Raw genomic sequence first — 57,671 nt, forward strand, 5'->3', positions numbered from 1 at the left:
AGGTATTGTATCGGTCAAGGCTGGGTATCTTCATACTGTTGGTCTTAAACGAGACGGTACGGTGACAGCAGTGGGGAATGATAAACATAACCAGTGTGATGTGAGTGGCTGGATAGATATTGTAGCAATAGCGGCTGGTACGAATCATACAATCGGACTAAAATTAGACGGTACCGTGGTGGCCGTGGGCTGGAATGAGTATGGTCAATGTAACGTAAGCGATTGGCGCGATATTGTAGCGATAGCGGCTGGTTGTGCACATACAGTCGGACTAAAATCAGACGGCACGGTGGTCGCGGTAGGTAATAATGAATTTGGCCAATGTGATGTAGGTAGCTGGCGCGACATTCGGTCGCCTGGCAAATAGTCAATTTACAATAAATGATTAGTAATATTATTCTATTTTAGGAGTAATTATGGAATAGGATATGTAGAAAATAATTAAACTTAAATCTGCTGAATAAGAATCTCTTTTAAAAAGGGATTCTTATTATTTTTCGTAAAATGAGGGTCTAAATGGAATTTTTGAACAAACTTTCTTTCAAAATTACAGTAGAAGATATAAATAAAGTATAGAGGAGAATAAAGGAATGCTTAAAAGGTTTTTACTTTCTTTACCGGATGTTTTACTTATATGTATCGTTCTCTACATAACGTACACAAATTCTTTTAGTTTTGGACAGATGTTAGTAATTTCAATTGCAATCGGAATTATTGGTGGTCTTGCTATTAGAATTTGTAAGGATGTATTCATGTATATAAGGTGGACAATTAAACAAAGAAAAACTTGAATATGTTTAATTGTTATTAGGAGGGAATGAAATGACTAAGAAAAAGAATAGAGTGAAAAACGAGATAGTACTTTGGTCACTAACAGCAATTGTTCTGTTAATTGTATGGTACTTTTATCAAAAATAAAAACGCATCGTACTAAAAAAGCACGATGCGTTTTTATTATTTTTTTTGCCAATTTTCTTTAATAAAGTCTTCACGGCCAGATTCTTTTTGCTCAGTAGCATATTTCTCTGGATTCTTTTTATAGAAATGTTGGTGGTAGTCATCTGCTTCGTAAAAAGGTGCAGCAGGACGAATTTCAGTCACGATTGGATCTTTAAACATACTGCTTTCTGCAAGAGCTTGTTTTGATTTTTCAGCAAGCCCTTTTTGTGTTTCGTTATGATAAAAAATAGCGGTACGATAAGATGGACCACGGTCAAAGAATTGTCCGCCATCATCAGTTGGATCGATTTGTGGCCAATATAAGTCTAGTAATTTCTGATAAGGAAAAATAGAAGGATCGAATGTAATTTGAACAACTTCTAAATGTCCAGATGTTCCGGTTTTTACTTGTTCATATGTTGGGTTTTCTACATGACCTCCTGCATAGCCAGAAAGTACTTTATGAATACCAGGAAGTTCATCAAATGGTTTTACCATGCACCAAAAGCAACCGCCTGCGAAGGTTGCGAGTTCGTATGTTTTTTCGGACATTGCTGTAATCCTCCTAAATGTATATGTTTTATATAGTATTATATAAATTGTTTTATTGCGCAATAAAAAAGATTTGAAAATATATGTTTTTTATAAACAAGATCCTCCGCTCACATCAATTAATTGTCCAGTAACCCAGCGGCTGTCTGGAGAAGCAAGAAATGCAGCAGTATCGGCAATGTCTTCTACTTCACCTAAGCGATTGAAAGCGGAAATAGTAGTAGCGTACTGCTTCATCATCGGGTCGCTCAAGAGTTCTGCATTCATATCTGTTTTAATAAATCCTGGAAGTATTGCATTCACCGTTATTCCTCGTGCTCCAAGCTGTTTTGCTAGTGTAAAAGTCATTGTATTAATAGCGCCTTTCGTCATACTATATGCAACAAAATCAGGTAAAGAAATGCGGGTCGCAGCGGATGAAATATTAATAATTCGGCTATTGTCACGTAAACGTGGCAGTGCTTGTTGAATGATAAAGAATGGTGCTTTTGCATTTACTGAAAACATTCTATCAAAAAATTGTTCAGTCGTTTCTTCAATAAAAGCACCAGGACCAATGCCAGCATTGTTTATTAAAATATCAAATTGTGTTTCACCAGTGCGCTTTTGTAATTCAGTATCTAAAGCTTTATAAAGGTTTTCTACACCATGTAAGGATTCTAAATTTGCGCCGATAGAAAAAGCTTGGCCACCATTTGATTGAATTTCATGAACAGTTTCTTCAGCGTCATCTTTTCGATTACCGTAATGAACAGCAACCAATGCACCGTCATTTGCTAAACGTTTAGCGATCGCTCGTCCAATTCCTCGGCTTGCTCCTGTAACTAACGCTACTTTCCCTTTTAACATAGTTTTCTCATCTCCTCATAAATTTTTCTTTATGTAGTAGTGCAAACATACTTAAGCAATATATGAGTGTATGTAAGTAATTCATTCCAATTTTGATTTGAGAAAAAATAAATAGAATGAATTTAGATTTTTTTTGAAAAAACATGTTGACAAAGAAAAGAACAACGTCCTATAATACGTGTAACAAATAAAAGTTAATTAAAAATTTTCTAACTTTATATGTTGTATATGCAAAGAAGAGGAAAGTAGATGATTATGATCGTTTCAGAGAGCTACTCCAAGGCTGCGAGAGTAGTAACAATCAAATCATTGAAGATCACCTCGGAGCATCGCTTGCGAAAGGGAAACTGAGTAGAGGGCGGCGGCATCGTCTCCGGTAAAAGGACGGGGGTCTAATTGGACCTACGAAGCTTATATTTCGCGAGAAGTATAAGGAAGCTGAGTGGTAACGCGAAACTCTCGCCTCAGCAATCAAAGCTACTAAATTGTAGTAGTTGATTGCTGAGGCGAGAGTTTTTATTTTAGAAAATAGAATAAGAGAATGCGTGGAAGAGGAGAGTAAATGATAAAGATTGTTTCAGAGAGCTGCCCCGAGGCTGTGAGGGTGGTAACAATGCACTCATTGAAAATCACCTCGGAGCACTACTTTTGAAAATTAGTAAAAAGTAGCGGGTTTGTTCCCGATAGAAAAACAAAAGTCTAATTGGACTTGCAGAGCTTATATTTCGTGAGAAGTGTAAGGAAGCTGAGTGGTACCACGATTCCCTCGTCTCAGCAATGGATTGCTACAAGTATGTAAGTAATCGATTGTTGAGACGAGTATATTTTTAATATTTATATACTGAATATTCTGTAAAAAATACTCATCTCAGCAATCGATGTAGAAATAGATTGCAAAAAATAGAGAAAAAAAGAGGAGCGATGTGAGATGGGAAACCAGTACATTTACATGAATGGGGAATTTGTAGAAAAAGAAAAGGCAGTTGTTTCAGTATATGATCACGGCTTTTTATACGGAGACGGTGTATTTGAAGGGATTCGTAGTTACGGAGGAAATGTATTTTGTTTAAAAGAACATGTAAAACGATTATATGAATCGGCAAAATCTATTTTACTTACAGTCCCACTGACAGTTGACGAAATGGAAGAAGCAGTTTTACAAACGTTGCAAAAAAATGAGTATGCGGATGCTTACATTCGTTTAATTGTTTCACGAGGAAAAGGTGACTTAGGGCTCGACCCTAGAAGTTGTGTGAAACCGAGCGTTATTATCATTGCAGAACAATTAAAGTTATTCCCTCAGGAATTTTACGATAATGGATTAAGCGTTGTATCTGTTGCATCAAGACGTAATACGCCAGATGCATTAGATCCACGCATTAAGTCAATGAACTACTTAAATAACGTACTTGTAAAAATTGAAGCGGCACAAGCAGGAGTGTTAGAGGCTCTTATGTTAAATCAACAAGGATATGTTTGTGAAGGTTCTGGCGATAATGTTTTCGTTGTGAAAGATGGAAAAGTATTAACCCCACCATCCTATTTAGGAGCATTAGAAGGTATTACGAGAAATAGTGTTATCGAGCTATGTGAACGACTGAGTATTCCATGTGAGGAAAGACCATTCACTCGCCATGATGTATATGTAGCGGATGAAGTATTTTTAACAGGAACAGCAGCGGAGTTAATTCCAGTTGTAAAAGTTGATTCGAGAGAAATTGGAGATGGGAAACCAGGAAGTGTAACGAAACAATTGACCGAAGAATTTAAAAAATTAACGAGAGAAAGAGGAGTACGTGTTCCCGGGCTGACGGAAAGCTTAGCATAAATAAGGAGAGGAGTTAATTGAAATGAAGCAGCAGTATACAGCGTATGAGAAGTTACAGTGTGAAGAAATGACAGGCGCTGGGCACGTGATTCAATGTTTGAAGAAATTGGGTGTAACGACCGTTTTCGGCTATCCAGGCGGAGCGATCTTACCAGTATACAATGCGTTATACGAAAGTGGTTTGAAACATGTTTTAACTCGTCATGAACAAGCTGCCATTCATGCGGCTGAAGGATATGCGAGAGCTTCTGGAAAGGTCGGGGTAGTCTTTGCTACCTCTGGCCCAGGGGCGACAAATTTAGTTACCGGCTTAGCAGACGCTTATATGGATTCGATTCCTTTAGTTGTCATTACCGGCCAAGTTGCAACGCCTTTAATTGGTAAAGATGGATTTCAAGAAGCGGATGTTGTCGGAATTACAGTACCTGTTACGAAGCATAATTACCAAGTTCGTGATGTAAATCATGTATCACGAATTGTGCAAGAAGCTTTTTACATCGCCGAAAGCGGACGCCCGGGACCAGTATTAATCGATATTCCAAAAGATGTTCAAAATGCAAAAGTCACCAGTTTCTTTAATGAAGAAGTTGATATTCCGGGGTACAAACCAGAACTTGTACCAGACAGCATGAAACTTAGAGAGGTAGCTAAAGCAATTTCAAAATCAAAGCGTCCGCTTCTTTATATTGGGGGAGGTGTCATTCATTCAGGTGGATCCGATGAACTTTTTGAATTCGCAAGGGAGAACCGTATTCCAGTCGTTTCAACTTTAATGGGACTTGGTGCATATCCACCGGGAGATCCATTGTTTTTAGGGATGCTTGGTATGCATGGGACATACGCTGCTAATATGGCGGTAACAGAATGTGATTTACTACTTGCATTAGGTGTTCGCTTCGATGATCGTGTAACAGGAAAATTAGAACTTTTTTCTCCGCACTCGAAAAAAGTACATATTGATATTGATCCTTCTGAGTTTCATAAAAATGTAACTGTAGAGCATCCCATTGTTGGTGATGTGAAAAAAGCGTTACACATGTTGTTACATATGTCTATTTATACACAAACAGACGAATGGCTTCAGAAAGTAAAGGCATGGAAAGAAGAATATCCACTTTCTTATAAGCAAAAAGAATCTGAGTTAAAACCACAGCATGTGATCAACTTAGTAAGTGAATTAACGAATGGTGAAGCGATTGTCACAACAGAAGTAGGACAGCATCAAATGTGGGCTGCTCACTTCTATAAAGCAAGAAAACCTCGGACGTTCCTTACCTCTGGAGGATTAGGAACGATGGGGTTTGGTTTTCCAGCAGCAATTGGTGCTCAGCTAGCTAAAAAAGAAGAACTTGTCATTTGTATTGCAGGTGATGCTTCTTTTCAAATGAACATTCAAGAACTACAAACAATTGCTGAAAATAACATCCCTGTAAAAGTATTTATCATAAATAACAAATTTTTAGGGATGGTAAGGCAATGGCAAGAAATGTTTTATGAAAATCGTTTATCAGAATCAAAAATTGGATCGCCAGATTTTGTGAAAGTGGCAGAAGCTTATGGAGTGAAGGGATTAAGAGCGACAAATTCAACAGAGGCGAAACAAGTGATGTTAGAAGCATTTGCTCATGAAGGTCCTGCCGTAGTTGATTTTTGTGTAGAAGAAGGTGAAAACGTATTTCCGATGGTTCCGCCAAACAAAGGGAATAACGAAATGATTATGAAGAGGTGGGAAGAATGAGTCATACTTTTTCACTCGTTATTCATAACGAGCCAAGCGTCTTATTACGTATAAGTGGGATTTTTGCTCGGCGTGGTTATTATATTTCTTCTTTACATTTAAATGAAAGAGATACAAGTGGTGTTTCTGAAATGAAACTCACAGCAGTTTGTACTGAAAATGAAGCGACATTACTTGTTAGTCAGTTGAAAAAATTAATTGATGTACTGCAAGTAAATAAATTATAAGGAGTGTATGGAATATGAAAACATATTATGAGAAAGATGCAAATGTAGAGTTATTACAAGGAAAAACTGTTGCAGTAGTTGGTTATGGATCACAAGGTCATGCGCAAGCACAAAATTTACGTGATTCTGGTGTAGAAGTTGTAGTTGGTGTTCGTCCTGGTAAGTCGTATGAAGTAGCGAAAGCAGATGGATTTGAAGTAATGTCTGTTTCAGAAGCGGTTCGAACCGCACAAGTTGTACAAATGTTATTGCCAGATGAACAGCAAGCTTATGTGTATAAAGCAGAGGTAGAAGAGAATCTTCGTGAAGGACACATGTTACTTTTCTCACATGGATTTAATATTCACTTCGGACAAATTAACCCGCCAAGTTACGTAGATGTAGCGATGGTCGCGCCAAAAAGTCCAGGTCACCTCGTTCGTCGTGTATTTCAAGAAGGAAATGGTGTTCTGGCATTAGTGGCAGTACATCAAGATGCAACAGGAACAGCATTAAGTTTAGCTCTTGCGTATGCAAAAGGTGTAGGCTGTACACGTGCAGGCGTAATTGAAACGACATTCCAAGAAGAAACAGAGACGGATTTATTCGGAGAGCAAGCAGTGCTTTGCGGCGGGGTAACTGCGCTTGTGAAAGCTGGTTTTGAAACATTAACAGAAGGTGGATATCGACCTGAAATTGCATACTTTGAATGTTTGCATGAATTAAAGTTAATTGTTGATTTAATGTACGAAGGCGGTTTAACGAATATGCGCCATTCTATTTCAGATACGGCAGAGTTCGGAGATTATGTAACAGGATCGAGAATTGTTACAGATGAAACGAAGAAGGAAATGAAGCGTGTTTTGACAGAAATTCAGCAAGGTGAATTTGCGAAGAAATGGATTTTAGAAAATCAAGCAGGGCGTCCAACGTATAATGCGATGAAAAAAGCAGAGCGAAATCATCAGTTAGAAAAAGTAGGGGCAGAGCTTCGTGAAATGATGAGCTGGATTCATGCACCGAAAGAATTAGTGAAAAAATAGAGTAAGTGATTGTAAGTGAAAAATACGTAAGAGGGGATTTGACAAGATGAGAAGTGACATGATTAAAAAAGGTTTTGATAAAGCGCCGCACCGTAGTTTATTAAAAGCAACTGGTTTGAAAGATGAAGATTTTGATAAACCTTTCATAGCGATTTGTAATTCTTTTATTGAAATTATTCCAGGGCATAAGCACTTGAACGAGTTTGGGAAACTTGTAAAAGAGGCAGTTCGCGCGGCAGGTATGGTACCATTCGAATTCAATACGATTGGAGTTGACGATGGTATTGCGATGGGACATATCGGTATGCGTTATTCTCTTCCGAGTCGTGAAATTATTGCAGATTCAGTAGAAACGGTTGTAAATGCACACTGGTTTGACGGCATGATTTGTATCCCAAATTGTGACAAAATTACACCTGGTATGATGATGGCTGCACTACGTATTAACATTCCGACTGTGTTTGTTTCAGGCGGCCCGATGGCAGCAGGAAAAACATCTAAAGGAGAAGTTGTCGATTTAAGTTCTGTTTTTGAAGGAGTAGGAGCTTATCAATCTGGGAAAATTTCAGAAGAAGAATTAAAGGATATTGAAGATCATGGCTGTCCATCTTGTGGTTCTTGTTCCGGAATGTTTACGGCGAACTCTATGAACTGTTTATGTGAAGTGTTAGGTTTAGCTCTTCCTGGTAACGGGAGTATTTTAGCAATTGATCCAAGACGTGAAGAGTTAATTAAACAAGCAGCAGAGAAATTAAAAATTTTAATTGAAAGAGATATTAAACCAAGAGACATCGTAACGGAAGAAGCGATTGATGATGCGTTCGCGCTTGATATGGCAATGGGTGGATCAACGAATACAGTATTGCACACATTAGCTCTCGCACAAGAAGCGGGTTTAGATTACGATATGAATCGCATTGATGCCGTTTCAAGACGTGTACCACATTTATGTAAAGTAAGCCCTGCTTCCAATTGGCACATGGAAGATATTGATCGAGCGGGCGGGATTAGTGCAATTTTGAAAGAGATAAGCCGAAAAGAAGGGGTGCTTCATCTAGACCGAATAACGGCTACCGGGCAGACGTTAAGAGAAAACATTGCTCATGCAGAGATTAAAGATAAGGAAGTTATTCATTCTCTCGAAAACCCTCATAGTGAAGAAGGGGGATTACGTATATTAAAAGGAAACCTTGCGAAAGATGGAGCGGTTATTAAAAGCGGTGCAACAGAGGTAAAGCGTTTTGAAGGACCTTGCGTTATTTTTAATTCACAAGATGAGGCGCTTGCGGGCATTATGCTTGGAAAAGTGAAGAAAGGCGATGTAGTTGTTATTCGCTATGAAGGACCAAGAGGTGGCCCTGGTATGCCAGAGATGTTAGCGCCAACTTCAGCGATTGCTGGAATGGGATTAGGTGCAGATGTTGCGCTATTAACGGATGGTCGTTTCTCGGGTGCTTCACGTGGTATTTCAGTAGGACATATTTCACCAGAAGCAGCTGCGGGTGGAACGATTGCACTTCTTGAACAAGGGGATATTGTATGTATTGATGTTGAAGAACGCTTGCTAGAAGTAAGAGTTAGTGATGAAGAATTAGATAAGCGTAAAAAAGAATGGAAACGACCAGAAGCGAAAGTGAAAACTGGCTGGCTTGGACGTTATGCACAGATGGTAACATCGGCGAATACAGGTGCAGTTCTAAAAATCCCGGATTTTGATTGAGCCAATTTAAAAGAGATAAGGATGATATATAATGGTGCAGAAGGTAAAGGAGAGAGTGAAAATTGAAGATATCTTAATGGCTCATAATTGCATGAAAGATATCGTTATTAAAACACCGTTACAACGTGATACAGTTTTATCTGAGAAATATGATTGTGACGTTTATGTAAAACGAGAAGACTTACAATTGATTCGCTCTTTCAAAATTCGTGGTGCGTACAATTTAATTCAAAGTTTATCAAAAGAACAATTACAAAACGGTGTTGTATGCGCGAGCGCTGGTAATCATGCGCAAGGAGTTGCTTATACGTGTAATTTATTGAAGATTGCGTCAAAAATCTTCATGCCGACGACAACACCTAAACAAAAAGTATCACAAGTACAATTTTTCGGTGGTGATTTTGCGGAAATCGTATTAGTTGGTGATACATTTGATAGCTCTTTCCAAGAAGCGCAGCGCTATTGTGAAGAAAATAGAATGACGTTCGTTCATCCGTTTGATGATCCGTATGTAGTTGCTGGTCAAGGGACAGTTGCAGTTGAAATTATGCATGATATGGAGAAATCGGTTGACTATATCTTTACGGCAATCGGCGGTGGTGGGTTAGCATCAGGTGTTGGTACATATGTGAAAGGTGTTAGTCCTGCTACAAAGGTTATTGGTGTAGAGCCGATGGGAGCTGCATCTATGAAAGAGGCTTTTCTTCAAAATGAAAATGTCGCATTAGAGAAAATAGATAGTTTTGTTGATGGGGCAGCTGTTAAAAAAGTAGGAAAGTTAACATTTGAAACTTGTAAAGATGTAATTGATGACATTGTTTTAGTACCAGAGGGAAAAGTTTGTACGACGATTTTAGAACTGTATAAGAAAAATGCAATTGTAGCTGAACCGGCTGGTGCACTATCTATTGCAGCGCTTGATTTATATAGAGATGAAATAAAGGGTAAAACAGTTGTATGCACGCTAAGTGGTGGAAATAACGATATTGATAGAATGCAAGAAATGAAAGAACGTTCGCTCATTTACGAAGGATTAAAACATTACTTCATTATTGAATTCCCGCAACGTTCAGGTGCGCTAAGAGAATTTCTTGATAAAGGATTAGGACCAGAAGATGATATTACGCGCTTTGAATACATTAAGAAACATAATAAAGAAAATGGTCCAGCGTTAGTCGGCGTAGAGTTGAAACATAAAGAAGATTATGAGCAATTAATTACTCGCTTTAAAGAAAATAATATTCAATTTATGGAGCTTAATAAAAATCCCATCTTGTTTGATTTACTTATTTAATAGAAGGAAAGGGATAACATACGGTTTTACTAGAAATAAAAAAGATAGATATAAGCAGTAGAAACGCTACTTGTATCTATCTTTTTATAGTTAAACTAAATATTTTCCATATTCAAGAAGGATAAAGCTAGTTAACCAAAAGAGTATCGCAATACGAATGATTACATACATAGTAAATTCAAAGGTAGTAAGTTTTCGTTCGCGTTTTATTTTTTTTAGAAGTCTAACAGAGAAAATTGAACATAAAAGTAGAACGGCTATAGATATTTTATAAATATTCTCTAACAAACTTACATTTTCTAATAAGTCTTTCAGCATGTTCATTACCTATTCTGTAATGTATGTTACAGAGAAATAGATCTTGAGCTGTCTAGTTTCGTTTGTTTTTTATTTTCCCTGTAGCATCAATTTCTACATCAGTTGAAATTGTTTGTAAATATTGAAGAGCTTTTTTCTTTTCTTCCTCATTTACAGGGGAAACTTGGTTGTTACGAATGATGTAAGGATTGAATGACATTTGTACATCCTTTCCTTTAAAAGTTAAAGTTAATACGCCAGTTTCGGCGCTTTTCCCACTCACATAACTTGGGAATAAAAAGTTACCTAATGAATAAGCGATAGGAACTTTATTATAATACTCAAATCCTTGTAACCAATGCGGGTGACTCCCGACAATCGCGTCAGCTCCTGCTTCAACCATTTTAGGTACATATTGTTTTTGGTATTCTACTGGACGATTTGATTTTTCAACGCCCCAATGCATATAGACGATTAAATAGTCTGCATCTTGTTTTTGCTCTTTAATTGTTTTTGTTACGAGATTTAAATCATATCCGTTTGCAACACCAGGTTTATTGTTACCAGCTACCCAGTTCGTATCAGGCATAAATCGAACGAAGGAAAGAAATTTGAACTTTTTCCCTTTTACAGTCATTTCTCGTGCTGTATATGCATCTTTTGCATTTTTTCCGGCTCCGATATAAGGGAATTTTAATTTTTCTACGTGAGAAATCGTGTCTAATAATCCATCTTGCCCATAATCAAGTGTATGGTTATTTCCGATATTTACGATGTCATATCCAGTGTTTTTTATAGCTTGTAGCGTGGATGGATCACTTTTAATCCAAAACAGTTGTCCAGGAGCTTTCTTTTCTCTCGTTGTAAATGCTGACTCTAAATTAACGAAAGAAATATCAGCTTTTGTTATTTCTTCTTTTACATGTTGGAATGGATAATCAGCCCCATTTTTTTCGATTACAGGACGTAATTGCCAATCGAACATTGTATCACCAGAGAAAGTGAGTGTAATTTCCGGGTCTTCTATTTTCTTTTCACTTGTTGAAGCGGTTTTACTAGATTTGTTTTGCAAATCGGGTTTGTCTTTCGCTTTTGAAGTAAAAGAGTAGTTAATTAATAAAACAATTGGTGTAATGCAAAAGGCTATTAACAGAAATCGTTTTAGTAAAGTTTTCATAAATACCGTCCCTTTTGAATTTATACCGCAATTTGTGGGCAATAAAACTCACGTTAATTAAAGTTTCACATTATGTATTACTACAAAAAAAATTGCGGTTTATGTTGTGGAAAACATTTGTTAATATTCTTAATATTAAGTTAACATATAGATAACCTGTAAATCAATGTATAAACCAAAATATAGAAATAAAGAATTCGAAGGGTGAAGAATAAGAAATGGTTATATTAGGAGCAGTTGTAAATGGGATTTGTATTATATTTGGTACTTTACTAGGTAAATTATTTAGTAGGATTCCAGAAAGTATGAAGGGAACAATTATGCATGCAATCGGTTTAGCGGTTACTGTACTTGGGCTTCAAATGGCATTGAAAAGTGAAAATTTTCTTGTTGTCATACTAAGTTTAGTGATTGGTACCGTCATCGGGGAATGGCTACAATTAGAGAGAAAGTTAAAACATTTAGGGGATTGGCTAGAAAATAAAGTTGGATCAAAAGGGAAAGGGAGCATATCAGAAGGCTTTGTAACTGCTACTTTAATTTTTGCAATAGGTGCGATGGGCATACTTGGTGCACTCGACAGCGGGATTCGTGGCAATCATGATATTTTATTTACAAAGGCGATTATCGATGGATTTATTTCTATTATATTAACGACAACTTTAGGAATTGGTGTAGTATTTTCGGCGATTCCAGTTATTTTATACGAAGGAGGGATTGCGGTTTTTGCAACACAAATTAATAGTTTGGTCCCGAAAGAATTAATGAATCAATTTATAGTGGAAATGACAGCTACAGGTGGTATTATGATAGCCGCTATTGGATTGAACTTACTTGGTGTTATTAAAATTAAGGTGGCAAATTTATTGCCAGGTATATTGGTAGTTGGAATAATCGTTTCACTTATTTATGGTTACGGTTTACTAGTAAAGTAATAGGGGATGGAGATACATATGGAGGAGTATAAATTTACAAAACGTGTTCATAACATATTGAAGATTGCAGCAGAAGAGGCAGAAAGTAATATCATTCAACCAGCTCATCTGTTTATCGGTATGTGTAAAGAAGGTACTGGAGTTTGTAGCGAGTTGTATATGTATTTGTTCCGTAAAGTGGGGATAGAGTTTTCAGAAAAACTTTCAATACGAAAACAATACGACTCACCGTATCAAGAGTATGAAAAAATAGGACAATATAAGGTATCTTATAAGGTGCTAGAAATTTTACAAATAGCGAAGAAACGTATGGAACGTTTCCAGCAAGTAATAATGAATGAAGGACATGTTATATATGCACTATTTCATGTAGATACGTTTATTGGAAATGTACAAATAAAAAAAGATATATTACGTATTATAGCTGAGCCAAGAGATTTAGCGGTCGATCTAAAATGTTTTGTTCCTACTTATAATCACTTAATTTGTACTGTTAGAAAGGCTAGCCCTTCTGATTTTGAAAAATTAGCAAGTTTTGTTAAAGAGGAATTTGGTGAACGTTGGTTACATTCAATAGAGTATGGATTTCGTACATATAAAGATAATTTACCTATTTATATAGCAGAACAAGAAGAAGTGATAGTAGGTTTCGCTTGTTATGATGTAGTGAGAGGAAAGAAGGGATTGTTTGGTCCAATGGGCACAGCGAAAAAAAATCGTGTGAATGGTGTAGGGAAGCAATTGTTATATCGTTGTTTACATAGTATGAAGAAAGAAGGATATGAATACGCAATTATTGGACAAGCAGGTCCGGTTGAGTTTTATGAGCGATGTTGTAATGCACGTTTAATACCGGTAGAGAGTAATTAACCAACTCCATATATGGGAGTTGGTTTTTTTATGAAAATAATGTAGAGATGTAGTGATTTTCACTAGAAAATAGCGGGTTTTGTAGTGGATTTTACAAATAAAGCAAATTACTAAACTTTTTACAAGAAAGGGTGTAGAATGGGTATCTAAAGAAAGAAGGTGTGAAAATGGCCAGCTGGAAACGAAATTTGATGATTTGTTGGCTAGGTTGTTTTACCACTGCAGCCGGTATGAGTTTAGTAATTCCTTTTTTATCTTTTTATATTGAGGAATTAGGAGTAACTGGCACTTCAAGTATTGCACAGTGGTCGGGACTTACATTTGGTGTAACATTTTTAATGGGTGCGATCGTATCACCAATATGGGGAAAGCTTGGTGATATACATGGACGGAAATTGATGCTTATTCGTGCGAGCCTTGGTATGGCGATTATTATGACGCTTATGGGGTTTGTAACGGACGTGTATCAACTAGTCGCACTAAGATTTTTGATGGGAGCGGTATCTGGTTTCCTTTCAACGGCGATGACATTTATTGCAGCAGAAACTCCGAAAGAGCATTCAGGTTGGGCAATTTCCACAATTTCAACTGGGGGCGTGAGCGGTTCTTTACTTGGCCCTTTACTTGGAGGATATTTGTCTGAGTTAATTGGAATGCGCCATGTTTTTCTTGTTACAGGAGCTTTTTTATTCCTTTCTTTTCTCATCGTTTTTTTCTTCCTACATGAAGAGAATCACTCCGCTCAAGCAAAAAAAGTACAACCGAAAAAAGTATGGACGATGGTTCCATCAAAGCATTTAATTATTAGTTTATTTGTAACAACATTTATTATTCAACTTGCGAACATGTCAATTCAACCTATTATTACATTGTATGTAAAGAATTTAGAAGGCCCAGGAACAGCTCATATTGAAATGATTGCAGGTGCAGTCATGTCTGCGACAGGTTTAGCTATTATTATGGCAGCTCCTAAGCTAGGTAGATTATCAGATCAAATTGGTCCTCAAAAAACGTTAGTTGTAGCGTTGTTTGCTGCAGGAATTATTTTTATCCCGCAAGCATTTGTAACCTCAGCTTGGCAACTATTAATTCTTCGATTTTTATTAGGTATCGCACAAGCAGGATTATTACCTTCCGTACAAACTCTACTAAAACAACATACACCAACCCATGTAACGGGACGAATATTTGGATATAATCAATCGTTTCAGTTTTTAGGAAATATGATTGGACCAGTACTTGGTGGACAAATTGCAGCACATGCGGGCTTCCAATATGTTTTCTTCTCTACATCATCACTATTATTTATTGCGTGCATTTGGGTTTATTTTCATAATAAGAACGAAGAGGTATCAGAGAAACGACATTTGGAAGTTAGTTAACTAAGTGAATGAAAAAGAAGAGGATGAAGCAACGATTGCTTCATCCTTTTCTTTAAAATTGAAGACAAAGATAACTTAATGTACCCATCTCATAACTGCGGTGAATGACTTCACCGTTATTTTCACCGCTTCCCATAGCGATAAATAAAGGAACAAAATGCTCTGCTCTTGGTACTGCTAATTGTGCATGAGGGGCATTGTTCTCCCAATTAAATAATGCATCTTTATCAGTAGTCTGCATATGTTTAATAATCCAATCATCAAATTCAATTGCCCATTGTTCGGGTGTCGTTTGATTCCATTTCAAAGCTCGTAAGTTATGAACAGTAACACCGCTACCGATTATTAAAATATCTTCTTGTCCAAGCCCTTTAAGTGCTTCTCCAATCTTAAATTGCTCTTTTGCAGGAAGGAATGGATTGACTGAAATTTGGACGACAGGAATATTTGCTTCTGGATACATGCGGTGCAGAAGAGTCCATGAGCCATGATCTAAACCTCTCGTCATATTATGATGGACTGGAATACCTTTGTTTTTAAATTTTGTTTCTAACATAGATGCAATGTTAGAAGAACCTTTCGCACGATATTTGATTTCGTATAACTCAGGAGGAAAACCTCCAAAATCATAAATTGTTTCATATTCGTTATCTGATGAAGAAATCGTTAATGCTTCACTTTCCCAATGAGCAGTGAAAATAATAATCGCTTTCGGTTTATATGTTGCTCCAAGTGTTTTTAAAAACCTTGTATAGTCTGTATCTTGAATAGCAAGCATCGGTGATCCGTGTGCTAAAAATAATGATGGCATCATAATAGAAACCTCCCAAAAAATATAATAATTACTTTATGTAAGTAACTATATAATCTTATTTCAAATTCGTCAACATAATAGTTATTGAGCTAATTGGAAAAGTGCGGCATTTGTCATAATGAAAGCAATTGCATATAATACATAATAAGAATAATGAATGGATATTCATTTTTTGATATACATAATAGAGTTGGGGGCTGACGAAATGAACGTACAGGAAAGTTTCGTTACGGCATTGGATGGATCGGAAATTTATTTACGTAAGTGGCTACCAGAAAGAGATCCGCGAGGAATTATTCAAATTGCACATGGTATGACAGAACATGCAGGTGTTTATACAGACTTTATTGCTGCGTTATTAAAAGCAGGGTATGGTGTTTATGCACATGATCATAAAGGTCATGGGAAAACAGTGAAAAGAGAAGAAGATTATGGTCATTTTAAACCAAATGTAGGTTGGAATGAGGCTGTTTCTGATGTTATTTTTGTATCAGAAACGATAAGAAAAGAGCAGACATGCCCGTTATTTTTACTTGGACATAGTATGGGTTCTTTTTTATCAAGACGTGCTGTACAACTGAAAGGTGAATTATATGATGGATTCCTTATTTCAGGAACTGGTGGAAATCCAGGGATTTTAGGAAGTATCGGTCATAAAGTAGCGACAATTGAGATGAAATTACGCGGGGAAAAAACGAAAAGTCCAATGTTAAATTTTTTATCTTTCGGAAACTTCAATTCGAACTTTAAGCCAAATCGTACAAAATTTGATTGGTTATCTTCAGATAATAATCAAGTTGATAAATATATTGCGGATCCGTTATGTGGTTTCATTTGTACGACGAGTTTTTACCGAGAATTATTTTCTGGAGTATTAGAAGTAAATAAACTAGAAGAATACAAGAAGACGCCAAAAAATCTTCCAATACATATATTCTCTGGTGATCGTGATCCTGTTGGCGATATGGGGAAAGGTGTAATAGAAGTATATGAAAACTATAAAAAATGTGGTATGAAAGACGTGACACTACGTTTATATGAAAATGGTAGACATGAAATGTTTCATGAAGTAAATAAGGATGAAGTATTTAAAGATTTAATTTCGTGGTTAGATGCGCATAATGGATAAGAAAAAACCTCACTTCATGCTGAAGTGAGGTTTTTTGAAAAACTGGAGGTATGGTTATGAGTGAATTTGTAAATAAAGAATATGTAGAAATAAATTTTCAAGATGTTAAGAATAATTTCTACTCAACCTTTTTATAAAGCAACAGATGCCTGTTCATAATAGTAGTATAATAGTGAATGAGGTGTTAATAGAATGGAAGATAGAACGTTAGGTTTATTACTAGATGTTGTTGGGGAATTATTTTCAGATGAAATTTCAATTGCTGTTTCAAATACGAAAGAATATATTTACTATCGGCCAAGTAAACGAATTGATTTAAAGATTAGTGTCGGGGATCCTATAAAGGAAGGAACGATTGCTCATAAAGCGATGGTGATGAACCAAAAAACCTCTGAGTTTATTAATCGGGATGTTTTTGGTATTCCTTATCATGGAATGGCTGTACCATTTTCAAACAATGGAAAGCTTGAAGGGTGCGTAACGGCAATTTATCCAGCTTTAACGGATGGAAAGTCAGTTGTTACTTTAAAAACAACAGACGGCTGGATTCCGGTTCCTTTTTCAAAGGTTATGTATTTAGAGGCTAAAGATAAAAAGACGTATGTGAATTCAGAAGAGTTATCAGGAACACATAAATACTCTCTGCAAGAATTCGAATACTTGCTTCCGAAAGATTCATTTATTAGATGTCATCGTTCGTTTATTGTAAATGTTAATCATATTAAAGCGATTTATCCTGATACCCATTCTACTTTTGTACTTTCAATGGATAATGGTGAGAGAGTACCAGTTAGTCAATCGTACGCTAGTTATTTCCGTAAGCTTCTAGGATTCTAAGTTTTTCTGCTTTAGAACCTAGATTTGCTGTTCTGTCTGAATTTTCGGCATTGTATACTAAAATCCCTATTTTGATAGTGTTAATGTGTAAAATAATTATGAATATTCAATGAGAGAGGGATTACATATGGAGAATAACTTAGATAGAATCAGAGATCAACGTCTAAAAGATCGGGTAGTTACACCTGAGGAAGCAGCTTCCTGGATTCAAAGTGGAATGACTTTAGGCTTAAGTGGGTTTACACGTGCAGGTGATGTAAAAGCAGTCCCATTTGCGCTTGTAAACCGAGTTAAGAATGATGAATCTTTTAAAGTAAATGTTTATACTGGGGCTTCTTTAGGCTCGGATGTAGACAAATTATTTGCTGAGGCAGGAATTTTAGGGAAAAGATTACCTTTCCAAGCTGACGCGACTATGCGAAAAGGAATTAATAACGGAGACTTTTTATTTGTGGATCAACATTTGTCTCATACAGCAGAGTTACTCCGCGCTGACGTTCTGGATATAGATTTCGCTATTTTGGAAGCGGTTGCGATTACAGAGGACGGAATGATTATTCCAACCACTTCAATTGGAAATTCCTTAGCGTTTTCCTTAAATGCTAAGTCTATTATTATTGAAATGAATATGGCTCAATCCGCGCAATTAGAGGGGCTACATGATCTATATGAACCAGGTAAACAAGGAGAGAGGCTGCCAATTCCGCTTGTGAAAACAGATGACCGAATTGGAACAATTGGTATTCAAATTGATCCTGAAAAAGTAAAGGGAATTGTGTTTACGAATCAATTGGATTCGCCATCGACAATTGTTCCTCCGGATGAAGAAACTGTTATTATGGCACAGCATTTAATAGAATTCCTTCGAGAAGAAGTCAAAGTAGGCCGATTAACAAATCGTTTAGCGCCGTTACAATCAGGAATTGGTTCAGTGGCTAATGCAGTATTGCACGGAATGTTAGATTCAGAATTTGAAGATTTAGAAGTATATTCCGAGGTTTTACAAGATGCAGTTTTTGATCTTATGGATGCTGGAAAAGTCAATTTTGCTTCTTGTTGTTCTATCACGCTTTCTGAAGAGAAAATGCAACAAGTATTTTCTAACTTTGAAAAATATCGTGACAAATTAATGATGCGTCCACAAGAGATTTCCAATCATCCTGAAATTATTCGTCGCCTTGGATTAATCTCAATTAATACTGCATTAGAATTAGATATATACGGAAATGTTAACTCTACTCACGTTTTAGGTACAAAAATGATGAATGGTATTGGTGGGTCTGGTGATTTTGCAAGAAATGCTCGCTTAGCTATCTTTGTTACTAAATCGATTGCGAAAGGTGGTAACATTTCAAGCATCGTTCCTTTTATTTCTCATGTAGACCATACTGAACATGATGTAGATGTTATCGTCACTGAACAGGGGTATGCTGACTTAAGGGGACTTGCGCCAAGAGAAAGAGTGGAACTTATTATTGAGAATTGCGTACATCCAATGTATCGTGCCCAGCTACGAGCTTATTACGAAGAAGCAAAAACAAGAGGTGGACAAACTCCTCATATTTTAGAAAAAGCTTTTTCTTGGCATACGAACTATGCTAAAAATGGAACAATGCTTGAAGCGGTAGTAGAAACTGTATAGGTGTGTATCGTACGAAATAGTAAAACGAATGAGTGAGCTTGAAGATTAAATTTTAGAAAAAGAGAACGCCGACTTTTAGGGATGGCGTTCTTTTTCTTTAAATAAATTGTTAAAAATCGTACTGATTATAATAAAGATTTATAAAAGTAATTTCTAATTTATGAAAATAAAAGGTTTTTTGAAGTGCTTTCCGAATCAATTTAGTAGTTTACATATTGAAAGTGAGGAAAAAGAATCATGAAGATAAGAGAAGCGTTATTAAGTGAAGCAAATGAATTAAGTGAATTCGCACTACATTCAAAAGCAACGTGGAATTATAGTGAAGAATTCATACTTGCCTGTAAGGAAGATTTAACAATTACGGAAGAGTACATAAAAAATAATTTTGTATATGTTTTAGAAAACGATAATACGAAGATTGGGTTTTTCTCATTTTTACATAACGATAAAGCTCTCGATTTCTTATACATTCATCCTCGTTACAAAGGAAAGGGGTATGGAAAAATAATGTGGAAGTTTGTAATAGAGTAAGCAAAGGAACTAGGAATAAAAAGCTTTACAATTGATAGTGATCCGAATGCAAAAGGGTTTTACTTGAAGATGGGAGCAAAGTTAATAGGAGAGACACCATCAACGGTTTTTGAGGATCGTTTACTGCCTCTTTTGCAACATGATGTGTAAAACAATTAATAGTAGGAGAAGATTAGAATGGATGATGTAAAGATAAAAAGGATATATGAAGCACTAGTAAAATCATGGTCGATTGAAACAAGTTTAAAGTGGACTATTGAGAATCCGGCAAAGGGATAGTGTGGTGTAACGGCTTTAGTCGTTCAAGATATATACGGAGGAAAAATCAAAAAGACAAAAGTAGGGGAGGTGTGGCATTTTTATATCTGTATAGTTGGACAGAGGTTTGATTTTACAGGGACTCAGTTCAATGGAAGATTGAATTATTTGGATGTGGAATCAAATCGAGAAGAAGCATTTGCAGATACAAATGAAAAACAATATAGCATTTTGAAGGAAAAGATAATGAAAGAATTCAAATTATCTTTTGACTCTTAATCTTTAATAAGTTACTATAATGGTGGTAACTTCATTAAAGGGAACTTCATAGAGTTGAAAGGGGAAATACTTTTGAAAACAACTTATGTAAACGCTACAATTGTAACGATGAATGAACAAAACGAAGTGATAGAAAATGGATATATCATTGTAGAAAATGATCAAATTATAGATGTAAAGAGCGGAGAATTTGCAAATGATTTTGAAGTAGATGAAGTAATTGACATGAAAGGAAAGTGGGTTTTACCAGGGCTTGTAAATACACATACACACGTTGTAATGAGTCTCCTAAGAGGTATTGGAGATGATATGTTATTACAGCCATGGCTTGAGACGAGAATTTGGCCACTGGAAAGTCAGTTTACTCCAGAGCTTGCGGTTGCTAGTACGGAATTAGGATTACTTGAAATGGTGAAAAGTGGTACAACATCATTCTCTGACATGTTTAATCCAATTGGAGTAGATCAAGATGCAATTATGGAAACGGTATCAAGGAGCGGGATGCGAGCTGCTGTTTCAAGGACTTTATTTAGCTTCGGAACGAAAGACGATGAAAAGAAAGCGATTGAAGAAGCTGAGAAATATGTGAAGCGTTATTATAAAGAAAGTGGCATGTTAACTACGATGGTTGCACCACATAGTCCATATACATGTAGTACAGAACTGTTAGAAGAGTGCGCTCGTATTGCAGTAGAAAATCAAACAATGGTTCATATCCACCTTTCTGAAACAGAGCGTGAAGTACGTGATATTGAAGCACAGTACGGAAAACGTCCAGTAGAATATGCAGCGAGCTGCGGGTTGTTTAAACGCCCAACAGTTATTGCACACGGTGTAGTATTAAATGAAAATGAACGTGCATTTTTAGCAGAACATGACGTTCGAGTAGCACATAATCCGAATAGTAATTTAAAACTAGGATCTGGTATAGCGAATGTAAAAGCGATGCTAGAAGCAGGAATGAAAGTAGGAATTGCAACAGATAGTGTGGCATCAAACAACAATTTAGATATGTTTGAAGAAATGCGTATAGCGACTTTACTACAAAAAGGTATTCACCAAGATGCAACAGCTTTACCGGTTGAAACTGCTCTTACACTTGCGACTAAAGGAGCTGCTGAAGTAATCGGGATGAAACAAACAGGATCACTTGAGGTTGGAAAGTGTGCTGATTTTATTACGATTGACCCATCTAATAAGCCGCATTTACAACCAGCAGATGAAGTGTTATCGCACCTGGTATATGCAGCTAGTGGAAAAGATATAAGCGATGTAATTATTAACGGAAAGCGTGTCGTTTGGAATGGCGAATGTAAAACGTTAGATGAAGAGCGTATTATATTTGAAGCGAGTCGTTATAAACGAGGTTTACAAAGATAGATAATTATGTGGCAGTTGAAAAAGCTATCCTTTTTTAAAAGGATAGCTTTTTTCTCGAACGAATAAATATTCAAAAGAATGTCGCATCTTTCTGTTAGTATTTCTGCTATAATATATTACGCTTTATAATATTTTATATTTAAGGAGAACAACTCATGAAGCGAAAAAAGAGCCATTTAATGGTAATGGCACTTGTTACATCTTTATTATTAACAGCTTGTAATAATAAAGCGGATAAAAGTGACATAGAGGTTAAAAAACAAGTGTTAAATGTAACAGTATCAGAAGAAATTCCTTCTCTGGACACTGTGAAAACAACAGATGGTACATCAGCGCACGTTATGCAGAATATATTTGAAGGGTTATATGTATTAAATGATCAAGATCAGCCTACTCCAGCCATAGCAAAATCGTTTAAAAGAAGTGAAGATGGTAAGAAATATACATTTGACTTGCGTAAAGATGCAAAATGGTCAAATGGGGATAATGTAACAGCAAATGATTTTATGTTTGCGTGGAAACGTGCAATTAACCCTGAAACAGCATCTCAATATGCGTCCATGCTCTTTTATGTAAAAAATGCGAAAGAGATTAATAAGGGAGCAATGTCTCTAGATGAACTTGGAGTTACGGTTATAAATGATTATAAGTTAGAAGTTGAACTAGAACAGCCAATTCCGTATTTTTTACAGTTGTTAGCATTACCTATATATTTACCACAGCATGAATCATTTTTGAAAGAACAAGGAAACAATTATGCATTGGAACCTAGTAATCTCATATATAACGGTCCATTTGTATTAGAAAAATGGAAGCATGAACAAGAGTTTCAATTAAAGAAAAATGCTACATATTGGGATCAAAAGAAAGTGAAACTAGACGAAATAAACTTTCATATCGTGAAGGATACAATGACAGCTGTAAATTTATATGAAGCCGGAGATTTGGACCGGGTACCTATTAATTCGCAAGTTGTAGACAAGTATAAGGGGAATAAGGAATTACATATGTCGAGTGATCCTGGAATTGCTATGCTTCGTTTTAATGAAAAAAATACCGCGTTAGCAAATAAAAAGGTGCGTCAATCTATTTCATTAGCGTTAAATAAAGATGATTTCGTTGCTCACTTTATTAATAACGGAGCAAAACCTGCAAGTGGACTTGTACCAATTGGTCATGTAAATGAAGAGACTGGCAAAGATTTTAGAAAAGAAAACGGAGATCTTTCTCTATATGACTTACAAAAGGCGAAAAAGATTTGGGAAGAAGCGAAAAAAGAACTTGGAGTAGGCGAAGTAAACCTTGAGTTTCTAACATTTGAACAAGATAACGCAAAACGTATGGCAGAATATATAAAAGGTGACTTAGAAAAGTATTTGCATGGATTAACGATACAAATTAAACAACAGCCATTTAAGCAAAAATTACAGTTAGAACAAACAGGTGATTACGATATAACTATGGCAAATTGGGGACCTGACTATAAAGACCCAATTAGTTATTTAGAGTTATTTACGACAGGGAATCCGAATAATAAAATGAATTATTCTAATGTTCGTTACGATGAATTAATAAAGAAAGCGAAAACGGATTTTGTACTAGATAGGGAAAAACGATGGGAAGCGTTGCGAGAAGCCGAGCAGGTATTATTAGAAGATGCTGCGGTGGCGCCGCTTTATCATATTGGCTCAGCGTATGTACAAAAGGAGTATGTAAAAGGGATTGAAAAACATCAATTTGGTGGTGTTTATACTTATAAGAATGCTTATATTGCTAATGAATAAATACAAAAAACCTTACTTTTTAAAAGTAAGGTTTTTTACACATGAATTCTATTAAACCGATTTTAATAAAGCGTAAAAATTCGTATCATATGGGATATCATCTTGATACATATAATTTTTTAGAACGCCTTCTTTTTCAAAGCCTAATTTTAATAGTACTTTATTGGAAGCTTCATTTTCAAGAAATACAATTGCCCCGATCCGCTTTAAATGAATCGTATGGAAACCGTATGATATAACCTCAGAAACAGCTTCAGTCGCATATCCTTTTCCCCAGTGTTCAGGTAAAAAGGCATAACTTATATTGGCTCGTTTATGCTCAGAAGACCAATCGTGAAAACCAATGGTACCGATGAGTTCTTTCTTGTCTTTTAATTCGATTCCCCATTTTATACCGTTTCTTGCATTGTAACTGAGCTTAAAGTTATGAATGATTTGTTTCACTTGATCAACATCTTGTAACGGTTTTTGGCCATAATAGCGCAGTACATTAGTATTAGAAAAGCATTGTAGTATACGCGGTGCATCTTCTTCGGTAAGTTCTCTTAAAATGAGTCGGTCTGTTTTCAATATAGGAAACATGCTTTCACTCCATTTCTTTTGAAACTAGAATGTGTTGTTATTATATAATCTAGTCTGAAAATAAAGATTATTCAAGAGGGGAGTAAGGTTTTAATTTATGATAAAATTGATTGTGGAATATATTTCAAAAAGAGGTTTGTATATGGAGAAAAATTCAATTTTAATTGTAGATGATGATCAAGATATTGTTCAATTTATAAAAGTGAATCTAATGCAAGAAGGTTTTAAAGTTTTTAGTGCTCATAACGGAGAAGAGGCTTTAGAAATAATAAATAATAACAGTATTCAACTTGCTATTTTGGATATTATGATGCCTCAAATGGATGGTATAGAACTTTGTAGAAGGGTTAGAGAGAAACATAGTTTACCAATTATGTTTTTAAGCGCGAAATCATCGGATGTAGATAAGGTAATTGGATTTAGTACTGGGGCAGATGATTATATTGTGAAGCCGTTCAGTACAATTGAATTTATCGCAAGAGTGAAAGCTCAATTAAGAAGGTATACATATTTCAACCAAAATGCTGTTCAAGTAATGGAAAAGAAAATAAATATTAGAGGTTTAGAAATAGATGAAGTGTCGAGAACAGTAATGTTATATGGAGAAACAATGAATCTTACGAAAACTGAATATGATATTTTGTACTTAATGGCCGCTGCAAAGAATCGTGTGTTCACTATTGAAGAAATATATGAGAGCGTTTGGAAAGAAAGAGCCTATGAAAGTAATAATACAGTAATGGTTCATATTGCAAGATTAAGAAATAAAATTGAAGAGAATCCAAAAGAGCCGAAGTTTATTCAAAATGTTTGGGGAGTCGGATATAAAATTGAAGATTAAATCATTACAAGGCATTAGAGCTAAGTTTTTTATTGCATTCATATGTAGCATTTTGTTAGCAACTGTAAGTATAATAGCGTTTCAAATTGTAATTGGAAATATATATAGTCATGTTACTGCGTTAGAGGAAAAATATTCATTTTTATATTTTATAGTTTTTTTGATTTTTACTACAACATACTTTGCATTCATGACAAAAACGATGATGAAAAGATTATCTCAAATTAATAAGAACGTGAAGAAAATAAGTGATGGTAATTTTGAAATACATATACCTATTTCGAAAAGCGATGAGATTGGTGAACTAGCGGCAAATGTTAATAGAATGGCGAAAAGTTTAAAAGAGTCTATTGAGAATGAAAAAAAATCACAGGAAATGAAAAATGAAATGATTAGTAATATTTCTCATGACTTACGAACGCCAGTAACATCTTTAATAGGTTATGCGGACCTGTTAGGAAATAAACTTCATTCAAATGGAGAAGAATGTGAAGAGTATGTAAGTATATTAAAGCGAAAAAGTTATGAATTAAAAAATCAAGTAGATGATTTATTAGAATACTGTCAAATAAATTATAGAGAGATTGAATTACATAAAGATGAAATAGATATGAAAGCATTAATTGAACAAATCATGATTGACTTTGTACCACAATTAGATGATGCCAATATGAGCTTTTATATTAAAAGTGATGAAGTGCTACATGTAGAAGTTGATGTGGCACTTATAGTGAGACTATTTGAAAATGTAATAGGTAATAGTATTATGTATGGAAAAGATGGAAAGGAAATTGCAATTGGAATTTCCAATAAAACAATGAATGTTGAAGTAGAAATTAAAAATTTTGGACAATGCATTCCGAAAGAGGACCTTCCTTACGTTTTTGAGAAATTTTATCGTAGTGAAAAATCACGTAGCTCTCATACGGGTGGGAAAGGAATAGGACTTGCAATTTCGAAAAGTATAGCACAGCTCCATCAAGGGGATATAACTGTACGTAGTAACGATAAAGAAACAGTTTTTACTGTAAAATTACCGCAGTATAAAAAAGTAAGAAAGTCGTAAGTATTTCTTTCATATGTCGTAATTTTTACTTTGTATCATTGAGAAAAAGGATATGAGAGTAGGGATACGACATGTGGAAGAAATTTTTATTAGTAATTATAGTTCCTTTTTTAATTATAAGTTGGAGTTTAATTTATGTAGCTAATGGTGTTACATCAGTCTTTGTTTGGTGGTGTATACAGGCTTTTAGTGTAATTTCAGTTTTTCTCTTAATAGGATCAGTAATAATGTTTTTTTTGAACGGCATTTTTAGAAAGCGGGTAGATAGAACGCTACTTTTAATTATTCTGTTTTCTATCATTGGAGCTTGGCCTGTCGGTTGGTTTGCTAATATAGGTAGAATTGCTTATCCAGCAGATATACAATCGATGAGTCCTAAAGCAGTAGTTCGTGTTCCTTTGAATGAACGAGCATTGATAGGTTGGGGCGGTGATCGGTTAGAAACGAACTATCACGTTATAAAACCAAATGAAAGGTGGGCATATGATATCCTTATGCCGCCTGCTGAAGTGAAAAGTAGTATGTTAGAGGATTATGGAATATATGGAGCAGAAGTAATGGCACCAGCTTCTGGAACAGTTGTATCTATTAATAATGATGAAAAAGATGTAGTTCCAGGAGAGGATGATTTTCAGTCGATGGCGGGGAATCATATTTATTTACGACTAGATGAATCAGGGACATTTTTGATTCTTGCCCATTTAAAGAAAGGCTCAATTAAAGTGAGGGAAGACCAACATGTAAATGAAGGAGAGGTTCTTGCTCAAGTCGGTAACTCCGGAAGTTCAAGTGAGCCGCATTTACATATTCATCATCAAAGGCAGGATCCGTCCAAAGTAAATATGTTTTTTGCGGAAGGATTGCCACTTTACTTTCGAACTGAAAATGGTGTCATGATGCCGGAAAGAGGGACATACATAAGTGGTAAGTAGAAGAAAATCATTTCATCCAAAAAGGGTATTCCAAATTAAAATTGGAATACCCTTTTTTCATTACCCTACAAACGTTTGATACAGTAAGAAAATATTTAAAATGATAACGAGTGCTGCAATTATCCATGTGATAAATGTTGTTATACGGTGGTTAACGAGTGCACCCATAATCTTTTTATTACTTGTAAACATAATAAGTGGCACTAGTGCAAATGCAATACCAAATGATAAGACAACTTGACTCATAACGAGAGCGTAAGTTGGATTTACACCTAAAGCGATAATAACTAGTGGTGGAATCATTGTAATAAATCGACGTAAATATAACGGAATATGCATGCGAATGAATCCTTGCATAATAATATCACCTGACATTGTACCGACAGAAGAGCTTGATAAACCTGCTGATAAAAGTCCAATCCCAAATAATGCAGCCGATACAGGACCTACTAAGTTGGTAAATTGAGTGTAAGCAACATCTAAATCTTCAACGTGCATACCGTTTTTAAAGAATAGTGCAGCTGCTACAATTAACATACTTGCATTAATTGCTCCAGCGATAACCATTGCAATAATAATATCGATAAATTCGAAACGAAAAATCTTTTTCTTTTGTTCGTCAGTTGTTCCAACCACGCGGCGTTGTGTTAATGCAGAATGCAAGTATATTGCATGCGGCATAACTGTCGCACCTAAAATCCCTGCTGCAAGTAATATACTGTCTACACCTTGGAATTTCGGAATAAATAGTCCTGAAAGAAGGGGACTTAATTCTGGTTTTGCATAAAAAACTTGGATCCCAAATGCTATTACTACAATAAAGATCATCCCTGTAATAATAGCTTCTAGTGAGCGAAATCCTCTGCGTTGAAACTCAAGAATAATAAATGATCCGACTGCTGTAATTAAAGCAGCTGGTAACATAGGTATTCCAAATAATAAATACAATCCGAGTGCTGCCCCGATAAATTCAGCTAAATCTGTAGCCATAATAACGAGTTCACCTTGTATCCATAAGCCGATAGACACAGGCTTTGGAAAGTTTTCACGAGCTATTTCGGGTAAATTGTTTCCTGTAGCAATTCCTAATTTAGCCGATAAAGTTTGGATTAATACAGCCATTAAGTTAGAAGCGAATATAACCCATAATAGTAAATATCCATATTGTGAACCAGCTGCGATATTTGTAGCAAAGTTGCCAGGATCAATATAAGCAACGGACGCGATAAAAGCGGGCCCTAAAAATGGTAACAGTCTTTTCCAGCCTTTTGTTTCTCCACTTAAAGCTAAGTGAGCTGATTGTACAGTTGTACTTTCAGAAGGGAGATGTTCATCTTTTGTTATATCTTTATTCATAGTAGTTTTCCCCTTTAAAATGTTAACTTGATGAAATTATTGTATTTATTCTTACTCATTATTTCAATACATTTAAATATGGTATGTGATAATTTCATTTGAACACGAAAGTTTCCTTAATGCAAATTATATGCCTTTATGCAATGGATGGTGTGATAATGTAAAATGAATTGGGAGTTTATGGTGTGATGACATGGGGAAACATAGTGAATTAAAGGGCTGTTTTTGAAATTTATGTGAACATAAAGCCGATAATACAGCATATTAATTGATGGAATTGCATTTGTATGATATATAATATATTGGGATTACAACATAACCATAGTGTTTTGATGTGTAATCTTGTTTTTTTATTTTTGTTAACTGATAGAAAATAGTATAAAGAAAAGAAAATGGGATTCATTTTCTTATTATATATGTTTTGATATGAACGTTAACTTATACATGATTTTAAAAATTAGATAGGTGGTAGAAATACATTGGCAACTACAAAACCATACAGAGTATTACTATATTACATGTACACAACAATTGAAAATCCAGAAGAATTCGCGGCAGAGCATTTAGAATTTTGTAATTCACTTGAATTAAAAGGAAGAATTCTTGTAGCAAAAGAAGGTATTAACGGAACTTGTTCTGGAACTGTAGAGCAAACAGAAAAATACATGGAAGCAATGAACAATGATCCACGTTTTGATGGTATCGTATTTAAAATAGATGAAGAAGAAGGGCATGCATTCAAGAAAATGCACGTACGTCCTCGTCCAGAATTAGTTACACTTCGTCTAGAAGATGACATTAACCCACACGAAATAACTGGGAAGTATTTAGAGCCAAAAGATTTTTATGAGGCAATGAAACAAGAAGATACAGTTATCATTGATGCACGAAATGATTATGAATTTGATTTAGGACACTTCAAAGGTGCGATTAAACCTGATATTGAATCATTCCGTGAATTACCAGATTGGATTAGAGAAAACAAAGAAACACTTGAAGGTAAAAAGATTTTAACTTATTGTACAGGCGGAATTCGTTGTGAGAAATTCTCAGGTTGGTTAGTTCGTGAAGGTTATGAAGATGTAAGTCAGCTTCACGGCGGAATTGTAACGTACGGAAAAGACCCAGAAGTACAAGGTGAGCTTTGGGATGGACAATGTTACGTGTTTGATGAGCGTATCGCTGTACCAGTAAATCAAAAAGAACATGTTATCGTTGGTAAAGACCACTTTACAGGTGAACCATGTGAGCGCTATGTAAACTGTTCAAATCCAGAATGTAATAAGAAAATTTTATGTTCTGAAGAAAACGAAGCGAAATATTTACGTGCATGTTCTCATAAATGTCGTGTAAGTCCACGTAACCGCTACGTAATACAACATGAATTAACGGAAGAGCAAGTAGCTGCTGCATTAGAGAAAATCGAAGCAGGGAAGTAAGCTGAATTCGTATAATAAAAAGGTACTCCAAGCTTTATTTTGGAGTACCTTTTTTGTTATACGGTTCTGTCATTTGTCGGTAATTCGATATATTTGAAAAATCGCTGATAAAAATTTCATTTACTGCAGCATACCACATATTTGGAAATAACCTTCTTTAATTTTTATCCTCTTTTTCTTTTACAGCAGACAGTACAGTTTGTTTTACCCATGCTTTTCTTCTTTTGTGCTGCACAGCCCATTGGTATAACCCTTGAGCCCCTAAAATAAGTGAAATGACAATGCCGCTAATCGCAATTAATAGAGCGAAAAATTCAAGAGGTGACGATATTTTGTTTGAATCGGTGTTTCTTAGAAGATCGATCATAGTAAACCCTAACATTTGGCCTACTACAGAGTAGAGCGTTAAAATTAATAATAAGAGACTATCTTTTTTTGAGGCGACATTTTCTTGATATTTAAACAAACTATCAAGATTTTGTTTCGCGTTCGAGTATAAAACCTCAATATTAAAAAGTTTTCTTAAGCGGAAGAAAATATCTTCACTTTGTGATTGAGATACTAATTCTAAAGAAAAATAATTAGCAGTGAACGAATTAATCGAATAAATTAATTTCTCTATTTCATTAGTATCTTGTTCAATATTTAGCTCAGCATAGGCGTTTGCCATTTTTAATAAAACAATTTTATGGAATAGGTTTAATAATAAAGCGTAATAAAATTCTCCGTACATTTGACTAGCAAGTTTATCGATTTCGCGTTCTCCTTCATTTGTTACACATGTAAAAATATGTTCTTCCATAATGAAATAACGATTTGGAGCCCATCTCTGGTAAGCGTGTTTTTTTAAATAGTTATGAATGTAAGGAAGGTTACTTGCACTCACATATGGCTTACCATCACTTGTTAATCCGGAAAGACTGGAAGTACGATAAACATCCACTTCATTAAGTTCCATACCTTCTTTTAGTGACAATAAAGTTTGGACGTACATTCTCTGGTCTTCAAAGAAAGGGAAGGTTTGAAAGTATGAACTTCTTAATCTCTTCTTTTCAAAGAAATCAGTTACGCCATGAAATAAATAACCAAAAATGAATTTCTCAACTTGGGAATACTTTTTTCCGTTACATTCAATACAAATAGACTCATTTGTATCAGTTTTAGTTTCAAGTACACGGAAGCGATCTGCGAATTCGATTGCTTCAGATAAAGTCATGTTTGGAGCAGTGTTTACTTCTGTTCGAATTGTTAAGAAGCCAAGTTCATAAGGACAAAGTGTTACATCAATAGAGTGTATCTTGAATGGAATTGAAATAAGGTTTGTTGTTAAATGTCCAGTTAAGTTAAGATCTTTTGAATAACGTTGCAAGCCCTTTTGATGCTCTGAGTGAGGAAAGAGAATTTTATTTGTAAATGAAAGATAGTATGCTTCCATATTTTGATGTGAAACTTTAAACTCCCCATAATATGTATTTTCATCATCGAGATGATCGAGCCGAAAAGGACGAAAATCGTTTTTTTGTAAGAAAGGGAACATATTTTGTTCATATCCAGTTTTAAACGAAAACGGGAATATAAATTGGAATATAGCTGTTGCTACACCTTTTTCCTCAATTGTTTGTATTGCCTCCATCTACATTGTTTCCTTTCCATATATGCTATAGAAACAACATGCCCAAATTTATTTGAAAATAACCACTGTTTTATACTCAATTGAGAGTGAAAATTCAGCTTATTTAGCAGAGGACATGTATAATGTTATGTATACTAAAAGTTGTAAAATTGTATTTTGAAAAGGGGGATGCTGTATGCGGATTTTAGTATTAGGCGCTGGTGGAGTCGGAGGGTTTTTTGGTGGCAGATTAGTCGAAAAGGGAGAAGATGTTACATTTCTTGTTCGTAGTAAACGGAAAAAACAATTAGAGGAAAGAGGACTTGTAATCCGAAGTGTTAACGGGGATTTTTCCTTCCAACCGAAATTAATAACGAAAGAAGAGAGAACTTCTCCATTTGATGTCATTTTATTTTCAACAAAAGCGTATCACTTAAACGAGGCTATTCAAGATTTGAAGCCGTTTATTGGCGAAAATACTGTAATCATTCCATTGTTAAATGGTATCGCTCATTTATCACTACTACAAAAAGAATTCGGCGAAGAAAAAGTAATTGGCGGTTTATGCTTTATCGAGACGACGTTAAACGATCAAGGAGAAATTGTACAAACTAGTGCTGCCAACAGACTTGTGTTTGGAGAAATTAAGTCTCAAAATTCAGAGAGAGTAAAGCATATTTCTAAAGCATTTGCAGGTACGAAGTCTAGTTTTGTTTTAAGTGAAAATATTACGCAAGATATGTGGCATAAATATTTATTTATTACTGTAATGTCAGGTGTGACAACGTTAATGCGTGCACCAATTGGACCAATTCGTGAAAGTGAAGGCGGCCGTGATTTTATCCGTAATGTGTTTGAGGAATCTGTACAAATCATGAGAGTATTAGGAGCTCCAGTAAAGGAAAATATTGCCCAGGAACATATGAAAACGATTGATAAAATTTCGTATGATATGAAGTCATCGATGCAGCGTGATATGGAAAAGGGTTCATTTATTGAAGGGAAGCACTTGCAAGGATATTTACTGGATGTAGCAGAGAAATTTTCTATAGCGGCACCATTATTAGGAACTATATATCAAAATTTAAAGGTGTATGAAGAGATGACCTTTAACAAATCTGTAATAGAATTAGATGTATGAAAAAATAAAAAAGATAGCAATATATAAGTGTATTGCTATCTTTTTTATTTTTTTGTATGACAAATCATTTATTTCTTTTCGTTCTATCTGTCAAATTTATTTCCTGTTCACGTTTACCATATAACTGATTAATTTCATTTGCTACTGCATCTAAATATGAATCGGAAAAAATAGGCTTCTTTTCTTTAGACATATGGGTCTCCTTTGTGGATTTTTTAGTATTCATTATGTATATTTCTCAGCGGATTATGCGCAATCATTTTAATTTTTTTCTTATTAAAAATTTTTGTTTACTTTTTGAAAATAAAGGAGTATTATAATCCACAGTTTCAATTTTCTAAATCGCTGAAACCGCATGGTACGGGGGACCCGTTTTTACGGATTAGTACATAATCCGATGGGGTGAATCCTTGAAAAAGGTAGGGCTACTCATAGGCCCGAATCCGACAGCTAACCTCGTAAGCGTTATATTGAGAAGGAAGGTGGAGCTTGTGCGACAAAAAAAATAATGTCTACAAGTCTATTTCGCTATGGCTTGTAGACATTTTTTGTTTTCTGAAGAAATAGTTTACTGGCTGTAACAAGCAGAAAAGTTCGTACAAAATTATTGGAGAGTGGACAGCATTGGTTTCATCTATTAAAAGATTTTTAATTGGAAGACCGTTAAAATCAACGGAGCTTGGAGAACAAAAGCTTAATAAAACGAAAGCTTTAGCTATTTTATCTTCTGACGCATTGTCATCAGTTGCTTACGGTCCAGAGCAAATTTTAATTGCTTTAGCAGGTGTTGGAGCGATCGCCTATTGGTATTCCATTCCGATCGCTGTTGGGGTATTAGTATTATTGACAGCCCTTATTTTATCTTATCGTCAAATTATTTTTGCTTATCCGCATGGCGGGGGAGCGTATGTTGTATCAAAAGAAAATTTAGGGATGAATCCAGGCTTAATTGCTGGAGGATCTTTATTAGTTGACTATATTTTAACTGTTGCGGTAAGTGTGTCCGCGGGTACAGATGCAATTACTTCTGCGTTTCCTAGCTTACATGCACATAACGTAATTATTGCGGTTATATTTGTTATATTAATTACGATATTAAATTTAAGAGGAGTAACGGAATCAGCTTCCGTGCTAGCATATCCTGTTTATTTATTCGTTTTAGCACTATTTATATTAATTGGTGTGGGCATATATAATATTTTAACTGGTCATGTTTCACCTACTTTACATGCGCCGATTGGAACACCAGTTGCAGGAATTAGTTTATTTTTATTACTAAGAGCATTTGCATCAGGTAGTTCTGCTTTAACAGGTGTTGAAGCAATTTCAAATGCAATTCCGAACTTTAAAGATCCTGCGCCAAACAATGCTGCAAAAACATTGCTTGCAATGGGTGCATTACTTGCTGTGTTATTTTCAGGAATTGTATTTTTAGCTTATTATTACGGAGTGACTCCGAGTAAAGAAGTAACAGTTGTTTCTCAAATTGCTGAACAAACATTTGGACGTAATTTCATGTACTATTTCATACAAGGTACAACAGCTTTAATATTAATTCTCGCTGCTAATACAGGCTATTCTGCATTTCCTTTATTAGCGGTTAACCTTGCAAAAGATAAATTCATACCGAGAATGTTTACGATTAGAGGAGACCGTTTAGGTTACTCAAACGGTATTATTATACTTGGAGTTGCTTCGATTATTTTAATTGTAGCTTTCCAAGGACAAACAGAACATTTAATTCCACTATATGCAGTAGGTGTATTTATTCCATTTACACTTTCTCAAACAGGGATGGTATTAAAATGGCTTCGGGAAAAACCTGAAGGATGGGCTTTAAGATTAACGGTTAATTTAATTGGTGCAGTTATTAGTTTTATCGTAATGAGCATGTTCTTTTTAACTAAATTTGCACAAGTTTGGTCGATACTTATTTTCTTACCTGCAATCATCTTCTTATTCCACAGAATTAAGAAGCACTATGATGCGGTAGGTGATCAGTTAAGTTTAAAAACTTGTGAACCACTTGTTCCGATTAAGGGAAATGTAATCGTCGTTCCGGTAGCTGGTATGACTCACGTAGTAGAAAATTCATTGAACTATGCTAAGGCTCTTTCGGCAGATCAAGTTATTGCTGTATATGTTGCTTTTGACAGGGAAGAGGAAAAGAAATTTGAAGAGAAATGGAAAAAGTGGCAACCTGAAGTTAGGCTTGTTACATTACATTCTCATTATAGAAGTATTATCCAGCCGCTAACGAAGTTCATCGATACAGTGCAATATAAGGCAAGTGAATCGAATTACCGCGTTACGGTCGTTATACCACAGTTCATTCCGAAAAAAGGTTGGCATAACATTCTTCATAATCAATCCAGTTTACTCATACGTGCGTATTTACTTTATAAAAGAAATGTTGTTATTACGACAGTTCCATATCATTTGAAAAAATAAGAAGATTTTTTAAGGATAGCTTCGTGAAAATGAAGCTATCCTTTTTGTGTATATGCTATGCATAATTGCATATGGGCTCGAAAATTATATTTATATAATTTTATCAGTTATTTTCAAGTAGTGTTTTCTGTTGTGATATGTAGATATTTCAATCTATAAAGTGAATCGGATTATATTTTGAAATAAGGACACGAAAGCTTGAAAATAAAGGGAATGAAAATACTTCTTTACGTTATATAAACAGCTGTGTTTAAATGACCTTACAGTACAAAACATATATGAAAACAAAACGAAATTTCATATTTACGTATGTTGTTTAGTTTAAAATGAATAATATTTTTATGTAATATATTCACTGTGTGAATGTGGGGATTTCGATGAAAGAGAAAATTTATACAATATTATTCATACTAAACACATATGAAAAATAATAAAATGTTTTGTGACGATAAGTAAGTACTGTAGCAATACGAGAGAGGTGGTTCGTACATGGATCGCGGTGAGAACGTTCTCTATTTTAACCATCTCAAATTATAGGTAAGAAAATAGAATAATAAAATGCGATAGTAATAGTTGCTAATACATAGGAGGAGTTAAAGTGAAAAAGACTTTAATTACAGGGTTATTGGTTACAGCAGTATCTACGAGTTGCTTCATTCCTGTAAGCGCTTACGCTAAGGAGGGGCAGACGGAAGTGAAAACAGTATATGCACAAAATGTAATTGCTCCAAATACATTATCCAATTCAATTAGAATGTTAGGATCACAATCACCTCTTATTCAAGCATATGGATTAATTATTTTACAACAGCCAGATATTAAGGTAAATGCGATGAGTAGCTTAACGAATCATCAAAAGTTTGCAAAGGCGAATGTACGAGAATGGATTGATGAATATAATCCGAAGCTAATTGACTTAAATCAAGAGATGATGAGATACAGCACTAGATTTAATAGCTATTATAGTAAGCTCTATGAATTAGCAGGAAACGTAAATGAAGATCAGCAAGCAAAAGCAGATTTTATGAGTGCATATGGAAAATTACAATTGCAAGTACAAAGCATCCAAGAGAGTATGGAGCAAGATTTATTAGAGTTAAATCGATTTAAAACAGTATTAGACAAAGATAGTAACAACTTATCAATTAAAGCCGATGAAGCAATAAAAACACTGCAAGGATCAAGTGGAGATATTGTGAAATTAAGAGAAGATATTAAAAGAATTCAAGGTGAAATTCAAGCTGAATTAACTACTATTTTGAATAGACCTCAAGAAATCATTAAAGGTTCTATTAATATTGGTAAACAAGTATTTACAATCACAAATCAAACTGCACAAACGAAAACAATCGATTTTGTTTCTATCGGTACTTTAAGTAATGAAATTGTAAATGCTGCAGATAGTCAAACGAGGGAAGCAGCTCTTCGCATTCAACAAAAGCAAAAGGAGTTATTGCCACTTATTCAAAAGTTATCACAAACTGAAGCAGAGGCGACTCAAATTACATTCGTTGAAGATCAAGTAAATAGCTTTACAGAATTAATTGATCGTCAAATTACAACTTTAGAAACGTTATTAACGGATTGGAAAGTTTTAAATAATAATATGATTCAAATTCAAACAAATGTCGAAGAAGGCACGTATACAGACAGTAGTTTACTTCAAAAACATTTCAATCAAATTAAAAAAGTAAGTGATGAAATGAATAAGCAAACAAATCAATTTGAAGATTACGTTACAAACGTTGAAGTACATTAAACAGAAAAATAATTAGCGATATAGGGAGAGAAGAAAAATGACAAAAAAACCTTATAAAGTAATGGCTCTATCAGCACTTATGGCAGTATTTGCAGCAGGAAATATTATGCCGGCTCATACGTATGCAGCTGAAAGTACAGTGAAACAAGCTCCAGTTCATGCGGTAGCAAAAGCTTATAATGACTATGAAGAATATTCATTAGGACCAGAAGGCCTAAAAGATGCAATGGAAAGAACAGGTTCAAATGCTTTAGTAATGGATCTGTACGCTTTAACAATTATTAAACAAGGTAATGTTAACTTTGGAAATGTATCGTCTGTTGATGCGGCTTTAAAAGGGAAAGTAATTCAGCATCAAGATACAGCTAGAGGAAATGCGAAGCAATGGTTAGATGTATTAAAACCACAGCTTATTTCAACGAATCAAAATATCATTAACTACAATACGAAATTCCAAAACTATTATGATACTTTAGTTGCTGCAGTTGATGCAAAGGATAAAGCGACTCTTACGAAAGGCTTAACTAGATTATCAAGTAGTATTAATGAAAATAAAGCACAAGTGGATCAGTTAGTAGAAGACTTGAAGAAATTCCGAAATAAAATGACTTCGGATACGCAAAACTTCAAGGGTGATGCAAATCAAATTACATCTATATTAGCTAGTCAAGATGCAGGAATTCCGCTATTACAAAATCAAATTACAACGTACAATGAAGCAATTAGTAAATATAATGCAATTATTATCGGTTCATCTGTTGCGACAGCTCTAGGACCAATTGCAATTATCGGTGGTGCAGTAGTTATTGCTACGGGCGCAGGAACACCGCTAGGAGTAGCATTAATTGCAGGTGGTGCAGCAGCTGTAGGCGGTGGTACAGCTGGAATCGTATTAGCGAAGAAAGAGCTTGATAATGCACAAGCAGAAATTCAAAAGATAACAGGACAAGTTACAACTGCGCAATTAGAAGTAGCTGGATTAACGAACATTAAAACACAAACAGAGTATTTAACAAATACAATTGATACTGCAATTACAGCGTTACAAAATATTTCAAACCAATGGTACACAATGGGATCAAAATATAATTCTTTACTTCAAAATGTGGATTCAATTAGTCCAAACGACCTTGTTTTCATTAAAGAAGATTTAAACATTGCGAAAGATAGCTGGAAAAATATTAAAGACTATGCAGAAAAGATTTATGCTGAAGATATTAAAGTAGTAGATACGAAAAAAGCATAATTGAATACGAATCGTTAGAGCGTTAAGTGTTGATGAATGATTTGAAGCTCCTGTTCAGTTGTGAGCAGGAGCTTTTTATACTCTTATAAAGAAAATAGGTGAAAAGTATGCAGAAAAGATTTTATAAAAAATGTCTTTTAGCGGTAATGATTGCTGGGGTGGCAACGAGTAACGTATCTCCTTTACATCCTTTTGCAGCAGAACAAAATGTAAAGGTACTACAAGAAAATGTGAAAAACTATTCTCTTGGACCAGCTGGATTCCAAGATGTAATGGCACAAACGACATCGAGTATATTTGCAATGGATTCATATGCAAAATTAATTCAAAATCAACAAGAGACGGATTTAAGTAAAATAAGTTCGATTAATAGTGAATTTAAAGGGAATATGATTCAGCATCAAAGAGATGCAAAAATTAATGCAGCATATTGGTTAAATAATATGAAGCCTCAAATTATGAAAACGGATCAAAATATTATAAATTACAATAATACTTTTCAATCGTATTATAACGACATGTTAATAGCGATTGATCAAAAGGATAGCGGAAAATTAAAAGCGGATTTAGAAAAGTTGTATGCGGATATTGTAAAGAATCAAAATGAGGTAGATGGATTATTAGGAAATTTGAAAAGTTTTCGCGATAGAATGGCGAAAGATACAAATAGTTTCAAAGAGGATACAAATCAGTTAACAGCGATATTGGCAAGTACGAATGCTGGTATTCCAGCTCTAGAGCAACAAATAAATACATATAACGATTCGATTAAAAAGAGTAATGATATGGTCATTGCTGGTGGCGTACTTTGCGTAGCGCTAATAACATGTCTTGCTGGCGGGCCGATGATTGCGGTTGCAAAAAAAGATATCGCAAATGCAGAAAGAGAGATAGCTAATTTAAAAGATAGAATTTCAGGAGCACAAGCAGAAATCGTAATTTTGACTGATGTAAAAAATAAAACAACAAACATGACGGAAACAATTGATGCAGCAATTACAGCACTACAAAACATATCAAACCAATGGTATACAGTAGGTGCAAAATATAATAATTTACTACAAAACGTAAAAGGAATTAGTCCGGAAGAGTTTACGTTTATAAAAGAAGATTTACATACAGCGAAAGATAGCTGGAAAGATGTAAAGGATTATACAGAAAAATTACATGAAGGTGTGGCAAAGTAAACAGTGGGCTAGTTCCGCTGTTTATTTTTATTCCGTTTTTTTGTGAGAGTTGAACTTGTAATTTTATATATAAGTTTTCATGTGTTTTATCCATGTGTGTATAAAAAATCTTTTTGTTATCGCTCCCTTTGATAGAATCCATTTTCACATAGGTTTTTTACCGAATTTTTTAAAAATTAAATTTTACGGCTTGATAATTCGTTTAAAATGATTTAATCTTATGTCAAATGATATATTTATCTATCAAAAATGCTTTTGTAAAGATAAAGGAGTGATTGAGAATGTTAAACGCCCCATTGATGGTAAGCCTTTAGGTGCAACCACATTGAAAAGATTGGGAAGAAATGAGTGAGCTTTCACAATAAAGAACTCTATAACTTTATGTAGTGTTTGATGCCCTTTGATTAGATTTTTTTAAAAAACAAACCAATATTAATTGAATCAAAGTTTAGAAATTAAATATATGAGTAGTAGAAAAAAGCCATTAGTTGTTATCATGTCTTGATGAAAAACATAAAAAATAGGCAAGAAAAATTCTGAGAAAACCTGTTCAGAAAGTATGGTATGAAAGCAAGTTAGTGATGGGAATTCAAAACCAATTTGATAAAAGTGAGGTAAATAATATGACTTTTGAAGAAAAATTACAAGCATATGCAGAACTTACGGTGAAAATCGGTGTGAATATTCAACCAGGGCAATACTTATTAGTCAATACATCAGTGGATGCATTGGATTTCGCCCGTATAGTTGTGAAAGAGGCTTATAAGGCTGGGGCAGGGCGTGTTCATGTTAATTTCTCGGATGAAGAAATGGAACGTGCTTACTTTGATTATGCCTCAGATGAAGAATTTAATCGCTTCCCAGAGTGGATAGTCAAAATGAATGATGAGCTGATCGAATGTAAAGGAGCATTATTAATGATAGATGCTACAGATCCTGATAAATTTACAGGTATTTCATCTAATCGTCTAGCTACCTATCAAAAGGTAGCAGGAGCTGCTCTGAGCAACAATCGCAACGCCGTAATGAAGGATTCAGTAGCTTGGTCTATGGTAGCAGTTCCTTCACCAAAGTGGGCATCGAAGGTGTTCCCGGATTTAGCAGCTGAGGATCAAGTACCAGCATTATGGGAGGCTATTTTTAAAGCTGTTCGTATTGGTGAAGGCAGTGCTATTGAAAAATGGCGTGAACATGTAAAAAATTTAGAATCTCGTGCGGTCCTACTGAACAATAAAAAATATATAAAGCTTCACTATACAGCGCCAGGTACTGATTTAACAATTGCATTAGCACCACAGCATAAATGGATTACTGGAGGTGGTAAAACTCCTGATGATACTATCTTTATGGCTAATATGCCGACCGAAGAGGTTTATACGTTACCGATGAAACAAGGTGTAAATGGCTATGTAAGCAATACAAAACCATTAGTTTATCAAGGGAATATTATCGACGGCTTTAAACTGACATTTGAAGAAGGAAAAATTGTTAAAGCTGAAGCACAGGTAGGACATGATTTATTACAGGAGCTTATTAATGTGGATGAAGGCTCGTGCTATTTAGGTGAGATAGCACTTGTATCAAATGAATCACCAATTTCAGCATCGGGAATTTTATATTTTAATACATTGTTTGATGAAAATGCATCGAACCATTTAGCGATTGGTAAAGCTTATCCAACTTGCTTAGAGGATGGAAGAGATTTAGAAAACGATCAGCTTGAAACGTTAGGTGCAAATATTTCAGTAACACATGAGGATTTTATGATTGGCAGCAGTGAGATGGACATCGACGGTATTCTACCAGATGGAACTGTAGAACCAATTTTCCGTAAAGGTAGCTGGGCATTTTAAGATTTTAATTTGAAGAAAGGAGTAGAGTGGATGAAACGGTTACTAAGCATAATTGGTGCAACTATATAGGGGGTTCATCTGCTTTTGCTTAGGCTGAAAACTACCTCTTTAATTAGAAGTAAAATACATTCAAAGGAGATAGGCCAATGAATTTCTGGGAAGTTGTTTTGATAGTAGTGAATTTTAGTCTATTGAGTTGGATACTGTTAATAGGCAGAGAAACGAAAAAGTGGTCTAAATTAGCTACTTTGATTGCCGTTGTAATGGTTACAGTTCAGTTATTGGCAGAAGGTTTTAGGTGGCAGATGATTCCGGCATATGTATCCCCAGTTATCTTAATTTTATGCTATTTATTAACTGGGCGGAAAAAGGGCTGTAGAAGTTGGGGTATATTCATAGTTAAGACCTCGTTGCTATGTATCTATTTGTCTGTAGCAGTGGCGCTACCCTTACTTATGCCAGTATTTTCATTTGAAGAACCAACCGGCCCACATAGGATCGGTACGAAGGTATATCATTGGATTGATCATCAGAGAAATGAACCATATTCGAAAAATCCAACCGATCGGCGCGAACTGATGGTGCAAATTTGGTATCCTACAGCTGAAAAAAGTAAGGGGGATCCAGAACCTTATATTCGTAACATAAATGAGCTTTCCAAGGGATTGGAAAAAACATTGTCCATTCCTGCATTTGCATTCAGCCACATGGAATTGGTAAAATCTCATTCGTTTATGGATTTACAACTCTCAGATTCAGAGAATCATTATCCCATATTACTTTTCTCTCATGGTTTTAATGGTTTTCGTAATCAAAACACGTTTCAAGTTGAGGAGTTGGCTAGTCAAGGATATATTGTTCTAAGTATCGATCATACCTTTGATGCTGCAGCTACCGTCTTTCCAGATGGTCGAACTGCTTACGTACAGCCCATCAATTTAACTGATGAAGGGGATAGCCACATAAAATTATGGGAGGAAGATGTCAGCTTTGTCCTTAATCAGATAGAGAAACTTAATCAAAACGATGAGACCGGCTTCTTTACAGGAAGAATGGATACTTCGCGAATTGGAATGTTTGGTCACTCTTACGGTGGAGCTACCGCAGCACAAATACTTGCAAAAGATTCTCGTGTCAAAGCAGCTATCAATATGGATGGTACATTGTATGGAGAAATCTTTCCTGAAAGTGGAATTGGAAAACCATTTCTACTCATGAGTGCAGAAGAGCCTGATGAAGCAGATCCCTATGAAGTGAGGGAGCGATATGGACGTGGGTTAGCTGGTGGTGGTATGTCAATGGTCATACCTCATACGGATCATACAAGCCTCACTGATTTACATTTGTTCTCCCCTCTGTTGCAGAGCCCAGGTGAAAATCCAAAGGAAGTTCATCGTATTATCAACGAATTCAGCCTGGCATTTTTTGACCAGTATGTAAAACAGAAGGATGACGGCTCAACCCTTAAAAGGCTGATGACCAAATACCCGGAAGTGAATTTTAAAGTAAACCGATAACTTTATGCAGAAAGAAGCTTCATTATAAAACATTCAGTAATTAAATGAAGTGCAACCGGATTTAATAAAAGTAGAAAAATTACTATAAGTATTAATGCGTCATGAAAAATAGTTTAAAAAACCTAGATAAGGTAATCAATTTCTCTACTAAGAAAGCGATTCGAACCATTTCCTTTGGTTCTTGTATTTATTACATTAAATAATTTAATTTCTTCATCGTTATCTAAATAATGAAATGCTAAAAATGAAACATTCAAAGTACTATCAGTTTCAGTAATATAATTCTTTTTGAAAAGCTACATTCAGCATCTGGACACTTTATTTGAGATTGTTTATTATAATATCAAATGATATATTTTTCTATCAAAAATGACGAATTTATACAGAAAAAGGGAGAGATTGACGATGAAGAAAGACTTGTCAGCGTTGAAGGAAGCGAGATTTAATGCAATTCTTGATTCGGCTACTATATTGCTTGTTGAAAATCCTACTGCTTCGATGAATGAAATTGCGGAATATGCGGGAATTGGAATTGCTACACTCCATCGCTACGTCGAAAGCAGGGAGAAATTGATGCTGTTCTTAGGCCATCGGGCTATACAACTGGTAAGTGATACTGTAAACCAGATTCCACTGGATGAGGAAAGAAGCGAAAACTATATCCCGGAACTCATTGAAGCGTTAATCCCTTTAGGTGACAAAATCTATTTTCTAGGTCATGATGCATCTGTATTTAACAACAAAGAATTAGGTAAAGCAGAAGAGAAGCTGAGGGAACCCTTACGACGCGTTATTGAGCTGTTACAACAAAGAGGTTATTTTCAGCAAACGGTTAGCAGCGAATGGATTTTGAATACGCTTTATGCTCTGCTTTTCCATACTTGGGAACAGGTACATGAAGGAAATGTGGCTAAAAAATCTGCTGCAGAGCTTGTTTTAAATACATTTTATTATGGTTTTAAAGCTAAGGATGATTTGAGAGGTAAGTGAACTGATTCAAATCCATGATAATTAATATCAATAATACAGAAAGCGAAAAGGAGGACTGGGAAATGAATCAAATCTCTATTGTAAAGGCTGTTCATCAATCCATGGTCGGCGCCCAGTTAAATGTAATGGCATTGGAATACATGGCGTTTCCACTTGTAGGATCTGAGGAGAAGAACACAGTCGAAGGGACATTTTGTAAGCTCTGGCGGCAGGAGAACAACCGTTTTAGTCATCAATACGCTTATGAAGCTCAAATGGACGGGAAAACTTTAGGGATGATTACTTGCTATCCCATACCCGTTTTAAACCGTCTTGCCTGGTCCACTTTTAAACAGCTGCTTTCATTCCGAAAGCTGGGTTTTGTTATTTATAACATTTTGAATATCAAAATGCTTTATTCCATGTTTACCTTGAAGGAGGGAGAAGATGACGAGTTTCACATCGGAACAATTGCCTTATTGCCCGAAAGTCGAGGACTAGGGATAGGTACCAGACTACTTAAGTTTGCCGAGGAACAAGCTTCCCTGCAAGGCTTTGCCAAATGCTCTCTGACGGTAAAGAAAGAGAATCAACTTGCCATTAAATTGTATCAGAGGATAGGCTACCAGATTACAGGCGAAATTAATAAACCAAAGTTATCGTTGTACAGAATGGTCAAAAACGTAGAATCTTACAACCGTTTATAAAAAATTTGTACCGTATCAGGGTACCGCCACATACCTATCAACCGAAATATTCTGAATTATCAACAAAATAAAAATGAACTTTTTGTTACAAGTTAATACAAAATTTCGTTCTAGAGGCACTAAAAAATTTTAGCTTGATAGTGATGGGATGGGGCCTCTATATAAAAAAACACAGTTTACACTCAAACTGTGTTTTTCGACGTACAATGATTTATCAACATCTCTTATTATTCTTTAAAATCTGCAACAGAACCAGGATTTCCCCTCAAAGTATAAATTCCAAGGGGAACCGTTTTTTTTATTTACTTATATACGTACAGCTGTACCACTGACAGCAACCATTAACATTCCATCACGAACAACTTCGTAATCTACGTCAATACCAACGATAGCGTTCGCACCTTTTTCTTTTGCAAGTTCTTTCATTTCGCCCATTGCAATATCACGAGCGTCTTTTAGCTTACTTTCATAAGCACCAACACGGCCACCGACAACATCACGAACGGAAGCGAATACATCGCGGACAATATTTGCACCCATAATAGCTTCACCATTTACAATATCAATATACTCAATAATCTCTTTACCTTGAATTCCAGAAGTTGTTGTTACAATCATGACTGACACTCTCCTAATATCTTATAATTTTTGATTAGCTTTCTTATGCCATAGAAAAAGTATTTTTGGCACCAGAAACAAGTCTAGTTTCTTACAGAATGAAACCAAGGCAATTGTTTAACATGTGTATCGCTATAACATATGCAATGGATCTTTTAGAAATAAGATAAGCCGCAGTAAGTATCAACGATCCAGGTAAATAAATAGCAATATCCGAAAGTTGGTTCGTATGAAGAAGTGTAAAAATCATAATCGAAATGATAGATGCAATAGCAGTACCAATATGGTAAGAAAAACGATTTATTAATATGTGACGAAACACAATTTCTTCAAGTATTGGACCCAGAATACCAAATACAAGCAATGTAAATACAAGAGGTACCTCCGCACCCGTTTCAAGGAGCTGCTCTTGGTTCTCTGGTTGACCAGTTGCTAGAAAACGCATAACACACTGTTCCACAATTACCGTAAATAAAACTACCATAGGAATACTTACTATTTTCAAAATTGTCTTCTCTTTAAAATAAGTAAAACTTTCAATAATTTCTTTCCTAAAGAAAATGATTCCTACAATAGCAGGTACAGTAAAACCGATGGCACTAAGAACAAATTCTGATTCAACTAAATTGACATTAGCTAAAAGTGATATGCCAAATAATATGTACAAGCCAATTTGAAATGGTACAAACATTGTAAAGATTATGAGCATAATGATTTCTTTTTTATTCATTTTTATAAAGTTCACTGTATTGCCCCCATAATTAAATTACCTATAATTTTTGATTTTTCTCTCTGCATAACGTTCTCCTTCTAAATATATTTATATAAGATTATAAACCGGACGGTTCGGTCCGGAACCTAATGATACTATAAGTTTCTAGTTTTTTAAACCCTTTTTATAAAGTATTAACAAAATCCAAATGGAAAAAAAGCAAATATATTTATATCTCAGTTTCTTTGGTACAATTTAATTCCAGTAATCATTAATGATTACCCTTTTATAGAATGAAGTGAAAGTGGGGATAGTTCAAACACTTTAGCTAAACATATTAATCAAAATTATATATAATAATCATATGTCTATACGTTAAATTTAACTATATATTTTTACACCTACTACGAAGTTAGGTGAAATTAGTTGTATAACATGACTGAATTAAATAATTGGTCATGTTAATTTTGACAGAAAATTCATTTGAATGATATAGATAATACAATTTGATTAATCTCTTTTCAAACTGTATTGTTTGAGGTTCACATAATATAGGGGTTGATAAGATATTTTCGCTTCAAACTTCTTTATACTTACAAAAAAATTCAAGAAAATAGATGGTAAATATCACCTGGAATATTAAGCTCGTTTTTATTAGGAGGATTACAAAGCATGACTAAAGTTGATAAGGTTAAAGAAAAAATTATTGAAACATCTTTATATTTATTTAATACTAATGGGATAACTCGCACATCCATCCAGGATATAATGACAGCTACTGAACTACCTAAAGGATCTATTTATCGTAGATTCAAAAGTAAAGAAGAAATTGTCCTTGCTGCCTACGACAAAAGTGGTGAGATTATGTGGAGTCATTTTCATAAAGCAATGGAAAATAAAAAGACAGCAATCGATAAAATCCTTGCAATTTTCCTTGTATATCAAGATGCAGCTAATAATCCTCCTATTGCTGGAGGCTGTCCATTACTTAATAGCGCAATTGAAAGTACTGGAGTATTTCCAGAATTACAAAAAGCAGCAGCAAAAGGTTATGATGATACAGTAATGTTAATGGCTTCTCTCATAAAAGAAGGAATAGAGAAACAAGAACTTAAAGAAGATATAGAGGTTATATCACTTGCTTCCTTTCTTGCATCTTCAATGGAGGGGGCTATTATGGCAAGTCGAGTATCTAACGATAATATACACCATCATTATTTTATTGAACAAATAAAACATCATCTTTTCACTTATTCTAAATAAGTGGGAACTTGCATTGTTTTCATCCAATTTTTATAAAATTAAATTGAATACATACCCCTTATAACCAGTATCTTCTGTTTATAAGGGGTATTTGAATAGTTTTTAGACGATGATTTATGTTTCTTATTGAACGGTTTCATTGTATATAATAAGTGGAATATAAGTTCAGTTAGATAAAATTCGGTAGTCGAATTTTTTTGCATAAAGCTGTATAATGCTTGTAACGAAAGGGAAATACAGGAAGGGATTTGTAATGAGTTACTATGGAAAAAGATAAACAACAATTAAGCGTTGAAGTTGCAAGATTATATTATCAATCAGATTATAGTCAGCAAGAAATTGCTAACAAATTAAATATTTCAAGACCGACGATTTCTAGATTGTTAAAGTACGCGAAAGAAAAAGGGTTTGTTCAAATTAGCATCGCCGATCCATTTGCGGATTTAGATAACGTTGGGAATTTACTAAAAGAAAAGTACAACTTGTTAGAGGCACATGTTGTGTTTTCTCCAGTGCCAGAATATGCAACGATTACAGAGTATATTAGTAAATATGCAGCTGAGTATATGGAAAAGACGGTTAAAAATGGTGATATCGTTGGTGTAAGCTGGGGAATGACAATGTATGAAATCGCTAGAAAAATCGTACCGCAACATGTAAAAGGGATAGAGGTTGTCCAGCTAAAAGGTGGCATTAGTCACTCGAGTGTAAATACATATGCGAATGAGACGATAGCTTTATTTGCAGATGCTTTTCAAACGACGCCAAGAAATCTACCTCTTCCAGTTATATTTGATAATGCAGTGACAAAAGAATTAGTAGAGCAGGATCGACATATTCATCACATTATCGAAATGGGGAAGCAAGCGAATATTGCAATTTTTACTGTAGGAACAGTGCGAGATGAAGCGCTATTATTCCGATTAGGTTATTTCGATAAGGAGGAAACAAGTTTACTCAAAAAACAATCGGTCGGTGACATTTGTTCACGTTTCTTTGATGGAGACGGAAATATTAGTAGTGAAGAAATTAATAAGCGGACCATTGGAATTGAGTTAGAGGAACTGAAATTAAAGAAACGCTCTATTTTAGTTGCAGGTGGTAATAGAAAAATAAAAGCAATTGATGGTGCGTTACGTGGCGGGTATGCAAATGTATTAATTATCGATCAGCATACAGCAAAAGAATTGTTACATTATCAAAAAGATTAGAAATAAAAGGCGTTCTCAAAATGTTAATTTTGAGAACGCCTTTTATTTTGTTATGTATGAATGATAGGTGTTTTTTTGAACACAAATTGCCTTTTTAAAAATAATTATGGATATGGAGATACATACTACCATTGTTAATATAAAAGTTTTGATTTTAAATAGGAATTGTTTCTTAGTTAGAATGCGCTTTATTTACTACAAGAAAATTCCTTTTAAAAAAGAATGAACAAAATTTCAAAAGTGTATTTACATTTGTTCAACTAAGAGTTAGAATGAAGTTGTTAAAAGATATGAGGAGTGAAGATAATGAACATTGCAAAGTTAATTGACCATACAATTTTAAAAGCTAATACTACTAAAGAAGATGTTATGAAAGTAATCGAAGAAGCAAAGGAATATAAATTCGCTTCTGTTTGTATTAACCCAACATGGGTAAAATTAGCGGCTGATGAACTAGCTGGACATGATGTAGACGTTTGTACTGTAATCGGTTTCCCATTAGGAGCAAGCACTACTGAAACAAAAGCATTTGAAACAAAAGATGCTATCGCAAAAGGTGCAACTGAAGTTGATATGGTAATCAACGTAGGCGCTTTAAAAGATGGCGACAACGAACTTGTTGAAAAAGATATTTATGAAGTAGTACAAGCAGCAAAAGGAAAAGCTCTTGTAAAAGTAATCATTGAAACTTGTCTATTAACAGATGAAGAAAAAGTACGCGCTTGTGAATTATCAGTAAAAGCTGGTGCTGACTTCGTAAAAACTTCAACTGGATTCTCAACTGGCGGAGCAACTGCTGAAGATATCGCATTAATGCGTAAAACAGTAGGACCAAACGTTGGTGTAAAAGCATCTGGCGGTGTTCGTACACGTGAAGATGCAGATAAAATGGTAGCTGCTGGAGCTTCTCGCGTTGGAGCAAGTGCTAGTGTTGCAATCGTATTAAATGATGCAAAAGGTGCTACAGATAACTACTAATCGATAAAAGGTTAAAGCAATAGATATACGTTTAAAGTATATCTATTGCTTTAACAATTAAAAAAAATGTAAGCGGATACGAATGGGAGGAAACGGCTTATGAAATACTTAATCGGTGTTTTTGGCCTCGTATTGATTTTAGGTATCGCTTGGCTTGCTAGTAATGATAGAAAGAAAGTCAAATATCGTCCAATCATAACGATGGTTATATTACAATTCATTTTGGGGTTTCTATTATTAAATACAAGTATAGGGAATATATTAATTAGCGGAATAGCAGATGGTTTTGGAGAGTTATTAAAATATGCCGCTGACGGTGTGAATTTCGTATTTGGTGGATTAGTAAATCAAAAAGAGTTTTCGTTCTTTTTAAGTGTATTAATGCCAATCGTATTTATATCAGCTTTAATCGGTATTTTGCAACATATTAAAGTATTACCTATTATTGTGAAATCTATCGGTCTAGCATTAAGTAAAGTAAATGGAATGGGGAAACTAGAATCATATAATGCTGTTGCTTCTGCGATTTTAGGACAATCTGAAGTATTTATATCAGTTAAGAAACAACTAGGGTTATTGCCAGAGAAAAGAATGTATACATTATGTGCATCGGCAATGTCTACAGTTTCTATGTCTATCGTTGGATCATATATGGTGTTATTAAAACCACAATATGTTGTAACCGCTTTAGTGCTTAACTTATTCGGTGGCTTCATCATCGCTTCTATCATTAACCCGTATGAAGTTACTGAGGAAGAAGATATGTTAGAAGTACAAGAAGAAGAGAAAAAGACCTTCTTTGAAGTATTAGGGGAATACATTATTGATGGATTTAAAGTTGCGATTACAGTAGCAGCTATGTTAGTCGGTTTCGTTGCTCTTATCGCATTCATTAATGCAGTATTTAAAGGTGTAATCGGTATTTCATTCCAAGAAATTCTTGGTTATGCATTTGCACCATTTGCATTTATTATGGGTGTACCTTGGCATGAAGCAGTTAATGCCGGAAATATTATGGCAACAAAATTAGTATCAAATGAATTTGTCGCAATGACAGATTTAGCACAAGGAAACTTTAATTTCTCAGATAGAACGACAGCAATTATATCTGTATTCTTAGTTTCATTTGCAAACTTCTCTTCAATTGGAATTATTGCAGGTGCAGTTAAGAGCTTAAATGAAAAGCAAGGGAATGTAGTTGCAAGATTTGGTTTGAAATTACTATTCGGTGCAACGTTAGTAAGTTTCTTATCAGCAACAATCGTTGGCTTATTATTTTAATAGATTCATATAATATAAAAAGGAATGGTGATTGTAATGAGAATGGTAGATATTATCGCAAAAAAACGTGACGGCAAAGAACTAACGACTGAAGAAATCAAATTCTTTATTAATGGATATACAGACGGAAGTATTCCTGATTATCAAGTGAGTGCGCTTGCAATGGCAATCTTCTTTAAAGATATGACAGATCGCGAACGTGCAGATTTAACGATGGCGATGGTTGAGTCTGGAGAAACGATCGACTTATCAGCAATTGAAGGAATTAAAGTAGACAAACATTCAACTGGCGGTGTTGGTGATACAACAACTTTAGTATTAGGACCATTAGTTGCTGCTTTAGATGTACCAGTAGCAAAAATGTCTGGTCGTGGTTTAGGACATACAGGCGGAACAATTGATAAATTAGAAGCGGTAGAAGGATTCCACGTTGAAATTACGAAAGAACAATTCATTGATATTGTAAACCGTGACAAAGTAGCTGTTATTGGACAAACAGGAAACTTAACACCTGCAGATAAAAAGATTTATGCATTACGCGACGTAACAGGAACTGTTAACTCAATTCCTTTAATCGCAAGTTCAATTATGAGTAAAAAAATTGCAGCTGGTGCTGACGCAATTGTACTTGATGTAAAAACAGGTGCTGGTGCATTTATGAAAACAGAAGAAGATGCAAAAGAATTAGCACATGCAATGGTACGTATCGGAAATAATGTAGGACGTCAAACTATGGCTGTTATTTCGGACATGTCACAACCGCTTGGTTTTGCGATTGGTAACGCTCTAGAAGTAAAAGAAGCGATTGACACGTTAAAAGGTGAAGGTCCAGAAGATTTAACAGAATTAGTACTTGTATTAGGTAGCCAAATGGTCGTACTTGCGAAAAAAGCAAATACGTTAGAAGAAGCTCGTGAAATGCTAATTGAAGTGATGAAAAACGGAAAAGCAACTGAGAAATTTAAAGAGTTCTTAAGCAATCAAGGCGGAGACAGCTCGATTGTAGACAATCCAGAAAAAATGCCACAAGCTAAGTATGTAATTGATGTACCTGCAAAAACTTCAGGTGTTATTTCTAACATTGTTGCAGATGAAATCGGTATCGCAGCTATGTTACTAGGTGCTGGCCGCGCGACAAAAGAAGATGAAATCGATTTAGCGGTAGGATTAATGTTACGTAAAAAAGTTGGCGATGCAGTAAAAGAAGGCGAGCCATTCGTAACAATCTATGCAAACCGTGAAAATGTAGAAGATGTAAAAGCAAAAATCTATGAGAACATTTCTATCGCTGAAACAGCAGTGGCTCCTAAATTAGTTCATACAGTTATTACTGACTAATCATCATTACATTATTTTAAGGGGGAAATAATATGGATAAGAAAAAATATATTGAAGAAGCAAATAAGATGTTAGCAAAAGCATATATTCCGTATTCAAAATTTCCTGTTGGTGCAGCATTAGTTACGAAAGAAGGTAAAATCTATACTGGTTGTAATATAGAAAATGCTTCTTACGGTCTATGTAACTGCGCAGAAAGAACAGCGATCTTTAAAGCAGTATCAGAAGGGGAGCGTGACTTTAGTTACTTAGTTATTACAGGCGAAACAGACGGACCGATTTCACCATGTGGTGCTTGTAGACAAGTAATTGCTGAATTCTGTGAACCGAAAATGCAAGTTTTACTAACGAATGTAAAAGGTGATGAAAAGGAAGTGACTGTTGAGCAATTACTTCCAGGTGCTTTCTCAATAGAAGATTTAAAATAAGTTGAAAAGTGAACTGCACCTCCAGTTGTTAGACACGAATAACAATTGGAGGTGCAGTTTTTTACTTTATATTGCGGTGAATTATTTACTGATATTTCGTCCCCTTTTTCATCAATTTATTATTTTACCACATGTGAAATTTTAAAAAATAAATATTAAATATTAATGTAGTGTAAGTACAATATAAATTCCCAATTAATATTAAAAGATGATAGGCTATTTTTATAATTGAATTACCTTTCGTACTCTAAAAAACGCCCTACCAACTGAAGTGAAGTGAACCCGAATAGTGGTACATGAAAAAAACACCTCCTGAATTCGCATACTAAGTATGCAAATTCAATGGAGGTGTTTTTGGTTTGAAGACAAGAGTTCATTACCCAGAAGAAATAAAGTGGAAAGTGATTGAAATGAAAAAGGATGGATATTCCAATCGGACCATTATGGAGAAGTTTGGAATTAAAAATGTTTCCCAAATTAAGACATGGATGAAGTGGTATCGTACCAGTCAAACGTACCGTTTTCAACAACCTGTAGGAAAGCAATATTCTTATGGAAAAGGGCCAAAAGAGTTAAATGCATTGGAACAGCTACGGTTAGAAAATAAACAGTTAAAAACAAAATTACTGATATGGGGAAAGTATCTGGAAATCGAAAGGAGTTGAACCTGGAAACTGTAGTTACTTTATGGACCGATTTCAAAACAAAACTAACGGTAAAAGAATTGTGTAATGTATTAGAATTACCCCGGTCTACATTTTATCGTTGGTTACAACGAACAGTGGACCTAAGAGATGAGATAGAAGAGAAAATAAAGGATGTTTGTCTTCGGCATAAATTACGATATGGATATCGAAGAGTGACCGCAACTCTTCGGAAAATGGGACTGTGTGTGAATCATAAAAAAGTATTACGAATCATGAGACAAAATCAGATTCTCTCAAAAGTTCGTCGAAAGAAAAAGAAATATATCAGTGGTGCGGAGCCAGTAGTAGCCCCTCATCGATTGGAACGCCAATTCGATGCATCCGCACCAAATGAAAAGTGGTTTACGGATGTGACGTATCTATTATTTGGAGAGCGTACCTTGTATGTATCAACGATTATGGATGCCTTTAATCGTGAAATTATTAGTTATGTCATCAGCGAGTCCCAAGCACTGCCATTAGCAATGAAGACATTAAAACAAGCAATGAGAGGGCGAAAAGTAAAAGATGTCCTTCTTCACTCAGATCAAGGAAGTATTTATACAGCGAAGGAATTTCAAGCATATGCCAAAGAAAATGGCATTATCACCAGCATGTCCCGGAGAGGAAATTGCCATGATAATGCCGTCATGGAAAGCTTCTTTGGTCATTTGAAAAGTGAAGCCTTCTATTCACAAGAGATAACAAAAGTATCCAACACAACTGTGCGAAAGATTGTGCTAGAATACATTCATTACTACAATTGTGTGCGAATTCAAGAAAAATTAAACCACCTATCCCCTAAAGAATTTAGGGAACAAGTGGTTTAGGTGTTTTGATAGGTGCCCCGTTTTCAGGGTTCACTTCAAACAAAGGTTCTCTATCAATATAAAAATCTATACTAATATGGTATAATTTTCATGCTCTATTAAGTATAGAAGGGGTTTATACGATGGGACAATTTCAAAGTGATTTTCAAAGCGCTACACAAATCGCAACGCAAATGAGGGCAGCTTCAGATACAATCCAAAACGCAACAAATCGTTCTATAAAAAAGGCGACACGTACTACGCTTTCAGTTAATTCAAAAGCACAAGAAGCGAACCAACAAGTTTTAGATTTGACGAAACAATTTTCCACCGTCTTTCAACAAGCGGTCGATAATATTCATTCGGTAGCCAAAGAGTTTGAGAGAATGGATCACGAGCTTCACAATACTTTCCGCTAATATGACCACCTTCGTAAAGATAAAACGGTAGGAGGAAAAAATGGATCGAGATATCAAAAACCAAATTAAACAGTTAAATCAAAAATTACGAAGTGTATTTGAAGAACAGGACCGAAATCAATCCGCGCTTCGAACTCAGGAACAAGCGGAAGCTGATTTTCACGAATTGAAAAATCGAAGCAACCGCTTATTTAACCGTATTTTAGAAACTTGGCACAACGATAAAGAGTTATCTCATTTCTTTATAAATATCCGTCAAGAAGCACAACACATTGAGCGAAAACTTACATTTAAATTAGAAAATCAAAAAGAAACATTACTTAAAGAAAGACGAGACCTTAGTGATTCAGAAAACGACCTATCCTACCAGCAACAACAATTAGCAAGGGAGGTCAATGCATGAGTTTAAATATGTATTTGGGAGAAGTACAAAGCCAAACTCAAAGCATGAATGCTGTATGTACAGCTACCATTCAAGGTATGGAACAAGCCATTCAATCGATTGATGCTTTTACAAGTGATACCGTTCTACAAGGGCAAACTTACGATAGTGCAAAAGCATTTTTCGCAGAAACCTTTCGCCCTTTAGCACAAGGAATCATATACTTATGTGAAGAATTAATCCGTCAGAACGATGCATTTCCAAGTCAATTTCAATCACAAGTAGCTCAGGCAGATGTAATTGAACAAGAAATATTAGAACAAATTCGAGAGATTGACCGAATGAAAGCAAGTATGGAAGCCATTACTCAAACTATGCCAATACCAGGTATAGACGCTATGGCAAATCTTTTTACTGTCATGAGGAAAAAACTTCAAGAAAAGTTAGACCATCTACATGAATTTAATCAAACGTCTAGCAATAACTATGCTACAGCAATTCAATTAGCTACTAGTATTGCTACAGGTCTTGCAGAAGTACAAAGTGGAAAAGGTTTTAGTCCTGCAAGTGGTATATTTAGTACACAAGGATTGAATATGGAGTGGACGACTTCTATCCAGGCGATTACAGAAGATAGGAATCGTCAGGCTGATAATTCAATTGAAGAAGGTGCAATGTGCGGTAAAATTTCGCCTAAATCTGACTTCGAAAAGGCTTGGGAAAGAGAGAAAAAGGATCTAAGTGATGCATGGACTGGTATTTCTACAGGTTTTGTAGATGGTGCTGTAGATGCATGGGAAGGATTCGTAGCTTTAGGCGATAAAGAAACGTGGTTAAACATGCGAGATGCAATTATTAATTATAAAGAAACACTTCCTGCTGCATGGAATACTTTATCAGATTCATTCATTAATGATTTCTGGAACGGAGATATGGAAAGTAGAGAGCACTATGCTGCCTATGGTGTAGCATCATTATTAACAGGTTTTATTGGTGATAAAGGTCTTAGTAAAGCAGGACAAGCAGGGAAGTTAGCAATCGCTGGCAACCTAGCAAAAGGAAAGTCGTTTATGACTAATTCTGCTGCATATAGAAATGTATTAACTGATTTTAAGTTGAACACTGGAAACCGTTTGGCTTATGCTGATGTTGGAGGAAGTTCTATAAAATATGAACTTGGTGGGGCATACCAAGAAGCGAAAGACTTATTAAATCAATTTGCGGTTTCAAAAGAGGAATATAAAGATTTAAGAAAGAGAACACCCAATAATAGGATAAGAAAAAGCGTAAATACAGATGTACCCAAAATTGACCCTGTATATGGTTATGAAGTGGAAAAACTTGAAGCTGACCACATTGTTTCAATGAAAGAAATAACGGACATGGAAGGTTTTGACCTATTACCGAGAGAACAACAAATAGAAGTGCTTAATATGGATGTAAACTTTGTTGGACTTGGAAAACCAACAAATGCTTCTAAGAATGCAAAAGATTGGAGTACATGGCCGGGGCACCCTAAATACGGTAAGGTTCCGGAAATTATAAGACTAGAAATGTTAGAACGTGAAGCAGTGGCTAGAGAAGCTTTGAAAAAATCAATAAAAGAGAGGTTACAACCCATTGAAAACAATAGTTAAAAATATAGGTGGTAAAAAGATAATAGCTACAGCAGAAGAACATTTAGGCCCCCAGATAGAAAAGTTATTGTATTTGCTAACTAAAGTAGAAGATAATAAATTAGTTGATAGATTTTCTATGCAAGTTGGTTGGTCTATTTTTGTTCTATCCAAACGTGAAGATGGGTATCACATTATTGCCCCAGATTATACAAAAAATCCATTTAAGGATACTACAGATGATCTAACAATTGCTTTATGGGTGCAATTAGAACAAGTACATTGTTTACGTCAGTTAAATATTGACGGTGAAACAATAAAGTTTAGCGATAAAATAGTGACTTCAAAAAATGTGTTACAACTAGATGAGGTTTATTTACAAAGAGCTAGGGATTGTGATAAAGGTGATTCTGGTTGGTATATCGGTCCTGTCGATGAAACAGAAGAAACTGACGGTGAATTAGAAGCATATTACGCATATCAGCTACTAAAAATTAGACCTTCAATTATTCAAGTTTTAGCCTTACCTTATGAATATCTGGTAGTTTTTGAGAAAGATAAAATCAAAGCCATTTTAGATGATAATGATGTCGATGTTTGGAATGGAGTTGCAAACTGAGATTAGTTAAGTTCTAAAATAATTGAGAGGGCTTAACCGCATGAACTCAAAAATCCCGGAAATTCTAGGAATATTAGACGGTTATGAGAAAAGGGTAATTTTAGTAATTATAGAAACTGAAGCAATGGTTTAAATTAAACTAGAAACTTACAGGATGGAAAATAATCAATAATGAATAAATTATAAAAGAGCATCCCACCATTAAAAACTGCACCTCCAATTGTTAGACACAGTCTAACAATTGGAGGTGCAGTTTTTCTATGGTTAAATTCACAACTGATGAAAAAATATACATCGTTCAACGTTATTTGAACGGAAATGAAAGTTACCGAGAAATTAGTAAAGCTATTGATATAAGAGACACCGTAATTTTGAAATGGGTAAACCAATATAAACAAAATGGTTTTTTATTTGAAAATAGGATGTAATATTTTATTCATATTCCGTTCATAAACTTTCCGTAAAATGATTGTAGCGAATATGGAAAGTTTACAATAGGAGGAATAAAATGAAGAATTTATATAATGCATCATTCATTTACTTAATTATCGGTTTATTATCAGGAGTATTTGCAAGAGAGTATTCGAAAGCACAAGGAATTAAAGGATCCACAATGTTGCAATTAGTACATACACATGTACTAGTGCTTGGTTTCTTATTTTTTTTAATTGCTTTCGCTTTATGTAAAGTGTTTCATGTACAAGAAACAAAGAGCTTTCGTGCATGGTTTATTGTTTATAATGTAGGATTAATTTTTAATATTGCAACAATGCTATTTAGAGGTCTATTACAAGTAAACGGAACTGACTTTAACGGTTTAAGCCATATGGCTGGGGTAGGTCACGTTATTATAAGTGTAGGGCTCATTTGGTTTATGGTTTTGTTAAAAAAGTCATTTAAATAGATAGGAGTGGAAAGTATGATAGCACTTTTATCAAGTGTCGTAGCAGTTTGTATGGCTGTTGGGGTAATGTTTCTACGTTTTAAAGCAGCGAAAAAGCCGGTAACGAAAAAGAAAATTATATTGCCGCCAATTTTTATGAGTACAGGCGCGATGATGTACTTTTTACCAGAGTTTCGATTAACATCGTTAGAAATAGTCGAGGCAATTAGTATAGGGCTTATTTTCTCTATTTTTCTTATTAAAACAACTAAGTTCGAAATAAAAG

General features: G+C 35.0%; 53 protein-coding genes, 3 pseudogenes, 1 riboswitch and 2 other annotated features (1 of these 59 running past the window's edge). Of the genes and pseudogenes, 45 read left to right on the forward strand and 11 right to left on the reverse strand.

Features of this window, described 5'->3' with window-relative positions:
- Together MR160_RS06195 and MR160_RS06200 are read left to right on the forward strand one after the other, a co-directional pair.
- Positions 1 to 367: RCC1 domain-containing protein (locus tag MR160_RS06195; protein ID WP_481746732.1), on the forward strand; the 367-nt coding region annotated here is incomplete at its 5' end.
- A 223-nt stretch (positions 368 to 590) separates the two neighbouring features.
- Positions 591 to 791, forward strand: coding sequence for a hypothetical protein (locus tag MR160_RS06200; protein WP_000919318.1), 201 nt, complete (start codon positions 591 to 593; stop codon positions 789 to 791).
- Between the two features lie 163 nt (positions 792 to 954).
- Here the strand turns inward: MR160_RS06200 and msrA are convergent, their stop codons facing one another.
- Both msrA and MR160_RS06210 read right to left on the reverse strand, forming a co-directional pair.
- Positions 955 to 1,491 (reverse strand): peptide-methionine (S)-S-oxide reductase MsrA, encoded by a 537-nt coding sequence (msrA, locus tag MR160_RS06205; RefSeq protein ID WP_001291894.1) that lies wholly within the window; start codon positions 1,489 to 1,491, stop codon positions 955 to 957.
- A gap of 90 nt (positions 1,492 to 1,581) precedes the next feature.
- Positions 1,582 to 2,340 carry an SDR family oxidoreductase gene (locus MR160_RS06210; protein WP_000911802.1) on the reverse strand — a complete coding sequence of 253 codons (759 nt, stop codon included), beginning with the start codon at positions 2,338 to 2,340 and terminating at the stop codon, positions 1,582 to 1,584.
- A gap of 224 nt (positions 2,341 to 2,564) precedes the next feature.
- Positions 2,565 to 2,810 (forward strand) — a binding site (T-box leader).
- A gap of 67 nt (positions 2,811 to 2,877) precedes the next feature.
- Positions 2,878 to 3,117 (forward strand) — a binding site (T-box leader).
- Between the two features lie 151 nt (positions 3,118 to 3,268).
- On the opposite strand from MR160_RS06210, the gene ilvE reads away from it, so the two are divergent.
- Genes ilvE through ilvA form a run of 6 tightly spaced genes read left to right on the forward strand, consistent with a single transcriptional unit; the run spans position 3,269 to position 10,169 of the window.
- A complete protein-coding gene (gene ilvE / locus MR160_RS06215) occupies positions 3,269 to 4,168 on the forward strand; it encodes a branched-chain-amino-acid transaminase (protein WP_000528163.1) in 900 nt (299 codons plus the stop codon).
- 22 nt (positions 4,169 to 4,190) lie between these two features.
- Positions 4,191 to 5,906: an acetolactate synthase large subunit gene (ilvB, locus tag MR160_RS06220; RefSeq protein ID WP_000813470.1), complete on the forward strand. Its 1,716-nt coding sequence runs from the start codon at positions 4,191 to 4,193 to the stop codon at positions 5,904 to 5,906.
- Positions 5,903 to 6,133 carry an ACT domain-containing protein gene (locus MR160_RS06225; RefSeq protein ID WP_000019916.1) on the forward strand — a complete coding sequence of 77 codons (231 nt, stop codon included), beginning with the start codon at positions 5,903 to 5,905 and terminating at the stop codon, positions 6,131 to 6,133. The genes ilvB and MR160_RS06225 overlap by 4 nt, the downstream gene beginning before the upstream one ends.
- Positions 6,134 to 6,147: 14 nt before the next feature.
- Positions 6,148 to 7,155, forward strand: coding sequence for a ketol-acid reductoisomerase (gene ilvC, locus MR160_RS06230; RefSeq protein WP_242297107.1), 1,008 nt, complete (start codon positions 6,148 to 6,150; stop codon positions 7,153 to 7,155).
- Between the two features lie 46 nt (positions 7,156 to 7,201).
- Positions 7,202 to 8,875 carry a dihydroxy-acid dehydratase gene (gene ilvD / locus MR160_RS06235; RefSeq protein ID WP_001255811.1) on the forward strand — a complete coding sequence of 558 codons (1,674 nt, stop codon included), beginning with the start codon at positions 7,202 to 7,204 and terminating at the stop codon, positions 8,873 to 8,875.
- A 31-nt stretch (positions 8,876 to 8,906) separates the two neighbouring features.
- Positions 8,907 to 10,169 (forward strand): threonine ammonia-lyase IlvA, encoded by a 1,263-nt coding sequence (gene ilvA / locus MR160_RS06240; protein ID WP_000250342.1) that lies wholly within the window; start codon positions 8,907 to 8,909, stop codon positions 10,167 to 10,169.
- A 90-nt stretch (positions 10,170 to 10,259) separates the two neighbouring features.
- On the opposite strand, the gene MR160_RS06245 is transcribed toward ilvA, so the two are convergent.
- Both MR160_RS06245 and MR160_RS06250 read right to left on the reverse strand, forming a co-directional pair.
- On the reverse strand, positions 10,260 to 10,487 hold the full coding sequence (locus MR160_RS06245) for a hypothetical protein (protein ID WP_000910225.1): 228 nt from the start codon (positions 10,485 to 10,487) through the stop codon (positions 10,260 to 10,262).
- 52 nt (positions 10,488 to 10,539) lie between these two features.
- The gene (locus tag MR160_RS06250) at positions 10,540 to 11,643 is read right to left on the reverse strand and encodes a CapA family protein (RefSeq protein ID WP_000854495.1); all 1,104 of its coding nucleotides are present in this window, start codon (positions 11,641 to 11,643) and stop codon (positions 10,540 to 10,542) included.
- 218 nt (positions 11,644 to 11,861) lie between these two features.
- Here MR160_RS06250 and MR160_RS06255 point away from each other — a divergent pair, with 218 nt between their 5' ends.
- From MR160_RS06255 to MR160_RS06265, 3 genes are all read left to right on the forward strand, one after another.
- Entirely contained in the window at positions 11,862 to 12,578 is a 717-nt protein-coding gene (locus MR160_RS06255; protein ID WP_000236049.1) for a DUF554 domain-containing protein, read from the forward strand.
- 18 nt (positions 12,579 to 12,596) lie between these two features.
- Positions 12,597 to 13,448: a GNAT family N-acetyltransferase gene (locus MR160_RS06260; protein WP_000393444.1), complete on the forward strand. Its 852-nt coding sequence runs from the start codon at positions 12,597 to 12,599 to the stop codon at positions 13,446 to 13,448.
- A 167-nt stretch (positions 13,449 to 13,615) separates the two neighbouring features.
- Positions 13,616 to 14,830: a multidrug efflux MFS transporter gene (locus MR160_RS06265; RefSeq protein WP_000179323.1), complete on the forward strand. Its 1,215-nt coding sequence runs from the start codon at positions 13,616 to 13,618 to the stop codon at positions 14,828 to 14,830.
- A gap of 52 nt (positions 14,831 to 14,882) precedes the next feature.
- Here the strand turns inward: MR160_RS06265 and MR160_RS06270 are convergent, their stop codons facing one another.
- A complete protein-coding gene (locus MR160_RS06270) occupies positions 14,883 to 15,644 on the reverse strand; it encodes a DODA-type extradiol aromatic ring-opening family dioxygenase (RefSeq protein ID WP_000982885.1) in 762 nt (253 codons plus the stop codon).
- 205 nt (positions 15,645 to 15,849) lie between these two features.
- On the opposite strand from MR160_RS06270, the gene MR160_RS06275 reads away from it, so the two are divergent.
- From MR160_RS06275 to MR160_RS06305, 7 genes and pseudogenes are all read left to right on the forward strand, one after another.
- Positions 15,850 to 16,773, forward strand: a complete 924-nt coding sequence (locus tag MR160_RS06275) for an alpha/beta hydrolase (RefSeq protein WP_001102606.1) — start codon at positions 15,850 to 15,852, stop codon at positions 16,771 to 16,773.
- Between the two features lie 192 nt (positions 16,774 to 16,965).
- Positions 16,966 to 17,610, forward strand: coding sequence for a LytTR family DNA-binding domain-containing protein (locus MR160_RS06280; protein WP_000390209.1), 645 nt, complete (start codon positions 16,966 to 16,968; stop codon positions 17,608 to 17,610).
- Between the two features lie 127 nt (positions 17,611 to 17,737).
- Positions 17,738 to 19,252: an acetyl-CoA hydrolase/transferase family protein gene (locus tag MR160_RS06285; RefSeq protein WP_000429818.1), complete on the forward strand. Its 1,515-nt coding sequence runs from the start codon at positions 17,738 to 17,740 to the stop codon at positions 19,250 to 19,252.
- Between the two features lie 237 nt (positions 19,253 to 19,489).
- Positions 19,490 to 19,933 (forward strand): annotated as a pseudogene (locus MR160_RS06290) (GNAT family N-acetyltransferase).
- A gap of 27 nt (positions 19,934 to 19,960) precedes the next feature.
- Positions 19,961 to 20,320: pseudogene (locus MR160_RS06295) on the forward strand (YunG family protein).
- Between the two features lie 54 nt (positions 20,321 to 20,374).
- Positions 20,375 to 21,700, forward strand: a complete 1,326-nt coding sequence (locus MR160_RS06300; protein ID WP_141526677.1) for a bifunctional S-methyl-5'-thioadenosine deaminase/S-adenosylhomocysteine deaminase — start codon at positions 20,375 to 20,377, stop codon at positions 21,698 to 21,700.
- A gap of 155 nt (positions 21,701 to 21,855) precedes the next feature.
- Positions 21,856 to 23,484: a peptide ABC transporter substrate-binding protein gene (locus MR160_RS06305; protein ID WP_000823501.1), complete on the forward strand. Its 1,629-nt coding sequence runs from the start codon at positions 21,856 to 21,858 to the stop codon at positions 23,482 to 23,484.
- Positions 23,485 to 23,535: 51 nt separating this feature from the next.
- Here the strand turns inward: MR160_RS06305 and MR160_RS06310 are convergent, their stop codons facing one another.
- The gene (locus MR160_RS06310) at positions 23,536 to 24,066 is read right to left on the reverse strand and encodes a GNAT family N-acetyltransferase (protein WP_000483974.1); all 531 of its coding nucleotides are present in this window, start codon (positions 24,064 to 24,066) and stop codon (positions 23,536 to 23,538) included.
- A 142-nt stretch (positions 24,067 to 24,208) separates the two neighbouring features.
- Here MR160_RS06310 and MR160_RS06315 point away from each other — a divergent pair, with 142 nt between their 5' ends.
- From MR160_RS06315 to MR160_RS06325, 3 genes are all read left to right on the forward strand, one after another.
- The gene (locus MR160_RS06315; RefSeq protein ID WP_000414529.1) at positions 24,209 to 24,907 is read left to right on the forward strand and encodes a response regulator transcription factor; all 699 of its coding nucleotides are present in this window, start codon (positions 24,209 to 24,211) and stop codon (positions 24,905 to 24,907) included.
- A complete protein-coding gene (locus tag MR160_RS06320) occupies positions 24,873 to 25,973 on the forward strand; it encodes a HAMP domain-containing sensor histidine kinase (RefSeq protein WP_114365417.1) in 1,101 nt (366 codons plus the stop codon). Before MR160_RS06315 ends, MR160_RS06320 begins: the two co-directional genes overlap by 35 nt.
- Before the next feature lie 71 nt (positions 25,974 to 26,044).
- On the forward strand, positions 26,045 to 26,905 hold the full coding sequence (locus MR160_RS06325) for a M23 family metallopeptidase (protein ID WP_242297108.1): 861 nt from the start codon (positions 26,045 to 26,047) through the stop codon (positions 26,903 to 26,905).
- Between the two features lie 60 nt (positions 26,906 to 26,965).
- Here the strand turns inward: MR160_RS06325 and MR160_RS06330 are convergent, their stop codons facing one another.
- Positions 26,966 to 28,261, reverse strand: a complete 1,296-nt coding sequence (locus MR160_RS06330) for an Nramp family divalent metal transporter (protein WP_242297109.1) — start codon at positions 28,259 to 28,261, stop codon at positions 26,966 to 26,968.
- Positions 28,262 to 28,740: 479 nt separating this feature from the next.
- On the opposite strand from MR160_RS06330, the gene trhO reads away from it, so the two are divergent.
- A complete protein-coding gene (gene trhO / locus MR160_RS06335) occupies positions 28,741 to 29,700 on the forward strand; it encodes an oxygen-dependent tRNA uridine(34) hydroxylase TrhO (RefSeq protein ID WP_000246235.1) in 960 nt (319 codons plus the stop codon).
- Positions 29,701 to 29,857: 157 nt separating this feature from the next.
- Here trhO and MR160_RS06340 read toward each other — a convergent pair whose 3' ends face one another.
- On the reverse strand, positions 29,858 to 31,333 hold the full coding sequence (locus tag MR160_RS06340; protein ID WP_000387459.1) for a hypothetical protein: 1,476 nt from the start codon (positions 31,331 to 31,333) through the stop codon (positions 29,858 to 29,860).
- Between the two features lie 175 nt (positions 31,334 to 31,508).
- Between MR160_RS06340 and panE the strand changes: the two genes are divergently transcribed.
- The gene (gene panE / locus MR160_RS06345; RefSeq protein ID WP_242297110.1) at positions 31,509 to 32,453 is read left to right on the forward strand and encodes a 2-dehydropantoate 2-reductase; all 945 of its coding nucleotides are present in this window, start codon (positions 31,509 to 31,511) and stop codon (positions 32,451 to 32,453) included.
- A 64-nt stretch (positions 32,454 to 32,517) separates the two neighbouring features.
- On the opposite strand, the gene MR160_RS34805 is transcribed toward panE, so the two are convergent.
- Positions 32,518 to 32,646 carry a hypothetical protein gene (locus MR160_RS34805; protein WP_000031873.1) on the reverse strand — a complete coding sequence of 43 codons (129 nt, stop codon included), beginning with the start codon at positions 32,644 to 32,646 and terminating at the stop codon, positions 32,518 to 32,520.
- Between the two features lie 140 nt (positions 32,647 to 32,786).
- Positions 32,787 to 32,933: riboswitch (cyclic di-AMP (ydaO/yuaA leader) on the forward strand.
- Positions 32,934 to 33,077: 144 nt separating this feature from the next.
- Between MR160_RS34805 and MR160_RS06350 the strand changes: the two genes are divergently transcribed.
- The 8 genes from MR160_RS06350 to MR160_RS06385 all read left to right on the forward strand — a co-directional run bounded on the left by MR160_RS06350 (position 33,078) and on the right by MR160_RS06385 (position 44,142).
- Positions 33,078 to 34,904, forward strand: coding sequence for an APC family permease (locus MR160_RS06350; protein WP_000254886.1), 1,827 nt, complete (start codon positions 33,078 to 33,080; stop codon positions 34,902 to 34,904).
- A 598-nt stretch (positions 34,905 to 35,502) separates the two neighbouring features.
- On the forward strand, positions 35,503 to 36,663 hold the full coding sequence (gene nheA / locus MR160_RS06355) for a non-hemolytic enterotoxin NHE subunit A (RefSeq protein WP_000751828.1): 1,161 nt from the start codon (positions 35,503 to 35,505) through the stop codon (positions 36,661 to 36,663).
- Between the two features lie 37 nt (positions 36,664 to 36,700).
- Positions 36,701 to 37,909: a non-hemolytic enterotoxin NHE subunit B gene (nheB, locus tag MR160_RS06360; RefSeq protein ID WP_000162968.1), complete on the forward strand. Its 1,209-nt coding sequence runs from the start codon at positions 36,701 to 36,703 to the stop codon at positions 37,907 to 37,909.
- 107 nt (positions 37,910 to 38,016) lie between these two features.
- Positions 38,017 to 39,096: a non-hemolytic enterotoxin NHE subunit C gene (nheC, locus tag MR160_RS06365; protein ID WP_001172000.1), complete on the forward strand. Its 1,080-nt coding sequence runs from the start codon at positions 38,017 to 38,019 to the stop codon at positions 39,094 to 39,096.
- A gap of 623 nt (positions 39,097 to 39,719) precedes the next feature.
- Complete coding sequence (locus MR160_RS06370) at positions 39,720 to 40,949, forward strand: aminopeptidase (RefSeq protein ID WP_242297111.1); 1,230 nt, start codon at positions 39,720 to 39,722, stop codon at positions 40,947 to 40,949.
- A 146-nt stretch (positions 40,950 to 41,095) separates the two neighbouring features.
- Positions 41,096 to 42,466, forward strand: coding sequence for an alpha/beta hydrolase family protein (locus MR160_RS06375; RefSeq protein WP_001012300.1), 1,371 nt, complete (start codon positions 41,096 to 41,098; stop codon positions 42,464 to 42,466).
- Positions 42,467 to 42,871: 405 nt separating this feature from the next.
- Positions 42,872 to 43,456 carry a TetR/AcrR family transcriptional regulator gene (locus MR160_RS06380; protein WP_000710982.1) on the forward strand — a complete coding sequence of 195 codons (585 nt, stop codon included), beginning with the start codon at positions 42,872 to 42,874 and terminating at the stop codon, positions 43,454 to 43,456.
- 62 nt (positions 43,457 to 43,518) lie between these two features.
- Positions 43,519 to 44,142, forward strand: a complete 624-nt coding sequence (locus tag MR160_RS06385; protein WP_242297112.1) for a GNAT family N-acetyltransferase — start codon at positions 43,519 to 43,521, stop codon at positions 44,140 to 44,142.
- Positions 44,143 to 44,448: 306 nt separating this feature from the next.
- On the opposite strand, the gene MR160_RS06390 is transcribed toward MR160_RS06385, so the two are convergent.
- Positions 44,449 to 44,760, reverse strand: a complete 312-nt coding sequence (locus tag MR160_RS06390) for a heavy metal-binding domain-containing protein (RefSeq protein ID WP_000637518.1) — start codon at positions 44,758 to 44,760, stop codon at positions 44,449 to 44,451.
- A 91-nt stretch (positions 44,761 to 44,851) separates the two neighbouring features.
- Positions 44,852 to 45,505, reverse strand: coding sequence for a CPBP family intramembrane glutamic endopeptidase (locus MR160_RS06395; protein ID WP_001009305.1), 654 nt, complete (start codon positions 45,503 to 45,505; stop codon positions 44,852 to 44,854).
- A gap of 639 nt (positions 45,506 to 46,144) precedes the next feature.
- Between MR160_RS06395 and MR160_RS06400 the strand changes: the two genes are divergently transcribed.
- From MR160_RS06400 to MR160_RS06465, 14 genes and pseudogenes are all read left to right on the forward strand, one after another.
- A complete protein-coding gene (locus MR160_RS06400) occupies positions 46,145 to 46,735 on the forward strand; it encodes a TetR/AcrR family transcriptional regulator (protein WP_000169651.1) in 591 nt (196 codons plus the stop codon).
- Between the two features lie 263 nt (positions 46,736 to 46,998).
- On the forward strand, positions 46,999 to 47,946 hold the full coding sequence (locus MR160_RS06405) for a sugar-binding transcriptional regulator (RefSeq protein ID WP_000409779.1): 948 nt from the start codon (positions 46,999 to 47,001) through the stop codon (positions 47,944 to 47,946).
- Positions 47,947 to 48,252: 306 nt separating this feature from the next.
- The gene (gene deoC, locus MR160_RS06410; RefSeq protein ID WP_001017441.1) at positions 48,253 to 48,924 is read left to right on the forward strand and encodes a deoxyribose-phosphate aldolase; all 672 of its coding nucleotides are present in this window, start codon (positions 48,253 to 48,255) and stop codon (positions 48,922 to 48,924) included.
- Between the two features lie 99 nt (positions 48,925 to 49,023).
- Positions 49,024 to 50,205, forward strand: coding sequence for a NupC/NupG family nucleoside CNT transporter (locus tag MR160_RS06415; protein WP_000876177.1), 1,182 nt, complete (start codon positions 49,024 to 49,026; stop codon positions 50,203 to 50,205).
- 36 nt (positions 50,206 to 50,241) lie between these two features.
- Complete coding sequence (locus MR160_RS06420; protein WP_001983022.1) at positions 50,242 to 51,543, forward strand: pyrimidine-nucleoside phosphorylase; 1,302 nt, start codon at positions 50,242 to 50,244, stop codon at positions 51,541 to 51,543.
- A gap of 32 nt (positions 51,544 to 51,575) precedes the next feature.
- Positions 51,576 to 51,971: a cytidine deaminase gene (locus MR160_RS06425; protein ID WP_079245343.1), complete on the forward strand. Its 396-nt coding sequence runs from the start codon at positions 51,576 to 51,578 to the stop codon at positions 51,969 to 51,971.
- 359 nt (positions 51,972 to 52,330) lie between these two features.
- Positions 52,331 to 53,487 (forward strand): IS3 family transposase gene (locus MR160_RS06430; protein ID WP_098832839.1). Its coding sequence is split into 2 segments (ribosomal slippage): positions 52,331 to 52,580 and positions 52,580 to 53,487, totalling 1,158 coding nucleotides; the frame shifts between segments, so codons are not numbered across the junction.
- A 122-nt stretch (positions 53,488 to 53,609) separates the two neighbouring features.
- Positions 53,610 to 53,885, forward strand: coding sequence for a TIGR04197 family type VII secretion effector (locus tag MR160_RS06435; protein ID WP_242297113.1), 276 nt, complete (start codon positions 53,610 to 53,612; stop codon positions 53,883 to 53,885).
- A gap of 40 nt (positions 53,886 to 53,925) precedes the next feature.
- Entirely contained in the window at positions 53,926 to 54,288 is a 363-nt protein-coding gene (locus MR160_RS06440) for a DUF3958 family protein (protein WP_063675222.1), read from the forward strand.
- Complete coding sequence (locus MR160_RS06445) at positions 54,285 to 55,904, forward strand: T7SS effector LXG polymorphic toxin (RefSeq protein WP_000056137.1); 1,620 nt, start codon at positions 54,285 to 54,287, stop codon at positions 55,902 to 55,904. The genes MR160_RS06440 and MR160_RS06445 overlap by 4 nt, the downstream gene beginning before the upstream one ends.
- The gene (locus tag MR160_RS06450) at positions 55,888 to 56,502 is read left to right on the forward strand and encodes an immunity protein Imm33 domain-containing protein (protein ID WP_000849723.1); all 615 of its coding nucleotides are present in this window, start codon (positions 55,888 to 55,890) and stop codon (positions 56,500 to 56,502) included. The genes MR160_RS06445 and MR160_RS06450 overlap by 17 nt, the downstream gene beginning before the upstream one ends.
- Positions 56,503 to 56,762: 260 nt before the next feature.
- Positions 56,763 to 56,906: pseudogene (locus MR160_RS06455) on the forward strand (transposase); the annotation flags it as partial.
- 104 nt (positions 56,907 to 57,010) lie between these two features.
- Complete coding sequence (locus MR160_RS06460; protein ID WP_000794056.1) at positions 57,011 to 57,406, forward strand: DUF2871 domain-containing protein; 396 nt, start codon at positions 57,011 to 57,013, stop codon at positions 57,404 to 57,406.
- Positions 57,407 to 57,421: 15 nt separating this feature from the next.
- Positions 57,422 to 57,671, forward strand: the 5' portion of a protein-coding gene (locus MR160_RS06465) for a CcdC family protein (RefSeq protein WP_000561074.1). The gene runs 230 nt beyond the window's last position; 250 of the gene's 480 nt are visible here — the first part of the coding sequence; the start codon lies at positions 57,422 to 57,424; its stop codon lies off the right edge, out of view.

It is taken from the genome of Bacillus cereus group sp. BfR-BA-01382, assembly GCF_022663475.1.
Taxonomy (GTDB): Bacteria; Bacillota; Bacilli; order Bacillales; family Bacillaceae_G; genus Bacillus_A; species Bacillus_A thuringiensis_S.

Coding starts and splice junctions, on each gene's coding strand:
- MR160_RS06200 (WP_000919318.1), top strand. CDS start 591: ATGCTTAAAAGGTTTTTACTTTCTTTACCGGATGTTTTACTTATATGT.
- msrA (WP_001291894.1), bottom strand. CDS start 1,491: ATGTCCGAAAAAACATACGAACTCGCAACCTTCGCAGGCGGTTGCTTT.
- MR160_RS06210 (WP_000911802.1), bottom strand. CDS start 2,340: ATGTTAAAAGGGAAAGTAGCGTTAGTTACAGGAGCAAGCCGAGGAATT.
- ilvE (WP_000528163.1), top strand. CDS start 3,269: ATGGGAAACCAGTACATTTACATGAATGGGGAATTTGTAGAAAAAGAA.
- ilvB (WP_000813470.1), top strand. CDS start 4,191: ATGAAGCAGCAGTATACAGCGTATGAGAAGTTACAGTGTGAAGAAATG.
- MR160_RS06225 (WP_000019916.1), top strand. CDS start 5,903: ATGAGTCATACTTTTTCACTCGTTATTCATAACGAGCCAAGCGTCTTA.
- ilvC (WP_242297107.1), top strand. CDS start 6,148: ATGAAAACATATTATGAGAAAGATGCAAATGTAGAGTTATTACAAGGA.
- ilvD (WP_001255811.1), top strand. CDS start 7,202: ATGAGAAGTGACATGATTAAAAAAGGTTTTGATAAAGCGCCGCACCGT.
- ilvA (WP_000250342.1), top strand. CDS start 8,907: ATGGTGCAGAAGGTAAAGGAGAGAGTGAAAATTGAAGATATCTTAATG.
- MR160_RS06245 (WP_000910225.1), bottom strand. CDS start 10,487: ATGCTGAAAGACTTATTAGAAAATGTAAGTTTGTTAGAGAATATTTAT.
- MR160_RS06250 (WP_000854495.1), bottom strand. CDS start 11,643: ATGAAAACTTTACTAAAACGATTTCTGTTAATAGCCTTTTGCATTACA.
- MR160_RS06255 (WP_000236049.1), top strand. CDS start 11,862: ATGGTTATATTAGGAGCAGTTGTAAATGGGATTTGTATTATATTTGGT.
- MR160_RS06260 (WP_000393444.1), top strand. CDS start 12,597: ATGGAGGAGTATAAATTTACAAAACGTGTTCATAACATATTGAAGATT.
- MR160_RS06265 (WP_000179323.1), top strand. CDS start 13,616: ATGGCCAGCTGGAAACGAAATTTGATGATTTGTTGGCTAGGTTGTTTT.
- MR160_RS06270 (WP_000982885.1), bottom strand. CDS start 15,644: ATGATGCCATCATTATTTTTAGCACACGGATCACCGATGCTTGCTATT.
- MR160_RS06275 (WP_001102606.1), top strand. CDS start 15,850: ATGAACGTACAGGAAAGTTTCGTTACGGCATTGGATGGATCGGAAATT.
- MR160_RS06280 (WP_000390209.1), top strand. CDS start 16,966: ATGGAAGATAGAACGTTAGGTTTATTACTAGATGTTGTTGGGGAATTA.
- MR160_RS06285 (WP_000429818.1), top strand. CDS start 17,738: ATGGAGAATAACTTAGATAGAATCAGAGATCAACGTCTAAAAGATCGG.
- MR160_RS06305 (WP_000823501.1), top strand. CDS start 21,856: ATGAAGCGAAAAAAGAGCCATTTAATGGTAATGGCACTTGTTACATCT.
- MR160_RS06310 (WP_000483974.1), bottom strand. CDS start 24,066: ATGTTTCCTATATTGAAAACAGACCGACTCATTTTAAGAGAACTTACC.
- MR160_RS06315 (WP_000414529.1), top strand. CDS start 24,209: ATGGAGAAAAATTCAATTTTAATTGTAGATGATGATCAAGATATTGTT.
- MR160_RS06320 (WP_114365417.1), top strand. CDS start 24,873: ATGTTTGGGGAGTCGGATATAAAATTGAAGATTAAATCATTACAAGGC.
- MR160_RS06325 (WP_242297108.1), top strand. CDS start 26,045: ATGTGGAAGAAATTTTTATTAGTAATTATAGTTCCTTTTTTAATTATA.
- MR160_RS06330 (WP_242297109.1), bottom strand. CDS start 28,261: ATGAATAAAGATATAACAAAAGATGAACATCTCCCTTCTGAAAGTACA.
- MR160_RS06340 (WP_000387459.1), bottom strand. CDS start 31,333: ATGGAGGCAATACAAACAATTGAGGAAAAAGGTGTAGCAACAGCTATA.
- panE (WP_242297110.1), top strand. CDS start 31,509: ATGCGGATTTTAGTATTAGGCGCTGGTGGAGTCGGAGGGTTTTTTGGT.
- MR160_RS34805 (WP_000031873.1), bottom strand. CDS start 32,646: ATGTCTAAAGAAAAGAAGCCTATTTTTTCCGATTCATATTTAGATGCA.
- nheB (WP_000162968.1), top strand. CDS start 36,701: ATGACAAAAAAACCTTATAAAGTAATGGCTCTATCAGCACTTATGGCA.
- nheC (WP_001172000.1), top strand. CDS start 38,017: ATGCAGAAAAGATTTTATAAAAAATGTCTTTTAGCGGTAATGATTGCT.
- MR160_RS06370 (WP_242297111.1), top strand. CDS start 39,720: ATGACTTTTGAAGAAAAATTACAAGCATATGCAGAACTTACGGTGAAA.
- MR160_RS06375 (WP_001012300.1), top strand. CDS start 41,096: ATGAATTTCTGGGAAGTTGTTTTGATAGTAGTGAATTTTAGTCTATTG.
- MR160_RS06380 (WP_000710982.1), top strand. CDS start 42,872: ATGAAGAAAGACTTGTCAGCGTTGAAGGAAGCGAGATTTAATGCAATT.
- MR160_RS06385 (WP_242297112.1), top strand. CDS start 43,519: ATGAATCAAATCTCTATTGTAAAGGCTGTTCATCAATCCATGGTCGGC.
- MR160_RS06390 (WP_000637518.1), bottom strand. CDS start 44,760: ATGATTGTAACAACAACTTCTGGAATTCAAGGTAAAGAGATTATTGAG.
- MR160_RS06400 (WP_000169651.1), top strand. CDS start 46,145: ATGACTAAAGTTGATAAGGTTAAAGAAAAAATTATTGAAACATCTTTA.
- MR160_RS06405 (WP_000409779.1), top strand. CDS start 46,999: ATGGAAAAAGATAAACAACAATTAAGCGTTGAAGTTGCAAGATTATAT.
- deoC (WP_001017441.1), top strand. CDS start 48,253: ATGAACATTGCAAAGTTAATTGACCATACAATTTTAAAAGCTAATACT.
- MR160_RS06415 (WP_000876177.1), top strand. CDS start 49,024: ATGAAATACTTAATCGGTGTTTTTGGCCTCGTATTGATTTTAGGTATC.
- MR160_RS06420 (WP_001983022.1), top strand. CDS start 50,242: ATGAGAATGGTAGATATTATCGCAAAAAAACGTGACGGCAAAGAACTA.
- MR160_RS06425 (WP_079245343.1), top strand. CDS start 51,576: ATGGATAAGAAAAAATATATTGAAGAAGCAAATAAGATGTTAGCAAAA.
- MR160_RS06435 (WP_242297113.1), top strand. CDS start 53,610: ATGGGACAATTTCAAAGTGATTTTCAAAGCGCTACACAAATCGCAACG.
- MR160_RS06440 (WP_063675222.1), top strand. CDS start 53,926: ATGGATCGAGATATCAAAAACCAAATTAAACAGTTAAATCAAAAATTA.
- MR160_RS06445 (WP_000056137.1), top strand. CDS start 54,285: ATGAGTTTAAATATGTATTTGGGAGAAGTACAAAGCCAAACTCAAAGC.
- MR160_RS06460 (WP_000794056.1), top strand. CDS start 57,011: ATGAAGAATTTATATAATGCATCATTCATTTACTTAATTATCGGTTTA.